At 37.9% G+C, this 45294-nt stretch carries 35 protein-coding genes and 2 pseudogenes; 12 read left to right on the forward strand and 25 right to left on the reverse strand.

Annotated features, from left to right (window positions below; all coding sequences use genetic code 11):
* Positions 1–101: 101 nt before the first annotated feature.
* Entirely contained in the window at positions 102–464 is a 363-nt protein-coding gene (locus tag N5O98_RS22440) for a selenium binding protein (protein ID WP_229127991.1), read from the reverse strand.
* Positions 465–665: 201 nt separating this feature from the next.
* Between N5O98_RS22440 and N5O98_RS22445 the strand changes: the two genes are divergently transcribed.
* From N5O98_RS22445 to N5O98_RS22470, 6 genes are all read left to right on the forward strand, one after another.
* A complete protein-coding gene (locus N5O98_RS22445; RefSeq protein ID WP_018668628.1) occupies positions 666–1031 on the forward strand; it encodes a helix-turn-helix domain-containing protein in 366 nt (121 codons plus the stop codon).
* Positions 1032–1042: 11 nt separating this feature from the next.
* The gene (locus N5O98_RS22450) at positions 1043–2419 is read left to right on the forward strand and encodes a DUF3987 domain-containing protein (protein WP_117959084.1); all 1377 of its coding nucleotides are present in this window, start codon (positions 1043–1045) and stop codon (positions 2417–2419) included.
* A 78-nt stretch (positions 2420–2497) separates the two neighbouring features.
* Positions 2498–3577, forward strand: coding sequence for a DUF6371 domain-containing protein (locus N5O98_RS22455; RefSeq protein ID WP_117959065.1), 1080 nt, complete (start codon positions 2498–2500; stop codon positions 3575–3577).
* Positions 3578–3715: 138 nt separating this feature from the next.
* Complete coding sequence (locus tag N5O98_RS22460) at positions 3716–4024, forward strand: MobC family plasmid mobilization relaxosome protein (protein WP_018668625.1); 309 nt, start codon at positions 3716–3718, stop codon at positions 4022–4024.
* Positions 4014–4955 carry a relaxase/mobilization nuclease domain-containing protein gene (locus N5O98_RS22465; protein ID WP_117959066.1) on the forward strand — a complete coding sequence of 314 codons (942 nt, stop codon included), beginning with the start codon at positions 4014–4016 and terminating at the stop codon, positions 4953–4955. The genes N5O98_RS22460 and N5O98_RS22465 overlap by 11 nt, the downstream gene beginning before the upstream one ends.
* A 34-nt stretch (positions 4956–4989) precedes the next feature.
* Positions 4990–5388 (forward strand): hypothetical protein, encoded by a 399-nt coding sequence (locus N5O98_RS22470; protein ID WP_025068995.1) that lies wholly within the window; start codon positions 4990–4992, stop codon positions 5386–5388.
* Between the two features lie 184 nt (positions 5389–5572).
* Here the strand turns inward: N5O98_RS22470 and N5O98_RS22475 are convergent, their stop codons facing one another.
* Positions 5573–6499: a tyrosine-type recombinase/integrase gene (locus N5O98_RS22475; RefSeq protein ID WP_117959067.1), complete on the reverse strand. Its 927-nt coding sequence runs from the start codon at positions 6497–6499 to the stop codon at positions 5573–5575.
* Between the two features lie 61 nt (positions 6500–6560).
* Between N5O98_RS22475 and N5O98_RS22480 the strand changes: the two genes are divergently transcribed.
* The gene (locus N5O98_RS22480; RefSeq protein WP_269496032.1) at positions 6561–7739 is read left to right on the forward strand and encodes a restriction endonuclease subunit S; all 1179 of its coding nucleotides are present in this window, start codon (positions 6561–6563) and stop codon (positions 7737–7739) included.
* Here the strand turns inward: N5O98_RS22480 and N5O98_RS22485 are convergent.
* Positions 7732–8307 carry a restriction endonuclease subunit S gene (locus N5O98_RS22485; protein WP_229127993.1) on the reverse strand — a complete coding sequence of 192 codons (576 nt, stop codon included), beginning with the start codon at positions 8305–8307 and terminating at the stop codon, positions 7732–7734. The two genes, N5O98_RS22480 and N5O98_RS22485, sit on opposite strands and share 8 nt — an antisense overlap.
* 244 nt (positions 8308–8551) lie before the next feature.
* Between N5O98_RS22485 and N5O98_RS22490 the strand changes: the two genes are divergently transcribed.
* A complete protein-coding gene (locus N5O98_RS22490) occupies positions 8552–8959 on the forward strand; it encodes a restriction endonuclease subunit S (RefSeq protein WP_229127994.1) in 408 nt (135 codons plus the stop codon).
* On the opposite strand, the gene N5O98_RS22495 is transcribed toward N5O98_RS22490, so the two are convergent.
* The 11 genes from N5O98_RS22495 to N5O98_RS22545 form a co-directional block, all read right to left on the reverse strand.
* Positions 8952–10151, reverse strand: a complete 1200-nt coding sequence (locus N5O98_RS22495; RefSeq protein ID WP_442864754.1) for a restriction endonuclease subunit S — start codon at positions 10149–10151, stop codon at positions 8952–8954. The two genes, N5O98_RS22490 and N5O98_RS22495, sit on opposite strands and share 8 nt — an antisense overlap.
* On the reverse strand, positions 10151–11563 hold the full coding sequence (gene rhuM / locus N5O98_RS22500) for a RhuM family protein (protein ID WP_018666075.1): 1413 nt from the start codon (positions 11561–11563) through the stop codon (positions 10151–10153). The genes N5O98_RS22495 and rhuM overlap by 1 nt, the downstream gene beginning before the upstream one ends.
* Before the next feature lie 18 nt (positions 11564–11581).
* Positions 11582–13135, reverse strand: coding sequence for a type I restriction-modification system subunit M (locus N5O98_RS22505; RefSeq protein WP_018666074.1), 1554 nt, complete (start codon positions 13133–13135; stop codon positions 11582–11584).
* 6 nt (positions 13136–13141) lie between these two features.
* Positions 13142–15970, reverse strand: a complete 2829-nt coding sequence (locus N5O98_RS22510; RefSeq protein ID WP_018666073.1) for a type I restriction endonuclease subunit R — start codon at positions 15968–15970, stop codon at positions 13142–13144.
* A gap of 123 nt (positions 15971–16093) precedes the next feature.
* Positions 16094–16303, reverse strand: coding sequence for a helix-turn-helix domain-containing protein (locus tag N5O98_RS22515; RefSeq protein WP_025068811.1), 210 nt, complete (start codon positions 16301–16303; stop codon positions 16094–16096).
* Between the two features lie 84 nt (positions 16304–16387).
* Positions 16388–17674, reverse strand: coding sequence for a phosphorylase family protein (locus N5O98_RS22520; protein ID WP_229127995.1), 1287 nt, complete (start codon positions 17672–17674; stop codon positions 16388–16390).
* Entirely contained in the window at positions 17629–18078 is a 450-nt protein-coding gene (locus tag N5O98_RS22525; RefSeq protein WP_018666070.1) for a response regulator transcription factor, read from the reverse strand. The genes N5O98_RS22520 and N5O98_RS22525 overlap by 46 nt, the downstream gene beginning before the upstream one ends.
* Positions 18056–21553 carry a hypothetical protein gene (locus N5O98_RS22530; protein ID WP_018666069.1) on the reverse strand — a complete coding sequence of 1166 codons (3498 nt, stop codon included), beginning with the start codon at positions 21551–21553 and terminating at the stop codon, positions 18056–18058. Before N5O98_RS22530 ends, N5O98_RS22525 begins: the two co-directional genes overlap by 23 nt.
* 51 nt (positions 21554–21604) lie before the next feature.
* Positions 21605–22537 carry a HipA domain-containing protein gene (locus N5O98_RS22535; protein ID WP_187576603.1) on the reverse strand — a complete coding sequence of 311 codons (933 nt, stop codon included), beginning with the start codon at positions 22535–22537 and terminating at the stop codon, positions 21605–21607.
* Positions 22530–22868 carry a HipA N-terminal domain-containing protein gene (locus tag N5O98_RS22540; protein WP_117959070.1) on the reverse strand — a complete coding sequence of 113 codons (339 nt, stop codon included), beginning with the start codon at positions 22866–22868 and terminating at the stop codon, positions 22530–22532. The genes N5O98_RS22535 and N5O98_RS22540 overlap by 8 nt, the downstream gene beginning before the upstream one ends.
* Positions 22865–23071, reverse strand: a complete 207-nt coding sequence (locus N5O98_RS22545; protein ID WP_018666066.1) for a helix-turn-helix transcriptional regulator — start codon at positions 23069–23071, stop codon at positions 22865–22867. Before N5O98_RS22545 ends, N5O98_RS22540 begins: the two co-directional genes overlap by 4 nt.
* 670 nt (positions 23072–23741) lie before the next feature.
* Between N5O98_RS22545 and N5O98_RS22550 the strand changes: the two genes are divergently transcribed.
* A complete protein-coding gene (locus tag N5O98_RS22550) occupies positions 23742–24584 on the forward strand; it encodes a TrmH family RNA methyltransferase (RefSeq protein ID WP_004310964.1) in 843 nt (280 codons plus the stop codon).
* Between the two features lie 14 nt (positions 24585–24598).
* On the opposite strand, the gene N5O98_RS22555 is transcribed toward N5O98_RS22550, so the two are convergent.
* Together N5O98_RS22555 and N5O98_RS22560 are read right to left on the reverse strand one after the other, a co-directional pair.
* Positions 24599–25075 (reverse strand): arsenate-mycothiol transferase ArsC, encoded by a 477-nt coding sequence (locus tag N5O98_RS22555; protein ID WP_004310965.1) that lies wholly within the window; start codon positions 25073–25075, stop codon positions 24599–24601.
* A 15-nt stretch (positions 25076–25090) separates the two neighbouring features.
* Positions 25091–26131, reverse strand: a complete 1041-nt coding sequence (locus N5O98_RS22560) for an alcohol dehydrogenase (protein ID WP_229115816.1) — start codon at positions 26129–26131, stop codon at positions 25091–25093.
* 249 nt (positions 26132–26380) lie between these two features.
* Here N5O98_RS22560 and N5O98_RS22565 point away from each other — a divergent pair, with 249 nt between their 5' ends.
* Entirely contained in the window at positions 26381–29158 is a 2778-nt protein-coding gene (locus tag N5O98_RS22565) for an AAA domain-containing protein (protein ID WP_118161501.1), read from the forward strand.
* 465 nt (positions 29159–29623) lie between these two features.
* A pseudogene (locus tag N5O98_RS22570) lies at positions 29624–30309 on the forward strand (DUF1016 N-terminal domain-containing protein); the annotation flags it as partial.
* A 794-nt stretch (positions 30310–31103) separates the two neighbouring features.
* Here the strand turns inward: N5O98_RS22570 and N5O98_RS22575 are convergent.
* The 8 genes from N5O98_RS22575 to N5O98_RS22610 all read right to left on the reverse strand — a co-directional run bounded on the left by N5O98_RS22575 (position 31104) and on the right by N5O98_RS22610 (position 42959).
* Positions 31104–32354, reverse strand: a complete 1251-nt coding sequence (locus N5O98_RS22575) for a DUF1735 and LamG domain-containing protein (protein ID WP_004310970.1) — start codon at positions 32352–32354, stop codon at positions 31104–31106.
* 32 nt (positions 32355–32386) lie between these two features.
* Positions 32387–34048 (reverse strand): BT_3987 domain-containing protein, encoded by a 1662-nt coding sequence (locus tag N5O98_RS22580; RefSeq protein WP_004310971.1) that lies wholly within the window; start codon positions 34046–34048, stop codon positions 32387–32389.
* A gap of 12 nt (positions 34049–34060) precedes the next feature.
* Positions 34061–35011: a glycoside hydrolase family 18 gene (locus N5O98_RS22585; protein WP_004310972.1), complete on the reverse strand. Its 951-nt coding sequence runs from the start codon at positions 35009–35011 to the stop codon at positions 34061–34063.
* Positions 35012–35054: 43 nt separating this feature from the next.
* Positions 35055–36662 (reverse strand): RagB/SusD family nutrient uptake outer membrane protein, encoded by a 1608-nt coding sequence (locus N5O98_RS22590; protein WP_004310973.1) that lies wholly within the window; start codon positions 36660–36662, stop codon positions 35055–35057.
* A gap of 19 nt (positions 36663–36681) precedes the next feature.
* A complete protein-coding gene (locus N5O98_RS22595; RefSeq protein WP_004310974.1) occupies positions 36682–40023 on the reverse strand; it encodes a TonB-dependent receptor in 3342 nt (1113 codons plus the stop codon).
* 264 nt (positions 40024–40287) lie between these two features.
* Positions 40288–41235: a glycosyl hydrolase family 18 protein gene (locus tag N5O98_RS22600; protein WP_032845179.1), complete on the reverse strand. Its 948-nt coding sequence runs from the start codon at positions 41233–41235 to the stop codon at positions 40288–40290.
* A 127-nt stretch (positions 41236–41362) separates the two neighbouring features.
* Positions 41363–42358, reverse strand: a complete 996-nt coding sequence (locus N5O98_RS22605; protein ID WP_004310976.1) for a FecR family protein — start codon at positions 42356–42358, stop codon at positions 41363–41365.
* 58 nt (positions 42359–42416) lie between these two features.
* Entirely contained in the window at positions 42417–42959 is a 543-nt protein-coding gene (locus N5O98_RS22610) for an RNA polymerase sigma-70 factor (protein ID WP_008651269.1), read from the reverse strand.
* Between the two features lie 295 nt (positions 42960–43254).
* Between N5O98_RS22610 and N5O98_RS22615 the strand changes: the two genes are divergently transcribed.
* A complete protein-coding gene (locus N5O98_RS22615; RefSeq protein WP_229127996.1) occupies positions 43255–44451 on the forward strand; it encodes a restriction endonuclease subunit S in 1197 nt (398 codons plus the stop codon).
* 29 nt (positions 44452–44480) lie between these two features.
* Here N5O98_RS22615 and N5O98_RS22620 read toward each other — a convergent pair.
* Positions 44481–45179 (reverse strand): annotated as a pseudogene (locus N5O98_RS22620) (tyrosine-type recombinase/integrase); the annotation flags it as partial.
* Positions 45180–45294 lie beyond the last annotated feature (115 nt).

Here is a 45294-nt window from a genome sequence, read left to right on the forward strand (position 1 = left end):
AGATTTGTTCGACAAATCGAATTTCAAAAATATCAAAGAGCTAAATGATTCAAGTGAATCGAATTTATTTAATTTTTAACCGACTAGTGACCAAAAAATTTTTAGTGGACACTAGTGATTACAAATTGATTGTGTTGTTTATCCTTTGTTGCCAAAATCTGCTCTTTATCATCATTAGTGATCTGAAAGCTGTGAATTATACGATTTCTTTTATCTACTAAATCGCTAAATATTTGAGCAATTTCAGAACCAGCTTTAGTTGTTATTGTATCATTAATTGCAGCTTTTAATTGGCCAGAAGTTTTATCAATTAAATCATACCAACTATAATTTCTTCCCCCATCTTCTCGTAATATATTCTCTATAATAAATGAATTGTTTGAATTGAACACACAAATTGCACTGCCTAATAATTCTCGATATTCTTTAGTTGGAAGAGATTGTCTTGTATAATTTTCATACATAATACACTTGTATTTAAATAATTAAACAAATAAATAAGCATTGTTTGTAGAACCTACTTATGTCTTGTAAAGGTATGTATAATTCTCAAGGATGACATCAACTACCATCAAAAAGTTATTCATCAGTTATATTTTGGTGAATGATTCCACCATTGAAACACCTGTTTCCTTTGCCGTCGAACAATTAAAAACGAGCGACGTATGCAAAAAGAAACAGTAACATTTGATAAGCTGCCCGAAGCGGTAGGTTATCTGACCGAACAGATCATTGAGTTGAAAAGAATGGTGTCGGCACTTCAACCGCCAGCATCAGACAAACACGTGTTGGTTGAAATTGAGGATGCTTGCCGTATCATCAAAAAAGCCAAGCCTACCATTTATACATTGGTGCGCAAAGGGCTGCTCCCTGCCTATAAGAAAGGCAAGAAGCTCTATTTCTACGAGGACGAACTTCTGGCTTGGATTGAGAACGGGCGTAGAAAGACTTCCGAGCAAACATATGAGGAAATGCTTGCCAATATGCAAGGAGGTGTCCGTCATAAGCCCAAATCATCCGTGAAATTTTAATGGATATAGTAATGGATACATCTTCTATTAATCCGGCATCCATCATTGATGAAGCGGTTGATTTAAGTATGCGACTAGCTGGCACTGATTTTCCGGTCAGCATATTCCCGACAAGAATCCAACGCATCATCAGTGAGGTTCACGAATGCCATAACTACCCGACAGACTACATTGCCGCAGCTATCCTTACGGCAATAGCGGTCGGCATAGGTAACACACATCTTGCCCAAATCAAGCAAGGCTGGGTAGAAAGCCCTATCCTGTATATGGCATTGATCGGAAGACCGGGAGCAAACAAAAGCCATCCGCTTAGCTTTTCCATGAAGCCGTTTCTTGATTATGACTATCAGCAAAATCAAGTCTTTGAAAAGGCTCTTGCCAAGTATGATGAGCTGATGAGTATGAGCCGTAAAGAACGTGCGGATAACGGTGAGGAACAATTTCCACAGGAACCAGTCCGTAAACGTTTCTTGATTTCGGATGTAACACCCGAAGGATTGAGCCTCATTCATGCACAGAACAAACGTGGTTTATGCTTGTGGGCTGATGAGTTATCCGCTTGGTTCAAGAACTTCAACCGTTACAACAACGGTTCGGAAGAACAGTTTTGGTTGTCGGTATTCAGTGCCAAAACCACTATATCCGACCGCAAGAATGCCAAGAGTTCCATCTTCATCAAGCGACCGTACATCTCAGTTATCGGCACTATCCAAAAGAAGATTCTCAGTGAACTGGCTAAGGGCGAACGTTCCAGTAATGGATTCATTGACCGTATCCTGTTTGTAATGCCCAATCTGCAACAGAAGGCACGTTGGAATGACAAGGAGCTGCCGGAGAATATCGAGCAAGAATGGAATGCCATTATTAATAAGCTGATACAACAAGAGTATGCCCTCAATGAGTTTGGAGAGATAGAACCACATATTCTTCTCTTTACAGAGGATGCCAAGAGACGGCTTTACGAGTGGCAGCACCACTTCTCAGAATTGTGCGACCGAGAGACAAACGACACTATTGTGAGTATCTATTGCAAATTGGAGATATACATCATCCGCTTCAGCCTGATTATTCAATTAGCACGATGGACTTGCGGAGAGTGTGATAAAAACTATATCGACCTATTGACGGTGGAACGAGCCATAAAACTGACGGAGTATTTCAAAGAATCCGCATTGAGCGTTCAAAATATCCTCAATGAAAATGCGCTCAACAACCAACAACAAGCGATAGTCAATTTGCTTCCTCCAGCCTTTACAACTGCCCAAGCAATACAGATAGCCGAGCAGAACGGAATGAAGGAGCGGACGTTTCAACGCTTTCTCAATGACAACATCGGAACATTGTTCCGCAAAGAGAAACATGGAGAATATTCAAAGATTAACCCGTGACATTTTTGTCGGTTTTGACACTTTCCAAGCGAAAACGACAATAACGACAAAAGTGACACACCAAAAAAGAAACATACAATGAGTACACATAGATTCATATTAGAACCCTACAAAGGTGTCAGCACTCGACACACTTGCCCGAACTGCCACCGCCAAAGATGTTTTTCCAAGTACATTGATACGGAGAAGCAAATCAAGTTCCCAGAATACGTGGGGCGTTGTGACCATGAGCAGAAATGCGGTTATCACTTCACGCCTCGTGATTACTTTGAGCAGAACCCGTCAGAGAAAGAAAGGTTTGCAGAAGATAGTTTCAGGAGTTATGTACCGATTAAGGAAGCACAACCTCTAGTCACATCCTACATTGATTTGGATATAGTCAACCAATCATTGCGTGGTTATTCTGCAAACAAGTTGTTTCAATTTCTATCAACTCAGTTCGGAGAAACAGAAACATTAAAACTCATGAAGAGATACAAGGTTGGTACTTCTAAGTATTGGGACGGTGCAACTGTATTCTGGCAAACGGATAACAAAAATAAAGTCCGCACGGGTAAAATAATGCTTTACAATCCCGAAACAGGTAATCGGATAAAAGAACCATACAATCATGTTACATGGGTACACTCCGTGCTGCACAAAGGTGATTATAATCTGAAGCAATGTTTCTTCGGTGAACATCTGCTTGCTGAAGACAGAAGCCGCCCTGTTGCACTGGTAGAAAGCGAGAAAACGGCACTCATTGCTTCCTACTATCTGCCACAATTCCTATGGATAGCATCAGGAGGAAAGAACGGTTGCTTCAATGCTAACAACCTATCCGTTCTGGCAGGAAGAAGCGTTGTATTATTCCCCGATTTAGAAGCGACAGACTATTGGCAGAGCAAAATCGGGCTGATGAAAAGCTACGGGATTAAGGTGCGAATGTTCGATTATTTGGAAGCCCATGCCACCGAAAGCGAGCGAAAAGAGGGGTACGACATAGCCGATTATCTGCTCAAAGTGAAGCCTGATGAAGCTATCCTCCAACAGATGATAAGGAAAAATCCTGTCTTGAAAACACAGATAGAAACATTCGATTTGAAGCTCGTTAGCGTACAACAAGGCACTCTACAACCAAAGGTTTCACCACCTAAGAAACGAGGTTTCAGGCTTTGAATACAGGGAGAGAAATCGAGACTTTTTTACTGTAGCAAGTTAATGTCAGTGTATTACATTTCCCGACCACTTGCTCCTCAAAAAGTCTGAGGAGGTAGCTCCCGATGGTCACAAATTATTCACTAAAAAACAATTCAAATGGAAAAGAAATATACAATAACACTTCGTCTGTCATATCAGCAACACGCATGGTTAGGTGCGCTTTGCAGACGAAGCAAGCAGACTCAAAGCGAAGTCATCCGTTCGCTCATCGAGAACGGTTCGGTACGTGAACGAATCACGCAAGAGCATATCCACATCATCCGGCAACTAATTGGTGAAAGTACCAATCTTAACCAGTTGGCAAGACAGGCAAACACCTACGGTTTCTTTGCCGTTGCGGACAGATGCGAGGAAATGGCTCAGTACATTAATCAACTTATAAAACGACTAAAAGATGATAGGTAAACAGACTAAAGGAACGTCATTCGATGGTTGCGTCCGCTATGTACTCAAAGAGGAAAAATCCAAGCTATTGGAAGCAGTCGGAGTAGAAGGTACACCCGAACAGATGGCAGTGCAATTTGAGTTACAAACATTACTCAATGATAAGGTAAAGAATATTGTCGGACACACTTCACTCAACTTCTCACCGGAAGACAGTGCAAGGCTAAAGTCCGATGATGCCTTGATGCTGAACATAGCGCACGACTATATGAAACTGATGGGTATTGAAAATACGCAATACATCATTGCCCGACATATCGACCGTGAGCATCCGCATTGCCACATCGTATTCAACCGAGTGGACAATGACGGCAAGACGATTAGCGACAAGAATGATTTTCGCAGGAATGAGAAAGTCTGCAAAATGCTGACCGCCAAATATCGCTTGCACTTTGCCAATGGTAAAGACCATATTAAAGAGGAACGCTTGCGCCCCTACGATAAGGCAAAGCACGAGATATACAAGGCATTGAAAGAAGAATTGCCCAAAGCTCATAGTTGGGATGATTTGAAAGATACACTTGCCGGCCGAGACATTGATATGAAATTCAAGGTCAGCCGGACTACACGGAAAATACAGGGCGTCAAGTTTGAACACAACGGATTTTCTTTCTCCGGTTCAAAAATAAGTCGAGAGTTCAGCTACTTGAATATCGACAACCGACTGGAAGAGAATGCTTGTGCATCCTTGTTGGAGTCAGCCAAGCAAGAACCCAAACAGCAGAAAGAAGAGGTGCTGCAAAGCGTTTCCCATTCCGATGATAGCTTTGGCTTCAATCTCGGTTTGTTAAACGGAAGCTCATCCTACGATGCCACTGCCGCAGAAGAAGCAGAGTTCAATCGCCTGATGAAAAAGAAAAAGGCTAAGCGCAAGCGAGGCTTTCATTTATAATCCATTTTTATTAACATTTTAAATTCAATTATTTATGGTTCAAAAAGATTTAATTCTTGATTTCAATCTCTATTTGTGTGAGAAATTTGGCTACAGAGAAAGCTGTAGCGTGATGCAAAATGCCAACGGCTTTTGTGTGGACATCCGTGAAAGTGACTTAGACTGCTACATCCGCTTCTGGGAGTATAGCTGTGGAAGAGGAAACTTTCCCGACTGGTCTATCATCATTGTGCGCAGTAACTTCAAGAAGAACCAAGAAGAAAGTTTGAAAGACTTGGCTCGGTTCTTCAAGGAGTACATGCCACGCTACGGTTACAAATACATATGTACCGAAGATGATGACTACAAGTATTATCAGACACTTGGCTTGAAGTGCATTATGGACGGTTTTTGTCCCAATTATGCAATTGCACTGAAAGATTTGAATGTCTGATACATGGTTTAGAGTTAAGGAGGGGATTTTTTCCTCTCCTTTTCTCTTTCCGATGTGCTCGAATGAGCAATTCCTCTATTATGGATGTTGGTAATGAAAGTGTTATTACTCTATTCTCATAATGTGCGCAATAATTGAGAGCGAAGAAATTACTTTATCAAATTCCTTCGCTCTACATATTACATCATTTTCCCAACGACTTAAATACTTTCGCAATACAACGCTTTTTCTGTTCCATATTTGGATGGACATACAAGTCCAATGTAGTTGAAATGTTGGAATGCCCTAACAATACACTAACGGTCTTGTAGTCACAGCCTGCCTCTATACAACGAGTGGCAAAACTATGGCGGAGCCCATGATATTTCAATTTGGGAATACCCAACTTTGCCATTAACTTGCCGTAATAATTACGGTAGGTACGAGGCTCGGTTGGATATTCATCATTAGTCAAGACATAGAAATCTTCATTGACGACCTTCTTTAGTGGTTTTACCATTGTAAGAAGCTCCTTTGTCATAGGAATTTCCCGACATGAGTTTTGTGTCTTGGGGGTGTTGATAACCAGCTCGGTATGTTTCTCCATCCCATCAATAATGTAAATCCGTTCAATTGTACGATTAACGGTAATCGTACCCTCGGAAACATTGATGTCACTCCATCTCAAAGCGCAGACTTCCCCGATGCGAAGTCCTGTACAAAGACTGATGTAGATACCCAATCCGGCAAAGGAGAAATGGTTTTGAATATGATTGAGTATTTTCTTGTGATTGACAACTGACAGTACTTCCAATTCTTTGGTTGTCGAAGAAGACGGATATTTGATGTCCCACTCTTGATAATCCATCCATTCGTTTTTCACACCGAATTTCATAATCATTTTCAGAACAATCAATATGTCCTTCACGGATTTCACACTCAGTCCATTTGCAAGTTTCCGCAAAACAAAGTCTTGCACAGCCTGTTCATGGAGTGTATCGCTTTCTCCAAAGTTTGGAAGAATATGATTCTCCAAGATGAGCACATAAGCAGCCATTGTAGACTGCTTTACATAAGGTTGCTTGTACTCTTTCCATGCAACCGAGATTTCTCTAATTGTTTTTTGTCCCATAATCGTATATTAATATGTTGTACATATAATTAGAGAATAATGAATCCCTGATGTTCCCCCTTTGAGATTCCCGGAGTTTAGTGGGGAGTGGAAAAAATGTACGATTGGGGAATTGGCTATCAAAGTGGGTAGTGGTGTAACGCCAAGAGGAGGCGAATCTGTATATAAAATGGATGGGCATCCTTTTGTTCGTAGTCAGAATGTAGGCTTGGGACATCTTATATTGGATGATATTGCTTTTATTGACGAAGAGACACATCTACGTCAAAAGAGCACAGAGTTAAAATTAGAAGACGTGTTGCTTAATATTACAGGAGCATCTATTGGACGTAGTGCATTAGTGAATGAGCAGGTAGTAGGTGGTAATGTTAATCAGCATGTCTGCATTATTCGTACTAAAGAAAGTCTCATACCTTCATTTCTCTGCAACTTTTTATTGTCCAATTATGGTCAAAGACAAATAGATAGTTTTCAAGCAGGCGGAAATAGACAAGGCTTAAATTTTGAACAAATTAAATCTATTAAAATTGCTATTCCGTCCACCAAAGAACAAACAAAAGTCGCAAAATTACTGCAACTAATAGAAGAGCGTATTGCTACCCAAAACAAAATCATTGAGGATTTGAAAAAACTAAAGTCTGCGATTAGTAAACAGGTATTTGCTCAAGAACCTAATGGATGGAGTAGATTAGACACTTTGTTCTCAAAAGGCAAGGCTGGTGGTACTCCGACTTCCACAAATAAAGAATACTATAATGGAGAAATACCATTCTTGAGTATTAACGATATAACAAAACAAGGTAAGTATGTCCGATACACAGAAAATCATTTGAGCCAAAGTGGATTAGAAAACTCTTCGGCATGGGTAGTTCCAAAGTATAGTTTAATAATGTCAATGTACGCATCAGTTGGCTTGGTAACTATAAATGAAATACCTATTACTACAAGCCAGGCAATGTTTGCAATGCAACTCAAAGACAAAGATTTATTGGATTATCTGTACTACTACTTGTCATACTTTAAGTATCGCCACATCCACAAGTATCTTGAAACTGGAACACAAAGCAATATCAACGCTGATATTGTTCGCGGAATAATGATTCCAACTTATGGACATAGTCGCAATATGGAAATTGCGTCAACACTGCAAGACATTGATGTGAAAATCGACAATGAGTTATCAGTACTTAAACTATTCAATAGGCAAAAGAACTATCTTTTGTCCCAGATGTTTATATGAACATCTGGGTAAGGAGATATTGCTTTTGCATGGTTAACAAGGTTAATCTTCGCAGCTCATTAATGATGCACTCATCGTATGAGTGTAATATTTTTGCGACCCAAAGAATGTTATTGCCATTTGAGGAATACGGTAACACATAGCTTTCTACATCCCCTTTACCAATATTCATTTGGGCTGCACCTTGACCACAAGCTATCATACTATTCTCAAATCTTTGAGAAGATAGAATTTGATATAGGAACTCTTGATTTACATTTTTCGCAAGTTGTAACAAACCAACTCGTTGGTTGAGTAAATAGTCCCCATTCTTACAAAGAGAAACACGCCCAACATTACCCGTAAGAGATATTAAAATATCTCCTTCTTTTAATACTTGGTGGTCTTGTATATCGTTCGGCAAGTTGATTATGCAATTGCAATCTTCATCGTTTATATATCGCTCGCCAGACACATTTGTTATTGTGAGGATTTTCCATTTGCCCAGTGCATTATACTTGCCACTCTGGAATGCGTAACCATTTTTCAATGTCGCAATATTCGACAAGCATATAGTAGTTTCTAACAAATCTTTGCGTGCGAACAAATGTTTACTAATCGCAGACCTACAACACAAACAATCCTTAATTAAGGGACTAAACAATATACTGCTATATGGTACTGGAGGAAAATCTGTTTGTCTCGGAGATATTTTGTTGGAACGGTCGGAACGGTCACGAACGAATAATCAACATGAGGTACTGAGTTCCACAGTTAAGGGCATATTCTCTCAACGAGAATATTTTTCAAAGGACATCGCAAGTGAAAACAATGTGGGCTATAAAATCATTCGGCTTCATGATGTTGTTTTAAGTCCTCAAAATTTATGGATGGGGAATATCAATTACAATGATAGATTTGAAATTGGGATAGTTTCTCCTTCTTACAAAGTATTTTCAATAGCAGATGGTTACGACAATCAGTTTGTGGCTGCAATGTTAAAGACTCATCGTGCCTTATACAGCTATATGATGGTATCAGAGCAAGGTGCAAGTATCGTTAGACGCAATTTAAATATGGAGGCCTTCTCGCAACTTGTATTCAAAATACCTTCTCTTGATAAACAAAGAGAAATAGGCTGTGCAATATCATTATTGAAGTCTCAATTAAAAACAGCGAATAAGCTTATTAGAGCTTATACATCACAAAAGCAGTATTTGCTCCGTCAAATGTTTATATAAACATCTGGCGGAGTAAGTATTGCTTCAACTTATTATAAGAACCATTCAATGCAATTTGGCTTGATAATTTTCTTTCTAAAGATTGCATTAATTTTGCTATATGGCATTGATTGCTCTTGTTGGGGATTGGTAACCTTAAATCACTGAGAGTCGATAGCACTATATAAGGAGTGTTGCTTGAACTCTTTTCTATTGCAATTCTTTTGGGCAGCAATACTTTCAATGCCCATTTAATGTACTGGATATTTTCGGAGAATATATCTAATACATAAGTCCTTTGATAAGCATTAAACTTTCCGTTATAATAATTGATATATCCTAAATTAGCGCCATTCCCAGAGATTAGCAAAGCTTCTGTATCAAAAGCGAAGCTATCAATTTTGAATGGTTGTTCTGCACAAGTAAAAAATGGATAAATTCCATTATCTACCTGTTCATTTGCATCAAGTTTTCCTGTTGTAATTTGACAAATATCACCAAGTTTTACATATGTGTTTCCACTTGTTGATTCTTTAATGCAATGCTGTGCAATTCCCTTAATTAAGGACTCGTATTTCTCAATGATTTTGTTTTGGGTGGCAATACGCTCATCTATTAGTCGTAACAGTGTAGCTATTTTAGTTTGCTCCGCTTTGGATGGAATACCAACATAACACTCGGAAAAATTCTTTGTGCTGATGGAATAGATTTTTGTTCCCTGTGCTATTCGTCTAATCTGATTATGAAATGCGGATGACGAAAAAGCATATCCTTTGAAGCCGACAACAGTTTTATTTTTATTGTCTCGCCCATGAATTGTGTGTAAACCACAAACAATATCCTTATTATCAAGATTAAACAACTCAATGACTTTAGCAACCTCATTCGTATCTTCCGAAGCATCAGCAAAGGCTACATCACCCTCTTTACACAATTCAAAGTTTTTAGGCATATTACCTTCTTTGACATTGGGTAGTTTATCTCTTCTCAAATCCACCATAGTAGGAAGCCCAACATGAATGAGTCCATAATGTAAGTTCATCATGGCTTTCTCCCCATATTCAAGTTGTTCCCAACTCAGAGAATTGGTTGAATAGAAATCCAATAGCTCAGACACTTTACATATTTCCCACTCTCCACTAAATTTAGGGAATCTCAAATGGGGAACATTAAGGACTTTTTTATCTTTATTATCTATTGCCATAGTTGTCATTATTTTGTAGGATTCAAGTCAAATGGAAGCAATGGAGTTTCACCATTACCCTCATTAAAACGGTCAAAATCCGATATGTATGATTTATCTTGAATCAGTTTATATTTTTCGTATTCGCTATAAGCCTTATCTCTAGCTTCCTCCTGTGTCACTTTTCCGGCTGTATCGCACGGCTCGTAATCCATCGTTGCAAGATATTGTTGAAGGAACTTTTTCCAATCATCCATAGTTGAAACGATATGACGTGCAGCACGTGATTCCGCCATATCAAGAAAGGCAGTTGTGATAAGATTCAACTGGGACAATTCAGAATCTGACAAGTAATTTTTGGCGATGATGGTATCAGACTTTTGCACTCTTCCATCAGGAGCTCTCTTCCATGTGGTAAGCCCCATATAAGGTTGCTCAGAATCAGCTCGTTGATAGATAATTTCCGCTGCCGTATGATGGGTAACGGCAAGGTGCATCATATTCTGTACCATCTTGAAGAACAACTTTGTATCTTCTGATTTCGGGTCGTAGTCCGCACTGCATTCTGCATAAATGTCAGTTATCTTTTGGTAATATCTGCGCTCTGAGGTGCGTATCTCACGAATACGCTCAAGCAAATCGTCAAAATAGTCTTTTCCAAAATGTTTACCCTGTTTCAGCCTCTCATCATCAAGGGCATATCCTTTAATGATAAACTCTTTCAGCACTGAAGTAGCCCAAATGCGGAATTGAGTAGCTTGATAGCTATTTACCCTATATCCCACTGCAACAATAGCATCAAGATTGTAAAATAGTGGCATACGTTCCACTTCCCGGTCTCCTTCTGTTTGAACTATCCCAATTTTTCGGATAGTTGCCTCTTTGGAAAGTTCTCCTGTTTCGTAAATTTGCCCGAGATGATAATTAATGGTTCTGACATCAACCCCAAACAAGTCCGCCATTCTTTTTTGTGACATCCAAAATGTTTCGCTGTTGAAAATGACTTCTACCCGTACCTCTCCTTGTGCTGTTTTATACAACAATATATTAGAACTTAGAGAATTATGCATGAGTTCAGCCATTGAGACAGATTGCGAGAAAAAGTCTCGCGCCTGTTGAACGAGCACCTTTTTATTATCAGCATTTTCCGCAATAATCATACATGCCATACGGGAAAGACGGAATATATTTACTTTGCGGAATGAGCCGTTTCCTATCTTAACCATATCAACCGCTTGGTTGAAATGCTCGTCCACATTCATTCCTTTTTCTCCAGCCACCTTAATGGCTTTGTCTATGACTCGTTGGAATTTCCAGTAAGCAGAATAGCCCATTGCACCACAAAGGTCACGGGAACTCCAGTATTCATTCCCGTTTTCATCCTTGCGGCATATATTCTCAAATGAAGGAGTCATCTGAGGTATGTTGTCATTTTCACCCATTGCTATTACTTTTCTGAACTATTCTACCAGTCCCAATTCTTTCAGGTACACTTCAATCTCTTTGTCGAGTTCAGCACGTTTGGCTTCCAACTCCTTTATCTCTGCCATTACAGCTTTTATGTCGATAGGTTCTTCCTCTTCAAAGGTATCAACGTAACGTGGAATATTCAGATTGTAATCATTCTCGGCTATTTCTTGAAGAGAGGCAAGGTGACTGTACTTTTCTATTTCCTTGCGGTCACGATAAGTCTCGACAATCTTTTGGATATGTTGCTCACGAAGTTTGTTCTGGGTCTTTACCTTTTCAAACTCCTTGCTTGCATCAATAAACAGAATATTGTCATCTTCCTTACGACATTTCTTGAAAACAAGAATACAAGTCGGAATACTTGTACCATAGAAAATATTCGCAGGTAATCCTATAATGGCATCCACATAGTTTTTCTTTTCTATAAGGAAACGACGGATAACTCCCTCCGCATTTCCTCGAAATAGTACACCATGCGGAGCAACACAAGCCATTGTACCACCCTCGTTCAAGTGATAAATCATGTGCAGAATAAATGCATAATCGGCAGTCTTACGTGGTGCAAGCCGTCCTGCTTTGCTGAAACGATCATCAGTATTGAATTTGTCGGCAGCACTCCATTCGGCTGAGAACGGAGGATTTGCAACCACTGCATCAAACTGAGTATCACCAAAAGCATCCCATTCAAGTGTATCACCATTTTCAATCTTGAAGTTGCTGAATCTGATGCCATGAAGCAACATATTCATTCGGGCAAGGTTATAAGTTGTAGGATTCTTTTCCTGTCCATAAATATCAACTGCATTTCCAATATTAGCAGCACGAAGAAGCAACGAACCACTACCGCAAGTAGGGTCATATACATTGCGTAAACGCTGGTGTCCGATGGAAACAATTTCTGCTAAGATACGGCTGACTTCCTGCGGAGTATAGAACTCTCCAGCCTTTTTTCCGGCTCCTGCGGCAAATTGCGAAATCATATATTCGTAAGCATCACCCAAAATATCAATCTCCTGTGATGCCTCTACTCCGAAGTCTATATCATCTAATGCAAGAAGCACGTTACTAACGAGCGTGTTTTTATCGTCGGCAGTCTTGCCCAATTTAGGTGATGCCAAGTCTATATCTGAAAACAATCCGCCAAAATCTTCTTCACTATCCTGTCCTAAAGTACTGTCTTCAATACGCTTCAATGAACGTTCAAGCATAGGCAAGATATTTTCTTTACGCTTGATAGCCTCTATTACGGACGAAAACAAGAATTTCGGTTCTATGAAATAGCCGATATTCTCCAAGCATTGGTTCTTTGCTTCCTCTTGAAGTTCCACCGCATCGGCATCATCCATTTCCCACAATTCCTTAAAGGTTATTTCATCATCCACCAAGGCATTGTTGGCATACTTCTCTATTTTTTCCGACAAGTACTTATAGAAGATGAAACCTAATGTAAAATACATAAAGTCACTTGCCGACATATTGCCACGCAAACGATTTGCAACCTCCCAAAGTTGGTCACGGAGTTTCTGCTGTAATTCTTCGCTCATAATATCTTATTCCCAATTAAACGTTTTTATAATACTACGCAATCTTTCCATTATTCTCGTCAAAGCCTTTCGGGTTTTGATAAGACCGAGATGCTTCTCTTTCAATGCCTTTTGTATAATTTCAGGCTGTTCTTTTTGTAAATAGTCATACTCTTTTATGTAAAGATTAAGCACTTCGGCAGAAATTTGTTCATCATCCGCCAAATCACTCACAGCCTTATTGCGTTCTGACACAATATATTGGTTCAAACGTTCCTCTAATTCATTTGTTCCATCTGCTCTATTGCGCCCATTCATGAAGTTTTCCTTGTCTTCATCTACATTCTTTTGAATAAAGCCGTCGATGAGTTTTGCTTTGCCTCGCATTCCAGCATCCTTAATCATTGTATCAAGGATATGCTTGCGCTTTTCTGAATAATCATCGCTATATGGGTCAAGTTCCGCAATGAGTTCAAGAATATACGCTACATTGATAATATCACTATGCAGAAGTTCAAGACAGAAATCAATGTCTTCCAGCCCTTGACTATTGCCATATGGAACAGGATCTTCCGCAACAGTTGACGGTGTAGCAGGTGGGTCAATAAAACCAACCGTAATGTCGAGGTATTTACTCTTATAATCATTAAACTGCTGTTCGGTCATACCGAGGTCTTCAGCATCCTCGCTGTAATCTTCGTATATCTGGATTTCTGCATGTTTACGGATAATGTCTCTGAACGCAAGTACAAAATTCTTCTTGTCATTTTCACTTTGCAGAAGGTCTATACTACTTGGCGTTGGATATTTTTGCAGAAAATCTGTTGCCAAACTCTTGTACTCATGCTTAACTTTTTCAAACGGAGGACGTACTATATCTTCAGGATTGTCGGAATTGCTAAACAGTTTTATAGACGTATCAACATTGTTTTTCAGATCACGGAAGCATACGATTTTACCGAATCGTTTCTTCTCGTTCAACACTCGGTTGGTACGACTGAATGCTTGCAGCAAACCGTGATATTCCATATTCTTATCCACATAAAGTGTGTTCAGTTTTTTACTGTCAAAACCAGTAAGGAACATTCCCACGACAAGACAAAGGTCAAGCGGTTTCATATCCGCTTTCTTCTTTTTCATGCGCAGGTTGATGTCATCATAGTAAGCACGAAAGTTCTCTGTTGTAAAAGATGTGCCGTAGTTTTCATTATAATCATCCATAATGGATTGTAGTTCATCTGCTTCGCCCACACTTTCGCTGACATATTTTCCCGTACCCATACCAGTCTGTTCATCATCTTGACTATTATTGGCTGCGTATGTAAATACTGCACCTATACGGATTTTAGGATTCAATGATTTGAAAATCTTGTAATAGCGGATAAGCATAGGAACAGACTGTACAGCAAACAATGCGTCAAACTCTCCATCAAATGTAGATTTATTGAAGTTGTTAAGGATAAATCTTGCAATCTCCTCCATACGAGCTTGGTTATCGTTATCTACAATCTCGTTACCATGATAATACTCCACTAGGAAACCAAGCACATTTTCATCAGCAATAGCATCTTTGATGAGATATTTATGAAGACAATTGCCGAAAATTTCTTTTGTCGTATGTCCATCCACTGCATTTTCAGTAAAGATAGGTGTTCCCGTAAAGCCAAAAATCTGAGCATTATCAAAGAACTTCATAATCTTTTTATGACTGTCCCCGAAATGACTACGATGACACTCATCAAAAATCATTACGATGCGTGAATGACGGATAGCATCAATCTTGCTGCTATACCACGTCTTACTAACTGCCGCATTAAGTTTTTGAATGGTGGTTATGATAATTTTGGAATTGCTTTGAAGTCGCTTCACGAGTTCATCCGTATTGTCGGTACTATCCACTGCACCCGGTTCAAATGCCTCGTATTCCGATTGCGTCTGAGTATCGAGGTCATGACGGTCAACAACAAACATCACCTTATCCACATCATCCAATTCTGATACAAGTTGTGCTGCCTTGAATGAGGTCAATGTTTTTCCAGCACCTGTTGTATGCCAGATATAACCATTATCATTGGAGTTTTGTACACGATCCAAAATCTTTTCTACCGCATAGAATTGGTAAGGACGAAGTACCATCAAGCACTTGTCACCCTCATGCAGCACAATATACTTTCCTATGATTTTGCCAAGTGTACATTTTTCCAAGAAGAATATGGCAAACTTATCCAATTCATTGAACGGATGATTGGCGGCATCTGTCCAGTTGAATGTGAACTTATACCCACTATTTGGATTATTGGCAAAATAGCGAGTGTTAACACCATTGGATATAACAAACAACTGAATATAATCAAACAATCCGTGAAACGAAGTCTTGTGATAACGCTGTATTTGGTTGTATGCCTGTTTAAGTTCCACGCCACGACGTTTCAATTCAATCTGCACAAGTGGCAAACCATTGATTAGAATCGTCACATCATAACGGCATTTTTTACGTCCTTCCACCGTGATTTGGTTGGAAACCTGAAATTCATTCTGACACCACTGCTGCCTATTTAGAAATTCCACCCATATACGCTGTCCATCAGCCGTATCAAGCGGATATAAGTCACGGAGTTTCTTTGCCTTTTCAAAGCGAGTACCACCTTCAAGGTATATGAGAATCTTCTCAAACTCTTCTGTCGTAAACTCGCTGCGCCCATGTTCCTCCAGCCGTTTGCGGTTATGAATCTCCAACTGCCGTTTAAAATTGGCATACATATTATCCTCTTCCACAATTTGGACATATTCATAGTCCATTTGCTGAAGAGTGGCTATCAGTCCGGCTTCCAATGCCGCTTCACTTTGTGTTGACATATCCTTGCCTTTTTATGAGTAGTTACTACTTATTTATCTTACTATTTAATATTCTGACATTCAGTGTATTTTCAACCTCATATAGATTAAATACATCTAAGACCACCAAAATCGCTTTAAGTTCTATTGTAGTCTTTCCTTTTTATCAGTTATCAAATCCTTCAAATCAACCTGTAGAATCTCGGCAATCCGCTGAAGCGTTTCCAAATTAGGTTGAATCCTATTGCAAGCATAAGCATTGACCATGCTAAAACTCTTATCTAACTGTTTGGCTAACCACGTTTGAGAAATGCCTTTTTCTAAAAGGACTGCCTTTATTCTATTCAGTTTCATTCTTTGATACGATTTTGTCATGCAAATATAGTGAATTATATTCAATAATCAGAATTGCCTTGCCAATATCGAAACATCTTTTACTTATAGCATTTCTCTAATAAATTCATATAAGAAAGTAGCACTTGCAAAACAACAAGTTTTATGATGTCCGTCAGCTTTCTTTATATCGGCAAAGTCAGATACAGCTTTAATCCAAAGAGCTTTTTTGCCAAGAGTATGAGCTGTTGCATAAAGAGCAAATCCCTCCATATCAAGTGCTTGTAATTTTCGCTCGTCCTCTTGTAAGTCTTTTACGACAGACGAAGAAGCAACAACAAAAGGACCACAGACTGTTTTGGCTATACAAGCAGACACATTTGATTTTTCATCTTTTAGATTAGCATCATGAATGGAGTCATTTATATCTCTTAAATGTACAGGATCTGATATAAACTCAGCCACCAATGCAATCAAACTATGATTTGCAGGTATCTGATTCATTTCTTTCAAGAATTTAATATCGCCAGACACCTGTTCTTTAAGTTTACCCGAAGCATAATCATGTATTGCATCAGCTATAATAATATCATCTAATGCGATATCACCATTATCTATCCCCGCAGTAATACCTGTCATAAAAATTGTACCTACTCCAAAATGATTATACATGGTAGAGGATAGAATTGAAGTTGCACAAATACCTGGTTTATTTGCACATGCTGCTATAATACTATAATCTTTTAAATGGCTACTTGTAATATTGGTCGTCTTAAATACATATGGAAGTCCTTCAACTTGTATAGTTTCCCATTCACACCCAACAAATGCCTTTTGCATCATTATAAATTCCTCATTCAATGCACAAATAATTCCCAAATCATAAATACTATCATTTTTGATAGATGCTTCTAGATCTTTCTTCATTTGTCCTAACTGGCAGACTTTATCTTTGAGTTGAATCTTCCATTCGTTGTTCTTACGTGAATAAAACAACAAATACCACAATTTATCCTTAAATTCCTTCTGTTGTTCAGAAAATTCTTCCTCATATTCTGTCAAGCCAATTATTTGGATTGGCTTCTTTATACTTTGATTAATGTATATTTCCTCCAACAACTCTACGCCACCACGTCTATTCATCTCAATTTCTAAACCCTCCCGATGTTCAGGAAGCACCATGTCAAGAATGAGCATATCATATGCCTTTGTCTGAAGCAATTCTCTACCATCAACCAAACAACTTGCCTCATCAATCACTATTTCACCCTGAGGAAATAAAGGTTGGATAACAGACTTAAGTGAGTTTCTCTTATCTTGACTATCGTCTAATATTAAAATTTGGATCATGCTATAATTTCTTTTATTTGTTTTTTTAATTGATTCTTCCAATCGTTTTTTTGCGAAGAATAGTACACATAAGACTTGTAATTTTGAGGATAGTCTTTCTTAAGATCAATATCAAAAGCCTCCAACTGTTTACGACCAAATACGTTATACATTGTAACAACAATAACAGGGGTCATAATTTGTCGAAGAAACATTCCTTCAAGAATATATTGACCAGCAGAAGGCTCAGGTAATCCACCACTTGCATCTGTAGACAAATCATAGGTTGACATAGACATATCCAACAATATCAGCGAGTAATCACTCCCGTGTTCAAATATTTCTTCTTGCGCAGAATTATACGATGTACATTGTATAACTTTATAATTAGAAAACTCTTGCTTAAGAAAAGCAAGTATATTACTTGCTTTCTCTTCATAATCTTCAACTAATAATATTTTTTTCATCAACTAGCATGTCTTTTATATTAAACAATACATTAACAACACACTTACCTTCAATAGCTTTAATTGTAAAAGTATTATTCGTGTTACCAAAGTCATATTTTACAATAGTCATAGCCTTCACCAAGCCACTGCCACCTTCCTGCTGTAATTTTGCAATATCATTCATTTTCTTTTCAAAAAGATGATTCAATTCATTTTCTTGAATATTACTTTGAAGATCATTTATCAGTGATATTTTTATTATATCATCATTCAGCATTTGAGAATTGATTTGAAAAATTCTCTGATTTGTTTCCTTGCTGTATTTTAACATATTTGTTAGGAAAATAAAAAATAAATCAAACATAGAAGAACTATATTCAGAACGTATTTGAGCAGGCAGAGACACCATTTTTACATTCATTTCAAATTGAACATCTGAGTAATACCTTGCAGCTTGTTCCATAGTCATGCGAATATGATTCTCAATATCAAAATCTTCAAACTTCGTTTCCTGTCTATGAAACCAGTTTTCTACCTTTGTTAACTTATTGGTCAAAGCTGCTCTTGCATTATTAATTGCCGTTTTTAAATCTGCAGTCAAAGTGTTATGACCAGAAAGAGAATCAATGCAAAGTTCTAATGTTTGCAAATATCTAAATATATCTGGCTTTAATTGATCCGTAATTCTCTCTCTAATAATTTCCAATCGTTTTTCTGTTATTTCCCAAAGATAAGTCATCACACTCTTACAAAATGATTCCCGATCTTGAGTCTTAGATTCAATATCCATCAAGCGATCACATAATTCTTTCGTGTTTACAGCATAATTAAATTCTCCCTGCCTTCCATCGTCTTCATCTACACGAATTTGAATAACAGAATCCTTAAACGTAGATATAAGAAAATCAATATTTTGAGAAAATTTCATTTGTGCTTGATACAAGTTTTTACGCATTTCCGAATCTAAAGAATACTCAACGGACCAATAATCTGAAGGCATATATTGTTGGCCCGACTGATTTAATATAAGATTCAATCGTTCAAAATCGGATCTTAATTCCCCTTCAAATACCCCATGCCGAATTCGTGTACTTAAATATGTTCCTAAACCAAATCTACTTTTCAAGAATGCATATCTAATTACATTAAAAATTTGAAGGGCAACTTCTTCAATCGCATTGTTAGAATAAGTAGCAATATCGTCAATTAAGTCTGCTGCATTGTTATGCGAAAAATCACTACCATTAACTAGTACAAAAACTCTATTACTGCGAGCCAAGGCTGCCTGTTTTTTAAATCTGTCATACAAGTCGTCAATCTTACATAGTTCATATTTCATTATCGCATCTTCATTTACAAAAATCTTACTATCATCTAGTTTTTTCATTCCTCTGTATGCAACTATTTCATGCATTAATTCCGTACACATATTGGAATATAGATCATTTGGGAGAAATTCACTTTTCAGATAGCTGACAATCTTTATTTTTTCATCAAGCACATCTAATGTACTTTTTAGCTTATAGTGATGATACAATAAATCATCTGTGACAAGTAAATATAAAAACAACTCTACTTTCCTATGATCTCTCTTTTTGAGTTTATCCAATAAATCTGACGGATATGTTGCATTTTCATATTTACAATAACTTTCTAATACAAACTGTTTTTGAGGATAGTTCTCTGCATTTAATAAAATAAATATTAGGAAATCAATATCATTTTTTAAACCCTCATATCTTGAATTCTTAATATCCATCATAAATTGTCTTGTATCTACTTTTGACACAAAAGCTTTATTCTCAATATACTTCTCTACATAAAAACGGATAGCTTTTTGTCGATATGCTACCCCCATATTTATGTACGACATAAATGTATATTCAACTGCAGTTTGTACAGTAGGTATATATTCAGTGTTTTTTTCAATTATGGAGTTCCATAACACTATTGCCTTTTCATATTCTTTGTTTTCAAAAGTAATTTTCGCATTATCTACTTCACGTATATAGGCAACAACTTTTGATTCCTCTGTAGTTAATTTCTCTACTCTTCTTTTTTGATATGGAATAACAACTGATCCTTCACCATGTTTTAGCCCCCAATCCAAATAAATCAGCTTTTCTGCATTATCCTCAAAAGTAGTAGTAAAAAGCGGATCAAAACAACTCATAGTTGATAAATGGAGCCACGGATCCTTATCCCACTTTTTCTCTTCTTTTATGTAATAATCTAATCCACATGCAAAACTTAAACCGTACAAGTTTTTGCAACGTTGATACAATAAATCAAGACTCACGGCATTGTCTTGTTCGGTCATAACAGAATAAATCAAACTTGCAATTTCATTCAAAACAGAATCAGCATTATTGGCTATTTGCTTAAAACCATTATTTTTGAACAACAAAGCTCTACAATATAACTTTAGGACATCAAAATGATATGGTTTGTTAGAAATAAATTCTTTACATTCAGAAATCACATCATCATATTCTCCTGTATAATATTTATCAAGTATGGATATAAAATCTTTATCGTAATATTCTTTAGGCAAATTTTCACACTTACTAAGTAAAATATACGGCATCCAACGGCGATCTGAGGTTATGTCATAGAGCATTGTAGCAAAATCACTTACAATACCATCATTGTTTACATTTTTTATTTTATAAGATCGCAGAATATAATCCATCAATATATACCTATCTATCACAGAATTCAAACTTTCCATCATTAATGCGACAGAAAGATCGTCTATGTTATAATTTTGATAATAGTTCAGACGAAATAAATAGTAATTATAGCGATCGTTTTGGAATTCAGTTCTATTTTTCTTATACCGTGAATACAGCTCTGTATCATACTCGTAAGAAGGAACGGAACGTTGACTCCTTGAAAATATATTTGATAATATTATTGGAACAATTCCACGCTTTAAATCTTTATGGATCGTATTAAAATTGCTAATAATTCCAATGGCTTTTGACAGATCATTCTGAAGCCCAGCTATAGTTAGTCGCATCTCATAATACCAAACAGTATATCCTATACTCCTTAAAGATTCTTCTAATAATGATTCCGCTTTCGAATACTCTCCCAAAAGAATGTATTTTTCAATCTTGTCACGTAAAGAAACGAATTGTTTTAAAATGTTTTTATGTTTCTTCAAACACTGTAACACCCAGTTGATTTCAACCTCTACTGATTGAGGTTTATAGAAATAACGATTCCAACCTGTACCAAGTTCTTCTATCCGTTTGGGCACTGTATTTCCCCATATAACACTATTTAAAATAGGGTGTGATTTAAAGAGACTACCCAATGTCAAATTAATCAAAGTATTGTTTCCTGTATACTTCAATGTAAATGCAATCTCTGACCATTTTTTCTTATCACCTTTCATTGAAAGGAAAGCTTCTGTTAGTTGATAATCTTTCCAAGATGACTTAACCTTTGGAGGTAATACTTGAGGAATAAATTGCTTATTTATCATATTACATGTGTAATAATTTACTGTTTAAGTTTCTGCTGTATTATTAGATGCCTATAAAAGTCGTTTAAGCCGTTCCTTCAACAATTCGCCATACTTTTCTTTTAATTCAGCACTTAGGAAAGAGCTTTGAATGACAGTCTCAAACTTGGGCAATAGTTTGACATACTTATTTATCAATCGCTCTACAATCACATTCTCTATACCCAGCGTGGCTGCTGACCTAATAAAATCCTCTCTTTGAAGTTTTTTCTTCCGACCATTCAAGGTCAATGCCAACTCTTCATCATCCTTGGGATTAATGATAGCCGCATTTAATAAATCGTAAGCAGGAGTTAAACGTATCATATCCGCCATCTCATACAAAGAGAAGTTTTTCAAGTGCATGTCGTTATTTCCTGTCAACCAAGAGAAAAGCACCAACTCGAAGAAATTGGTAACATCCATTTTGGGTAAAGACGAGTATTTCAAAACAGCCTTGCCGATACGTTCATAACTGCTCTTGTATTTATGCTCTGTTTGCCTTTCCGTCAGTTGGCACATATCCTCCATCGCAATCTTCTCTCCGGCAGAAGTTCTGTCAATCCGACGGGTAAGATAGCATAGCGTGTCATCAGCCATCCGCATCAGCGTATGAGGAACCACCTCAATACGTGCCACCTCTGCAAGATGCATGGTTAAATCCTCAACCTCAGGCATCATTTCATATTGCGAGGTCTGTGGTTTACAAATATAACCGCCCCATAGACCAACAATAGTCAATCGTTTGCTGCCCTCATGCTCTTTCAAATGCAAGGACAACTTCGGCTGAACACCAGTCAAAGAGGTTTGATCTTGAATGATTTGCAGAGCAAGCTGATCAAGTTGTTCTGTCGTATAATCAAGAACAGGCAATGTTGCTGTTCCGAAGAACTTCTTTAAACAAGCCTGATGCATATCCTTTTCCCCCCTCAGGAGCGGACGATAACAATACAGACAATTACACATGGCTTACCTCCTTTTCTTCCATAGGAACAACACTTACCGCTCCGATACAATCCTTACAGCAGGTCAAGAGCAACGACATCCGGTCAAGAATACTTATGTCAGTATTCCGCAGTGCAACATCCAATAACCATCCTTCAGGAATCAAACCGTCGAAAAATGGGAACAACACAGGACTTGTATATGCATCTGCCTGTAAAGGCAATGTCAGGCTGACAGCCTTTGCCGTTTCAAGAGAGATATATTCTGGTAAATAACGGAATTCATATCCAGCATCGTTTTCAGTCAGAATACCAGCCAATTGGTCTTTATAAAATATATGGGCTTGTCTCATTGATTACTGTTTTTTTGAGTGGCAACCATTTCATAATTAAAGAAGTCAAGAAGTTGATTCACCTTGTCGAGACGTAGCGTCTCTTTGCCTTGTTCAAGGTCTCGCACAAAGCGCAACCCCACCCCCGACTTCAACGAGAGTTCTTCTTGCGTCAGATTATATTGCTTTCGCAACATTTTGACCGTAGTAGAAAGATTATTCATAGCATCATACTTTACACCTCTTCGGGTACAAAGTTAGCACAAATATTCGATATTATATCAGTATGGGTATAATTTATTGGTTTATTATAGCAATTATATCAGACAGGGTATAATCTAATGAAGATTGAGACATTAATATTAAGGCTAAAAACAAATATAACGCATATAGTTTTACACTTTTCTAAGCGAATAAAACAGATTTGTTACACTTTTCCAAACGAATATTACCAATTGTTCTACACTTTTTCAAGCGAATCAAATGTGTATTCTACAAAAGTTCCCTAGTTCTATGATCAATTCTATTATCAAGTACCCTCTTGGGAAGAAAAACCACACCGCAAACCACAGAAATCCCAAGAAAACCACTATCTTTGCGTCCAACAAGCGTTCTGTAACATACCTGCGGAAATGCCCTATCACTCAATACATTGTATCTGATAGCGGACATTCTACAAAAGGGCTAAAAAGAAGCGGTACAACACGTATATGCAAAACAATGAAACACAACGATTTGCATTTGTCCCTACATTCTGTGTATTTGTCAAAACAGAGGTTGTACCGATTAAAATGAATGGCCACTGATAATCAGTGATGTAAATATGCTGCATCGGTAAGTAAGAAGCGCATACTATCATTGCTGCAATAAAATAGATCGTTTAAAGAAATCACTATGCCCATTATAGAAATATCATCCTTAACAGACTCCGGAGTAGAAATATTCAGTACCCTCACCGAAGCTCAATTACGGAATCGTATCGAGCCTGATAAGGGATTGCTTATTGCAGAAAGCCCCAAAGTTATCCATGTAGCTCTGAATGCTGGTTATGAGCCTTTAGCCCTCTTGTGTGAACAGAAGCATATCACTGGTGATGCGGCTGGCATCATTGAACGTTGTGGTGATATACCTGTCTATACCGGTGAAAGAAAGTTACTTGCCACATTGACCGGATATACACTGACGCGCGGTGTCCTCTGTGCCATGCGTCGTCGGGCACTACCAAGTGTAGAGGAGGTGTGTCGGAAAGCTCGACGGATCGTAGTCATTGAGGGCGTGGTAGACGCTACTAATATCGGAGCCATCTTCCGTTCCGCAGCCGCCTTGGGAATAGATGCTATATTATTAACACGCAATTCTTGTGATCCGTTAAACCGACGTGCAGTCAGGGTTTCGATGGGTTCTGTCTTCCTGATACCATGGACTTGGTTGGACGGTTCTCCCAATGAGTTGCGTAAACAGGGTTTCCGTACAGTCGCTATGGCACTCACGGAGAAATCAATCTCTATCGATAATCCTATCTTAGCAACCGAACCCAAGTTAGCCATCGTAATGGGAACAGAGGGGGATGGTCTTCAAAACGAAACAATCAATGAGGCGGACTATGTAGTCCGCATTCCTATGGCAAACGGTGTCGATTCTCTCAATGTAGCCGCCGCATCCGCTATTGCTTTCTGGCAACTTCGCGTTCAAAATGACACAGATCTGCCACCATCACCGGATGATGTACATATATGATTTTACTTATATTCCTACTCACACCTACAATACGTATTTGCGCCACAGGAACAGCGAGGTAACAACTTTTCCATCAATTCACTTCGAAAGAACTCATACAGTTCTTTATGCATGATGTCATATAGTGCCCTAACCCGTTCTTCCTGCTCATCTTCTACATGAATTCCTCCCTGAAAGGGATCTGTAAAGTTGAAAGAAACGTATTTTCTCACTACACCCTGTATTTCCTTTTGCACTTCCTCTGCTTCCGGACAAAGGGTAATGACATAATCCCACGTCTGTTGGGCATACGTCGCAACATCACAGGGCTTTCTACGCGAAAAGTCATATCCATTTTGTTCCATCACTTGGCAAACAACGTCAGGGACAGAATTTCCAGCCAAAATACCGGCAGTACTAATCTTCATCCCTCTACCGAAGGAGTTCAAAATTTCCTGTGCCATACGACTGCGGCACATATCATTATTACTTACTATAAGTATATTCTTCATACACAAATTCTATTTTTATTTATTTCCTGATATAGCTACTTTAATAACTCCATCTAATTTGTTTTCAAAGATACGATAGGCCTCCTCAATCTCATTCAACGGAAATCGATGTGTAATAAGAGGAGTAGTATCAATTTTACCTTCCTCAATCAGCATGAGAATCTCGTTACAATCGCAGCCATCCACTCCACCTGTTTTAAAAACCAAATTCTTGCCATACATATCAGGTAAAGAAAGAAGTTGTGGTTTATCATAGAGGGCTACAATCGTGACAATAGCATTAGGACGGGCACAATCCCAAGCCAAATGGAAGGAATCGTCACTCCCTGCCACTTCCAAAACGACATCTGCACCACCATGGTCACTGTTCTTGAGAACAAAATCCTTGCAGTTTTCCGGTTCAGTCACCAACACATCAGGATAATGCTCGCGGACAAACCGAATTCTTTCAGGAGACTTCTCACAGATAATAATGCGTTTTGGCTTCTTCAGCATCACACACAACAAAGTACAAATCCCGGTAGGTCCGGCACCGATGATAAGAACAGTATCTTCCGCGGTTATTTCCGAGATGCATGCTGCCCAAAAACCTGTTGCAAGCACATCACCGACAAACAAAGCTTGTTCATCACTCACTGTATCCGGAATACGATTCAAACCTTGATCCGCATAAGGAACTCTGACATATTCCGCCTGACCGCCATCAATTCGACAACCTAAAGCCCAACCGCCATTAGGATCAGTACAGTTATTCACATATCCATGCTTACAGAAAAAACACTCACCGCAGAAAGTTTCGACATTCACAGTCACCCTGTCACCAGGCTTCACCGAAGTGACATCAGCCCCTACTTGTTCTACCACACCTACCATCTCATGCCCGACAGTTATTCCGGGCACAGCACGCGGCACACTGCCATGTTTAATATGAAGATCACTGGTGCAGATGCTACCAAGTGTTACACGCACGACTGCATCCCGTGAATCCTTTATTTCCGGTCTTGCTTTCTCCTGCAATTCAAACTTTCCGTGTTCAATATATGTGTATGCAAGCATAATATCCTCCTCGTTCATTAATATATACCTTGCAAAGATAATGATTTCATTGGCAAAACAAATCTCTTTTATCACGTTCAATACTCCCAAACCGAATCTCACTCTATATTTATAACAATACAAAGCTGAATAAAGTCATTCACTGTTTTTTCTACTTCAGTTTTGATATTCTGGAAAATATTCTTACTTTTATATCCAAAATAATAAATAAAAACACCAGCACGACTTATTATATTTACACACAAGCCTATGATAGATACTTCCGAAAATCTGATTATTATAAAAGGTCAAATCAGGACTCCCGAAATAGAAAGCTGCCAGAATTATGATAGCAGCTATAAGATAGTATTCCAAAATGTTCCTAGTGCGTATACTTATAAAGAAGAAAATGTCCTTTGGCTGACTGATCCAGACAAACCGGACCCCAATAATTATCAAATAATCAGTAAAGGGAGAACTTTATCAAACATTAAAGCCTTATCTATTTTCAAAGCCGGATCACACAGCTATTGGCACATTTGTTTTCAGAATGGTAAAGAGTATGATTACAGAGAAAAGGACTTAAAAATTATCGAATCATGCTTGGGAGAGAGTCGTTCGAAAAGTATATTCGAATATTTGAAGAAAGTTGCCGATGCGAACGAATTGAAAGCTGATGACGGAACGAAGCTATTGGCAAAACAATATGAAAAGATTCATTTCATCGCAAACAACAGAGCTATTGCTGTATATCTGAATCCTCAAAAATATAAAATGCAGACCCGGACTACCTCAACCTTGATTTTTCCTTTCGGTTGTAATGCAAGCCAGCAAAAAGCAGTCCAGGCAGCTTTTGAGAATCAAATCAGTGTTGTGCAAGGACCTCCGGGAACCGGAAAGACCCAAACGATTCTGAACATCATTGCCAATATCCTTGTGCGTGGTAAGACTGTTCAGGTAGTATCTAATAATAACTCCGCCATCGTCAATGTACTTGAGAAGTTATCCAAATACGATATGGGATTCATTGTTGCATTGCTTGGCAGCACAGCTAACAAAGAGAAATTCATCGAGAATCAAGAAGAGGAAAAACAATATCCGGAGAACTTTGAGTCATGGCATGATGTGGATGCCGACCAACCTCAATTTCTCGATCAGATACATCATCAGACAGAAGAACTAAAAAGCATATTTTCCAAACAGGAACGCCTTGCCATGGCAAGACAGGAAATACAAGCTTTAAAAATAGAGTGGCAACATTATCAGCAAGAGTTCGGAACAAAAGAATTTACTTTCCAACAACGGAAAAGTTCCAGTTCGGCAGACCTTCTGAATTTATGGAATGAATGTCAACAATTTGCAGAAAAAGAACAATCATCAAGTCTTCGGGGAATAGCAGCTTTTATTCAACGGTTGAAATGGTTCTTCTTTAAATTCAGGAGCAAAACGATTTGTAAAATCCCCGATAAAAATTTCTATAAACGGGAGATGAGTTTGATTATCGCCGACTTCCAAATCTTATTCTACCAAACAAAGTATGCAGAGCTGGAAGCTGAAATAGACACATTAGAAAAGGAACTTGCCAACAAAGATGCAGCAGAAATGGCTAGACAAATGGCTGATACATCAATGAAATATCTAAAGAATCAGTTATTTCAGACCTATGGCAATAATCATGACAAGCCCATCTTTACGCTCCCTGATCTAAGAAATAATTGGCGAGAGGTACAAAAAGAATACCCTATTATATTAAGTACGACCTTTTCATCATTAAGCAGTCTACAGCGAGATGCCGTATATGATTATATCATTATGGACGAAGCATCGCAGGTTTCCGTTGAAACCGGAGCTTTAGCCTTGTCATGTGCTAAAAATGCAATCATTGTCGGCGACACCATGCAACTTCCCAATGTGGTCACGGAAGAAGATAAAGAAAAACTAAACTTTATCGCTAATGCCTGCCTGATTAAACCGGAATATGATTGTGCCAATATGAGTTTTTTGCAATCCATCTGCAAAGTTATTCCAAATGTACCGCAGACCTTGTTACGGGAACATTATCGATGCCATCCCCGAATTATCAACTTCTGTAATCAGAAATTTTATGGTGGAGATCTTGTCATCATGACACGTGATAAAGGAGAAGAGGATGTCATCTGTGCCATACGGACAGCCAAAGGTAACCACTCCCGCAGCCACATGAATCAACGGGAAATAGATGTTATCAAAGAGGAAGTACTACCGAATCTATCTTATGAAACAGATGAAATTGGCGTCATAGCTCCATATAACAAACAAGTAGATGCAGTAAAATCCGCACTTGAAGAGGATATTGATGTCGCAACAGTCCATAAATTTCAGGGAAGAGAAAAGGATGCTATCATTATGACCACTGTCGACGATGTCATCACTTCCTTTTCCGACGATCCCAACCTGCTCAATGTTGCTGTTTCGCGGGCTAAATCACAATTCTATTTAGTCGTATCGGGAAACGAACAACCCAAAGACTGCAATATCAGCGATTTGATTGCTTATATCGAATATAACAATGGTACTGTTTCCACCAGTAAGATTCATTCTATATTCGATTATCTATATGAGCAATATACAGATGCTCGAATTGCCTATTTGAAAAAACACAAGAAAATATCCGAATACGATTCCGAGAATCTTACATTTGCCTTACTCGAAGATATCCTGAAAGAAAATATCAATATGCGTCATTTGAATATCATTTGCCATTTACCACTCTATATGTTGATTCAGGATTATTCTCTATTGAATGAAGAGGAAAGCAAATATGCTGCAAATATAAATACTCATATTGATTTTCTAATTTATAATCGTGTGAGTAAACAACCGGTATTGGCTATTGAAACAGATGGTTATACATTCCACAAATCGGGGACAAGTCAGTCAGAACGCGATATTAAAAAGGATCATATTTTAGAGTTGTACGGAATTCCGTTGGTAAGATTGTCTACTATCGGTAGTAATGAGAAGAAAATTATTGGAGATAAGTTAAGCGAAGTATTAAACTTGCATTAGAATGTTCATTGCAAATCATTTTTTTGTTAGAATAGGAGTTTCTGCATATTCTAACAACCAAAAGAATAAATTTTACTCCAACTATAACAATCACATCAATAATAATGCCTACATTTACTTCTCATTTAAAGTACGACAGCACTATGGAAATTATTTTCTACTTTTGCATCAACCTCATTAAAAGTTTCTAAGAACTTAAAGTGAGTACATAAATAAACATTAATCACAATGACAAAAAACTATCTCATCGTAAAAACATTAATTAAAATGCGGATAAGATACAATACATATAACAATAAGAATCATCTGTTTTACAAAAATAGGCAGATAAATAAACCGCATTTCGACCAAATACTAAGAAATGATCAGGAAAGTATTAGGTTAACAATTCTACGCGACACACTTCTCCCGAAGCTGATGTCAGGAGAACTAAAAATTAACGCAACTGAAGTATTATAGATTACGATGAACAAGTCAATAAACATACTTGATAAAGAATACTGCAATGGGTGAAAGACCTTTGCGGTCGCTATCGTCAAAGCCAAATAAAGGCAGCGGTGAAAGTAAATGTGGAACAGTTGAAATTCAACTGGCTTTTAGGTCGTGACATTGTTGAATTGCACGTAGAAGAACGCTGGGGCGAAAGTGTTATCACTCAATTGAGCAAAGATTTACGTGAAGCTATACCCAATGCAGCTGGTTTGTCAAAGAGCAATATCTACTATTGTAGGAAGTTTTATTTGTTATATAAGGATGCTCTGAAAACTTTCCACCAACTTGGTGGAAAAAATGAAACGGAATTATTCCACCAAGTTGGTGGAATATTTGAAGTCCCATGGAGACACCATTGCTTGATAATGGATAAAGTGAAAGACGATATAGACAAAGCTCTGTTCTATGTTCACCAGACGGTGGAGAACGGCTGGAGTCGTAGTATGCTGCTCAATTTCATTAGCACCGACCTTTATGAGCGGCAGGGCAAGGCACTGACTAACTTTACAAAAACATTGCCCGATGCGATGAGCGACCTTGCACAGGAGTTGACCAAAGACCCCTACAATTTTGCTTTCACGGGTATAACTGGGCGTTACAATGAACGATTGCTCAAAAATGCTCTACTGAATAACATTACCCGATTCCTGATGGAACTAAACTATATCGCACGTTTCATTACTCAATCAATACGATAAACGATACATAAAATAATATTTATATTGCTAAATTTTCCCATTTACAGGGTCTTTACAGAGTCAAGTTCTAAATCAATATAAAAAATACGGTCCTGCTGACCCGTTGCATTACATATCTATGCCGAAGCCTAGGATACAGTGGGGGCATTAACCCTCCACACGGGGACAGAACCGTAATATCGCGAAACTACGAACATATTTTTAATATGTTCGTAGTCGTTTACGACTAAAGGCTCCTTGGCTTCCAGTCGGCAAAATAGACATGTAATGCCCTACAAAGATAAGACTATTTCCTTATAAAGCCAATAAAATCAATGTTTTATTATAAAATAATGCAGAATGGTATATAAAAATCTCAATAAAAAGATACGACCCTGATCCCCCGCTGCATTACAAATCTATTAGCCGCAGCCTAGGATATGAGTGGGGTAATTAACCTACCACACGAGGAACACAGAGCCGTACTATCATTAACTGCAAAGTATATATATACCTGCAACTGACGACAACTAAGGATCTCCTAAGACATATAAACGACTTAAATATTGTAATGCAATACAAAGGTGAACATAAAATCCGAGAAAACCAAAGCACCAAGCATTATTCTTATAGCAAATGCACATTATATATCGCCTAAGATAAAATGACTGATATTTTAAAGAATTGAATCTAAACAGAAAAATCACCTTTGAAACACAATGTAACAAAGGTGATTTATTTGCACTAATTTCATTTCAAGATATTATTCCCAAAAGCTACTCTTTATTTTTCTGCGGTACTTCAATCCCCTCCGGCCATATAGCAGTTGTATAAGCCACAGCATCATTTCCATTACCGGTCAAGTCTTTTGCAATGTTATTTCCTTTACCTTCGTTGAACTTCCAGTAAGCTTTCAAACCAGTAGTTTGGGGATCAACATCATACATATTCCTGTAAATTTCTTCTTGTGAACGGAGCACATTCCATATACGTACTTCACAAATCTCTCCATTTAATTGCCGACTCATATCGTCGGGGTCTCCATAAGAGTGTCCTATCTTAAACATAAAGTCTCCTTTCTTCTGTTTTCCAAGGTTTATGGCTTCCCCATTTCCGTAATCGTCAATGCGGCTCTGCTCTTTACCATCTACATACATAATAGCAGCCTTTGTCTCCGTGTCATAAGTAACGGCAACATGATACCACTCACCAGGTTGCAACAGTTTACCATCATTGGCATTTGGAAATTTCATTTCATTAACCGCAAATTGCAATTGCTGTCTAGGAAAGCCAGAATCACCAAAACGTAACAAACAATATTGCTCAATACCCATAATGGATGAGATTTCAGTAAGAGGATCAAATCTATTCACTCGAACAACAGCTTCGAAAGTAAGTTGCTTCAATCCGTTTACTACATTAGCAGTAGGACTACCGGCAACAAATCCCGGTATCTCAAAATAATTGTTAGCAAGACTGACAGCAGTAGTTATAGCACTGGAACGACGCACTATGTAACAGATATTTTTAGATCCGCCCAATATGCTCATCCCTCCTGATGCTTCTCCAATAGTAACAGGTAATAGAAAGCTAGTGTCAATATCCAAGTCTATCAGGTTGGAAAATTCAATAGTTACCATTTCCGAATCTACACTTCCCTTAGGAATGACAACATGCTGGGTGGAGAACTTATAATACTTAGCATCCAACATTGCATAATTATTCCCTAAACGTGCATTATAATAACTTATCAATGAAGGATCTGTCCGAAAGCTGACATCTATATCCTGCTCAGCAGGATATGCCAATACAGCAGAAATCTGTTGCTGTCCATCCTGTTTAAGATTATTAAATGTAAAATTAGCTATATCCTTCACTTTCGCCGCATCAATATATACACTATTACCAAAAGGAGATTCCTTAGTATAATCTTTGTTGTCACAACCTGTTATTAATAACAGGAAAACCATGACCAAACAATTATTACTTATTTTCATTATATTCTTGTTTTGAATTATCAGACTCATTATATCTTTAGTTTTAAGATTCATTTTATTTCTCACATTCCGGACGGACGTACCCATCCTTTTGAATACACATTATACATCTGGCGCAAAAGCCAGTCCAACGGTTTATAAGTATAAGAATACTCACCGGAAATAAATCCCCAATCATAAGGAGGATAGATGGATTGCCCCCAATAAGCACCATCATCCATCATAGCGTTAATGCCATCTCCTATCGCGATATCGTTCACCATTCCTTCATACATATTTTGCTCATTGGCTGTAAGATCAAACGCATATACAACAATATTATTTTTTTTACGCTTATTCATTTTCCAATCCACCATCCTATATTGCGATTTATCTCTCAAAGGATTTTCTCCTTTTTCATATAATGGAATAACCAAACTTCCATAACATTCCGGTGCCAGCCCTATAATAGGTTTACGAGTATATTCACTATAAGGATGCTCTGCGTCCCATGGTTCTATAATCTGTACCACTTCTTTTCCACTATCATACGCATGCCACGCATAGTCTATATACTTACCTACCTCAATGCCGCCACATCGATTTACATCATAAAAATATTCAGTAGCTTCTCCCTTATCAACAACTGTCAGCAACTTTTCAGGAAGTGCATCCCGCAATGCTTTTATTAGTTTAGGATAAGAGACTGTATTCATAGCAAACATACCTTCCTTGTTATAAGTACTCACTTTGTCCCAGAGATTTATTCCATCCAAACGATAAAGTTCTACCACATTTTTCACCTGTTGAACAAAATCTGCAAGCTGCATATCGTTTAAATTACAAAAGCCAAACCCTTTATTACCATTTTCAATGCTAAGACATACTTTACGTCCGTGTTCCTGAAGCGGACGAATAAACTTATCCGCCTTTTCCAACACATCACGTATGTCACTACTCAAATTGAGCAGTGCACGTCCTGTTGCAGACTCATAGTCCATTGTCACAATTCGTAGATTCACGATACTACCTATATTATGTAAAGCTTGAGTATAATCTATCTGATTAATTTTTTGAATTCCATAAACATCAGCTATCAACGGTTGATAAGTTGAAGTATTCACATAGAAAACAACAAATGCATCAGGTAGCATTGGCGGCATATCTATTTGTTCATACTGGTTATTAGGATAACAAGTCGTTATTCTTTTCCGAATATTTACAATATAATAAAGCACCTGTTTCTTAGTATCCACCTTTACTCCTGTAGGTATTTCTTCCATAGTTAATGGCAAAAGATATGGAGTATCAGTATTCAGTCCGGCTGTGGATATAGTAAATTTGATTTTGGCAGATTTTTGTTCTCCAGCATCTATTGAAAGAACTCCGCCATTTTCGAACTGCACATTCCCAGCCGGCAATGTATTCAATTTGGAATTGTTTTCCTCATTATAATCTTCTACAAGCTTCTCGTTTACAACGGCTGTGACAGTCAACCTGCTTCCGGCTGATTGTGACAGTGAATAGAATATTTCCTCTGTGGCAGATTCGTCCCCTTCCGTCAACTCAATAAATGCTTTATTAGTCAATGTAGTTGTGTTACGCAGGGCACCTGCAATATTATCCATAGCCGTCTCGTCAGGCATTCTGTCCGCATTCATTGAGATAGTCTCTTCGGTACACCCTGTTACTCCTATTTTCAGTAACAATACTAATATAAAATGTATGATAAGATTCTTTTTCATATTAATTCTTTTTTATTTCGATGGGTTCATTAGTTGAATAGCCGTTCGTGTAATCTCGTAATTCCTTATCGGGCTATAATAATCATTGCCTATAGCATAAATTCCCAATCCAGCTAATGGACCAAGAGCAACCACACGGTCAGTCATTAAAGTTACAGCCTCTTGTTTTACACCAGTCTCATCAATTACTTGTCCGCCCATTTGAACAGATAACAATAATTTATCTTTAGACAATAAACTATTGGCAAGAATCCCCGTCACCTGCAATTTCAAATCGGTTACATTGGTCAACTCTGCAGTATTCAACACAATATAATTCAATTTGTCAAAGTCTGCTTCATCAACGAAAGCCGGATTTCCTTCCAATACCAATAATTTATCCTGTCCCGTAGCAGTAGATAATTTAGAAACAATCAGCCGTGATTTCTCTTTATACGATGCCAATTCAGCATCAGTTCCATTATAGAGCGGAAGACCGGTAAAAGCAAATCCGTCCAGATTGAGTTCGGCCGACGTAGCAATTTCTTTATCCAACCAACTATTTAATGCCGTGATATCTGTTAAGGAAGAGGCGTGAGCTACATAATCTATCAAATAAAGCACCCGGATACTCTTTTCCTGCAATAGAGGGATATCCTCCCGATCATAATCAGAGATTTGGTGAGAATTACCCAAGGTCACAATATCCAACGAATCCGGCAATGCCCGAAGATAACTACCTTCATTTAGCGATTTTTCCGGAGAATTATCAAAGTGCGCATATGACAAGTAATGTTTACTTTGTTTGTAGGTACGTAATGCCTGCATATAACGCGCCCATAGTTCCGGATTCTGTTCTTTCGCACTATTAATATCAATATCTACAATTTCAGGTTCATTCCAGTCATCACAAGCAACAGGCAATAAAAAAGCCGTTAAAAACAGAAGACTATAAATGAATTGTTTATATATTATTGTTTTCATATAAATTCTTTTTCATTCTTTTATTCGTATTCAAACTCTCTCGTCAATTGAGATAAGATTTCTTATCCCACCACAATCTCGTTCCCCCATTGTCAGGACCTCCTAACATACCTATCGCCAAATTGATATTCGAAAGATTTTCAGTATATTCTGTAGGCGGATACCACAAACGACGGATCATATGCTCGGAACTGATGCTACCACCACTTTTGTTTTCTATAACCGGCATAAGATGAGGATATCCTGTACGGCGGAGTTCACTCCATGACTCAACACCTAAAGGGAAATTAGCAATCCATTTTTGAGTGATGATACGTTCAAGATTACGTTCAAAATTATCCGCACCATCTTCCCAAGCAATAGTAATAGTACTTCTCGGACCTTCCCAATCAGTATAGGCAAATGTCGGATCATTGTACGCTTCCGGAGTGTCAGTCGAATTCTCCGCATAGGTTTCAGAGCCCGACAGACCATATTGTTCAAAAGAAAGAGCTATCGCCATATTATATAAATCTTTAGCTTCCCCACCCATATTCCAGCCTCGCAAGGCACCTTCGGCACGTAAGAAAGTGATTTCTGCGGCATTCATCCATAAAAAAGGACTGGTACTGCTGATAATCGGTATGCTGTATGCATTTACCATCTCATCCTTGGTAGTCACATCAATGCCAATACGAATACCCGCGTATCCATCAACCTCTTGCGGTTGGAAGTTTTCATCATATACAATCATTTTCACTGTAGTGAACATCTTTTCCCGACGCGGATCTTTATAACCATTCATATATGAGATAATATCAGCCCCCGCACGCTGGTCATTCCAGTCATTAAAAATCATAGCAACCCTATTTTCTTCCACTTTCAAGAAAGCGTTATCATTTATTTCCGTCATTACGCCTGCCGTTACAGCTTCTTCGGCTATTCGTTGTATTTCCGCCTGCATTTCCGGTACATAAGTCAAGCGCATGGTCATACGCAATTTGAGTGAATTAGTAAATTTGAGCCATTTGGAAAGATCGCCTTGATATACATCATCAAATTTACGAAAAGCTTCCGCACTCAAATTGAGATTATCCCTAAGGACATCACTCACTTCGTCCAATTCACTGAACATTTGCTTATATACCTCTTCCTGCGAATCATAAGGTACGGTAAGAGAAATCTTACCTGTTTTAGAAATGATTTTTGAATAAGGAATCGGACCGTACATATCTGTCACACGCTGCATGATGACCACACGAAACAGTTTCCCCAGTGCCAACGCCACAGGATCGTCTGTTTTATCCAACAAGTCCCGATAAAACGGATAAGTACGGGTGACTAAATCTGAAAAAGGAGCTTCTTGCCAATCTATTGGTGGATTATACGTTTCAAACTTAGCCGTCCATTCTACAGTACAACCAATGTAACCGGCAAACGCACCTGCGCCAAGTGCTTCAACAAACTGATAGAGATGTTCTTCCGTAGGAATCACCAACCCTTGTAATCCTTTAAGACTGGCGCCTACGTTATAACTTTCACGCCCCAGCTCTTCTTTGTCAACCTGATAATCCTTCCGGTTGACTTTATCGAAATTATCCGTACAAGCGTAACCGACAATAAGCAATAGCGCTAGCGAAAGCAATTTTATGGTAGATGTTATATATTTCATAGTGACTACTTTTTATCTGTTAAAAGTTGATTTTCACATTCAAACCGACATTACGGGTACTCGGCAACATGAAAAAGTCGATCCCTTGATAATAGTTACCAGTCGTTGCAACGGCTTCCGGATCAAAAGGAGCTTTATTATAAATCATACAGAGATTGCGTCCCACAACAGACAACTGAATATCGCATACATCATGCAACCATTTACGTGGAAGCGTGTAACCGATAGCCGCCTCCTGCAATCGAATATTGGTAGCACTATAAGTATAATACTGTGGCAGACCACTTTGTGAACCGATAGCCGTGAACCATGTCTGCGCATCCACCCTATTACGTCCATTCACTAATACCCCACCATTATCACGGGCAACCGCCGAACTTTCAGATACCCCATATTGATCCATGGCCGCTGCAGTAGCCGAATAAACAATACCGCCTATACGTGCAGTAACTAAAGCACTGATATTAAACCCTTTCCATGAAAACTGATTGTTCCATGCCAAATTACATTTAGGGAAAACACTTCCTAATTTAATATCAGGTCGATTATTCACTGTTACTAATGTACCCGCAGGAGAAATTTCTACCATTCCATTGTCGTCCCGCTTCAAATCAGACTGTGTGTAAAGGTCACCCAGCGAACCTCCTGTTTTCAATATGAATCTGGCCTTTCCGAGTCCGCCTACATCCAGCCGATCTTTATTTATAGGCTCACCAGTCTCCGGATGTATATAGTCCTTTACCAATTCTATAATTTTGTTCTTGTTATGGCTTAATGTAAAATTACTTTGCCAGCGAAAATCTTTCTTCCATGTATGTCCGTAACCAAATGAAAGCTCTACTCCCTGGTTACGTACATATCCTGTTTGAAGGTAAATGGTAGTATATCCGGATGATACGGAAATTTTCGGATCGAACGTCTGATTAAACGTATTAGCCAAATACCATGACAAACTGAGATTAAAGTCCTTGAAAAGCCGCATATCCAAGCCTAATTCCCATGAATCGGTCCGTTCAGGTTTAAGGTCACCAATGGGATAATGTGTTTTCGGCTTCCACGTTTGAGTAGTTTCGTCATACTCAAAAGTAGGCGATGTCAAGTTACGAGGATAAGGCATACCCACCGAACTAAACGAACTGCGCACTTTCAGATAATCAACGAAAGAAGGTAGTTTCACCATTTCAGAGACGACAGCCGAAAGTCCAATTGACGGATAAAAGAAACAAGTAGAAGATGAGTTTGCCAACTGTGACGCCCAGTCATTACGTCCGGTCAGCGTAAGATAAAGCATACTCTTCCACCCTACTTCAGCACTGGCAAATATAGACTGCGTCTGTTCTTCCCATTCATCCTGACGTGCTTTTTTCTGCGTATTGTCAAGATCAAACACATTAAAAACATTGGGAATACCATTGGCACGTATCGGCCCACGATAACTCAATTCGTCATACTTATTATCTACGATGCTCGCCCCGATATTGACCACAATAGAATAATCACCCAAACGTTTATTTATATTTGCCAACGCATCAGCATACACTTGTGTTTCGTCAGGTTTAGATATAGCATAAAATCCCTGTGCACTACCTTCAGTAAGAGTAGTATTGGAACTTGCATATAATTTTTGTTCATATTTGGTACTGGAATTATCAACCCGAACACGCCCTGAAATATTCAGCCAGTCTGTAATATCATAACTTAAAGAGACAGACAGCATATAACGCTTCTTGTCATTCGTCCGTAAATTGCGATAAGCGATCCAATAAGGATTCTGCATCCGCAAGTCTCCTTCCCCTTGAGGCCAAAACATAGTTTTAATCTTACGGGCCGGATCCCAACGTTCGAACACTTTTATCAAATTAAAGTCGTCGCCACGTGGAAACAAATAAACAGGAACTATCGGATTTGAGTAAGCACCTTGATTAGTCATATTGCGGTCATTCTGAATAATATAACTTGCACCTACATCAAGCTTCATCCTGTCATTCAGAAAGTTTGTAGTGTTACGGAAGGTGAAATTAAAACGGTTGTAACGGTTGTTTGGTACAATCCCTTCCGAATTAACCGCAGCAGCAGAAAAGAAGGTCTGATTCTTATCTGTTCCCGTTGATAATGTAATGGAATTGGTATAAGTTATCCCCGTATCAAAGAAATCACGTGGTTCATAGTTTCTACGAGATGCGTCATTTAATAAAGTCCCCCAACTCAACGTAGTAGAATTACCTGCTTTTCCCGAACTGCCTGTACCATAGCGATTTTGAAAATGTGGAAGTACGAATGGTTTAGCGAATTCGGTATTACTAGACACAGAAACCTGCAATTTACCAACTTTGCCACGTTTCGTATTAATAACGATGGCTCCATTTGCCGCATTACTTCCATAAAGGGCGGCAGCTGCTGCTCCAGTCAGCACTGAGATACTTTCAATGTCATCCGGATTGATGTCGGCAATGCTCTCAGTCACTCCCTGTGAACCATTCTCCATACTACCGCCACCTCCGAAATTAAACATGGGAATACCGTCAATAACATACAATGCATTACTGCTTTGTTCTATCGACTTTGTACCACGCATCACCACCTTGCTAGCTCCACCTACTCCTGAAGAACTACTGTTTATATTAACTCCTGCGACTTTACCATTCAGGCTATTAATAAAGTTTGCATCCTTGACATTTGTCAACTGGTCGGATTTTACCTGTTGTACATTGTAACTCAGAGCCTTTTGTTCCCTCTTGATACCCAAGGCAGTTACAACTACTTCATTTAGCGCCTCTACGTTAGCAGACATTTGTATATTGTACACATTCTTATCTGCTATTTTTACATAAGACGAAATATAGCCAATATAAGTAAAGCTTAATATACTACCTATAGAAGCTTTTATGACGTACTTACCCTCCAAATCAGTAACAGTTCCATCATCAGTCCCTTCTACCCGTATATTTACTCCTATCAGTGGTTCATTTTTCTCATCAACAACCCTTCCTGTTACCTGTTTAACAACCACAGTTCCAGTCTTTGGTTGAGGAATAATATTAATATAATTTCTTTTAATTCCATAAGTAAATCCTGTTCCTTTAAGGATAATCGAGAGGGCTTTTTCCAAATCAATATTTTTCAAATTGAGATTGATAGCCGGTTTATCAATTAATTGCGAATCGTTATATCCTACTGAAAGCTTTGATTGCTTCTCCACTTCTTTCAGTGCTTCAATAACAGTTATATTTTCTTTTTGAATAGTAATTTTCATACCACCTTGGGCAAAAGCTGTAGCTTGTATTACAACCATAAATAAAAACAACACAAATCTTATCCCTTTTGCCTTCTTATCATTTTTCAATGTATAACTGTGTAACATGAATTTTAAGTATTAGTTTGCTAACTTTTTTATTCGCAACACATGTCTATCTGTTTTAATTTTCGATTTCATATCCAAGGCAGGAAGATTCCTGGCATAGATACTTTTTCACATATATCTTTATTATTAAGCAGTGCCTATCAACAAATGAAAGGCATCTGCAGTTTGTATATTCAGGTTAATTTATAAAAGACCGGAAGTGTCCTTCTCTGAAAGTCTATCACTTCCAGTCTTCAATTCATTCACATGGAGCGTCCTGATATCTTAATAATTCTTCGCATAGATAGTCGTCGTACGAGATACGGTCTTGCCTCCCCAAACTCTTGAAGCAAAGTTATTCATTAAGCTTGTTTGACCGGACTCGCGTAGATTGAACATCATAATGGCGCCATAGCCACTATAATTTGCAGCGCTACTTTGTATCACACCTGCACTTGGTCTACCATCCGTACAGTGTATTGACATCTTTGCCCATTTGCTATTCCCTAATCCGGCCGGAGTACTCCAATCCGCCCCGAAATCAGGCCACATGTAACTAATGGCATTCATTGTAGTCGCATCAAAATTTGTATAACCACCAAAACTGAATACTGTAATCAGTTTATCAGGCAACAACTGACGCACTCTTTTTACAAGATTTCCAAAAATCGTAGTACTTGGTGAAGGTAAATTAGAAGGTGCCTTCCAATAGTCTGCATATTCATCATCAAAATCCACACCATCTAAATTGTATTGCTTAACACAAGCGGCAATCTGTTGTGCAAAACTTTCAATCATAGCCGGTGTCAAGTTACAGAACCCCACTCCGGTGTGATCACCCAACAGCCCTAAAGAGACTCTGATACCTTTCTGTTGTAAAGGAGCGATAAGCGTACCGGCATTGGTCAATATATGAGACTGATTATTGTTATGATACAATTGAACAGTACTAGCCGCACCCCGAATATTAGAAGCAAACAGAATCACATTATCAATCACCTGCTCTTGCGGATCCGTACCTGTAAAATAGTACTCTCCTGCATTTAGAGGATTTACATCATTAGTTTCAATATAAGTAGTCAACTTCGGCATCTTGTCGCTGACGCCGCAAGTAGTTGGCGAAATACCTTGTTGTTGTGCCTCTCCCATGTAGTCATCACTACTGCAACTTATGATCAAAGTTCCTGCCACCATTGCTACAACGAGTAACAAGAAGTATTTCAAATTTTTCATATAGTATTACTTTTTATATGGTTACTATTTTGCTTAGGTAATGCGTTCTAAAAGCTTAATAATTCCTCCTTTCTCCGTTTTAGTTATTCGACATACCTTCCACCGCTTTAACTTTCTAATATCAAAATTATTTCTGCATAATATAGCATTTATCATGTTCTATCTTAAAACATAAATCTCCTGCTACATCAACAATAACATCCATAACTTCAGACAAAGGTGGATTATCTTTAAACCTGAAACTATAACGATCATTCTTTAAGCTATGCTGATTATAAAAGAACTTACAATCGTACTTACGTTCCAATATCGTTATAATCTCCGTTATAGTCTTTCGATTAAATACCAACTCACCTTTTTGCCATGCTGTCACATCTTTCATATCAGGATAAGTCAGAGTATCTTGACGGCTCTTCCTATTATACACCAATTGTTCATTTGGCTTAAGCAACTTCTTTTTGCCCAAGTCGTCAAATTCCACAAGAACACTCCCTGTTATTAGAGTTGTAAAAACATTATTATCTTCAGTATATGCGGATACATTAAACTCGGTTCCCAAAGCTGTTATTTGAAAATCATTGGTTTTGACAATAAACGGTTTGTTTTTATTAGCTTTTACTTTAAAATTAGCTTCGCCAATTAGAAAAACACTACGGTACTTTCCTGTAAATTGTTCGGGATATAATAACATACTCCTCGAATTCATGCTTACCCGACTTCCGTCAGGCAAAAAAAATGTCTTCATCTGAGTGCCCGATATGCATTGCTGAGTTATTCCTGAATCGTCTTTTTCTGCCTTACAAAGCAGATATCCTAAAGATATAGATACTATTAATAATATAACAGCTACCGATTGCCACAATCGCATAAACAGTTTTTTATCGGACTTTTGTTGAGGTTGAACATGTGTAAGATTGTTATCTAACTTCCAACGTTCCAGTGATTTCTCCAGGTCGAATACTTTTCCTTTTTTTCTTGCTTCTAGATAAAGCTCCTGTAATGCTTCATCCTTTTCTTTTTCATATTCATTATCAACCAACCACCTGTAAAACATTTGATTTGTTTGTTCCGAATAATTATGTCGGGCAAAAAGGGATAATATTTTCTGAAAATAATTCTTCATGTTATCATTATATTAGATTTTGAAATTTCATATATAACGATTGAAACATTCCAGCTACTTAAAGAAAATACAGGAAAAATAAAATTAAAATGATTCTCTTTAAAACTTGAAGCGACAAATATATCTGATGCTCTATTGTACGAACAGAAAGATGTAAGGATAATGCAATCTCCTGATTGCTCATATTATTGAAACGGCTCATCTCAAAAATCCTTCTGCGACGTTCAGGAAAGTTTTCAAGAGCCATTCTTATTATTAGTTGCATTTCTTTATAATAAAGCGAATTTAACGGATCTGAGAAGCCTAACAAATCCTTAATTGTACTTTTCTTTATTTGTTCCTCCCGATAATCATTTTCCAGTCTTTTGTGCTTGATAAAATCAAATGCAACATTTTTTGCCATAGCGTATATATACCCTTCTTTTCCATCATTATTTTGCCACGTCTCAAAATTAGTCCATAATTTGGTAAATACATCTTGAGCCAAATCTTCCGCATCTGCTTCCGATTTAAGAAACATATTGATAAAAAACTTCACTGAAGAGAAATGAGCTCTAAATATCATTTCAAACTGTTCTACTAAACAATGGTCTTGATTCATATAAGGTTACACTTTTGTTTGTGTTACCTTACAAAGATAGAGTAACTTATCTAGAATTGAAAGTAATAATGGTTTTATTTTTAATAAAACATTACCATATCGTTACAATTAAATTCTAATCCCTAAATCCAACTCAAAAATAAAATAACTTCTACTTTTTTAGACATTCTTTTGAGAAACAACTTAAAAATTCTAGCATACTCGTCTATCACGAACACTTTTTTCGATTAATTAAAAACTACATACGTACCATTATGAGAACAAATATTTGCCGAAAGGTTGGACTATTTGTTCTTTGGATGATTTAGCTACTTTTGGGGGAGGAAAAACGCCCTCAATGGATAACAGAAAGTATTGGAATAATGCTAAGCATCTATGGATAACATCAAAAGACATGAAGTTTGCTCATATAGCAGATTCCTTGTTGAAAATTTCCGATGCAGCATTAGATCAAATGACAATTTACGGTAAAGGCACATTATTAATAGTGACAAGAAGTGGAATATTACGTCATACATTCCCCATTGCAATTTTAGATACAGAAGCGACCGTTAATCAAGATGTAAAGGCGATTTCATGTGTTTTATCACATATTCACACATACTTGTATTATGTGATAAAAGCTCAAGAGCAGGTGATTCTTAAAGATTATCATAAAGATGGTACTACCGTTGATAGTATAGATTTTGATAAATTTAAGAAGTTGATAGTACCATTACCTCCATTATCTGAACAATACCGTATCGTAGAAGAGATTGAACATTGGTTTGCTTTGATTGACCAAATAGAGCAAGGAAAAACCGATTTACAGACAACTATCAAGCAAATTAAGGGTAAAATCCTTGACCTCGCCATTCACGGCAAACTCGTGCCTCAAGACCCGAATGACGAATCTGCCATTGAACTGTTGAAGCGCATAAATCCCGACTTCACACCTTGTGATAACAGACATAGTGGGAAGTTGCCTTATGAAATACCTAAGACATGGGTATGGTGTAGCCATAATTCTATCTTAGATATATCTGGAGGATCACAACCTGCAAAGAGTTATTTTGAAACTATACTTAAACCAAATTACATTAGACTTTATCAGATTAGAGATTATGGAGAGTCTCCTGTACCTGTTTATATCCCAATTAATCTTGCTTCAAAACAAACCAAAAAAGGAGATATATTATTAGCACGTTATGGTGGTTCTTTAGGAAAAGTGTTTTATGCTGAACAAGGGGCTTATAATGTGGCAATGGCAAAAGTTATCTTTAAATTTGAAAATCTCATATACAAGGAGTTTGCATACTATTATTATTTATCTGACCTATATCAAGGAAAACTAAAAGAAATTTCAAGGACGGCCCAAACAGGATTTAATATTACAGACTTTAATGATATGTATTTTCCACTCCCCCCTATCAACGAGCAACAACGCATCGTTCAAAAGATGGAAGAACTTTTTTCATCCCTTGATGATATTCAAAAAAACTTAGAAGTGTAATTAATTACACTTCTAAGAATAGATAAAATTTACCAATTTACTACTTTGTCCACAATTTTTTGCTGTTCACTGGCTGTTCGACGAAGATAGATACGAGTAGTTTCAATACTTTCATGTCCCATAAGGTCGGCAAGTAGGGCAAGGTCATTGAATCGGTCAAGGAAGTTCTTGGCAAAACGATGACGGAATGAATGAGGATAAACCACTTCCTTATTCATTCCGTATTTTTCCGCAAAATGTTTCAGTTGTTGGGCTATGCCACGTGTTGTAATACGTTCTCCAAATCGGTTTAAGAATATATAGCCGGAAATAAGGCCTTTTTCTTTGAGCCATTTCGTAGCTTCTGTACGCAAATTTTTCGGAATATATAAACGACGTATTTTTCCACCTTTACTGTAAAGATCAAGATGACCAACATGTACATGCTCAGCTTTGATGTGAAGCAATTCACTGACACGTGCGCCTGTGGCAGCCATAAACCATACGATAAAATACCACTCATTATAACCATCGGTTTTTAAGCGTGTTTTTAGAAATTTGTAGTCTGCATCGCTAATGACGTTTTCCAAAAAGTTCTTCTGCTGCACTTTGACGAACTTTACCTTCAGTTTTTCCTGTTTTGTAAATTCCAAATACTTGTTGATACCTTGCAATCGTAGATTTACCGTCTGCGGTTTGAAGTTCTCCACCAGATACCCTTTATATGTTAAAAGGTTCTTTTTGTTGAGGTTGTGTCAAAACGCTGACACAGCCTTTTTTTATGCGCAAAGCCCAGACTTTCTCAAGCCCGGGCTTTGTTATTACCCAAAGTTTTCGTATCTTTAGGTATAAAGTTTTTCGTTA

It is taken from the genome of Bacteroides sp. LFL-34, assembly GCF_027257075.1.
GTDB lineage: Bacteria > Bacteroidota > Bacteroidia > Bacteroidales > Bacteroidaceae > Bacteroides > Bacteroides ovatus.

Excerpts from the sequence above, each read along its gene's own strand:
- N5O98_RS22440 (WP_229127991.1), bottom strand. The coding sequence starts at position 464 with ATGTATGAAAATTATACAAGACAATCTCTTCCAACTAAAGAATATCGA.
- N5O98_RS22445 (WP_018668628.1), top strand. The coding sequence starts at position 666 with ATGCAAAAAGAAACAGTAACATTTGATAAGCTGCCCGAAGCGGTAGGT.
- N5O98_RS22450 (WP_117959084.1), top strand. The coding sequence starts at position 1,043 with ATGGATACATCTTCTATTAATCCGGCATCCATCATTGATGAAGCGGTT.
- N5O98_RS22455 (WP_117959065.1), top strand. The coding sequence starts at position 2,498 with ATGAGTACACATAGATTCATATTAGAACCCTACAAAGGTGTCAGCACT.
- N5O98_RS22460 (WP_018668625.1), top strand. The coding sequence starts at position 3,716 with ATGGAAAAGAAATATACAATAACACTTCGTCTGTCATATCAGCAACAC.
- N5O98_RS22465 (WP_117959066.1), top strand. The coding sequence starts at position 4,014 with ATGATAGGTAAACAGACTAAAGGAACGTCATTCGATGGTTGCGTCCGC.
- N5O98_RS22470 (WP_025068995.1), top strand. The coding sequence starts at position 4,990 with ATGGTTCAAAAAGATTTAATTCTTGATTTCAATCTCTATTTGTGTGAG.
- N5O98_RS22475 (WP_117959067.1), bottom strand. The coding sequence starts at position 6,499 with ATGGGACAAAAAACAATTAGAGAAATCTCGGTTGCATGGAAAGAGTAC.
- N5O98_RS22495 (WP_442864754.1), bottom strand. The coding sequence starts at position 10,151 with ATGACAACTATGGCAATAGATAATAAAGATAAAAAAGTCCTTAATGTT.
- rhuM (WP_018666075.1), bottom strand. The coding sequence starts at position 11,563 with ATGGGTGAAAATGACAACATACCTCAGATGACTCCTTCATTTGAGAAT.
- N5O98_RS22505 (WP_018666074.1), bottom strand. The coding sequence starts at position 13,135 with ATGAGCGAAGAATTACAGCAGAAACTCCGTGACCAACTTTGGGAGGTT.
- N5O98_RS22510 (WP_018666073.1), bottom strand. The coding sequence starts at position 15,970 with ATGTCAACACAAAGTGAAGCGGCATTGGAAGCCGGACTGATAGCCACT.
- N5O98_RS22515 (WP_025068811.1), bottom strand. The coding sequence starts at position 16,303 with ATGAAACTGAATAGAATAAAGGCAGTCCTTTTAGAAAAAGGCATTTCT.
- N5O98_RS22525 (WP_018666070.1), bottom strand. The coding sequence starts at position 18,078 with ATGAAAAAAATATTATTAGTTGAAGATTATGAAGAGAAAGCAAGTAAT.
- N5O98_RS22530 (WP_018666069.1), bottom strand. The coding sequence starts at position 21,553 with ATGATAAATAAGCAATTTATTCCTCAAGTATTACCTCCAAAGGTTAAG.
- N5O98_RS22535 (WP_187576603.1), bottom strand. The coding sequence starts at position 22,537 with ATGTGTAATTGTCTGTATTGTTATCGTCCGCTCCTGAGGGGGGAAAAG.
- N5O98_RS22540 (WP_117959070.1), bottom strand. The coding sequence starts at position 22,868 with ATGAGACAAGCCCATATATTTTATAAAGACCAATTGGCTGGTATTCTG.
- N5O98_RS22545 (WP_018666066.1), bottom strand. The coding sequence starts at position 23,071 with ATGAATAATCTTTCTACTACGGTCAAAATGTTGCGAAAGCAATATAAT.
- N5O98_RS22550 (WP_004310964.1), top strand. The coding sequence starts at position 23,742 with ATGCCCATTATAGAAATATCATCCTTAACAGACTCCGGAGTAGAAATA.
- N5O98_RS22555 (WP_004310965.1), bottom strand. The coding sequence starts at position 25,075 with ATGAAGAATATACTTATAGTAAGTAATAATGATATGTGCCGCAGTCGT.
- N5O98_RS22560 (WP_229115816.1), bottom strand. The coding sequence starts at position 26,131 with ATGCTTGCATACACATATATTGAACACGGAAAGTTTGAATTGCAGGAG.
- N5O98_RS22565 (WP_118161501.1), top strand. The coding sequence starts at position 26,381 with ATGATAGATACTTCCGAAAATCTGATTATTATAAAAGGTCAAATCAGG.
- N5O98_RS22575 (WP_004310970.1), bottom strand. The coding sequence starts at position 32,354 with ATGAGTCTGATAATTCAAAACAAGAATATAATGAAAATAAGTAATAAT.
- N5O98_RS22580 (WP_004310971.1), bottom strand. The coding sequence starts at position 34,048 with ATGAAAAAGAATCTTATCATACATTTTATATTAGTATTGTTACTGAAA.
- N5O98_RS22585 (WP_004310972.1), bottom strand. The coding sequence starts at position 35,011 with ATGAAAACAATAATATATAAACAATTCATTTATAGTCTTCTGTTTTTA.
- N5O98_RS22590 (WP_004310973.1), bottom strand. The coding sequence starts at position 36,662 with ATGAAATATATAACATCTACCATAAAATTGCTTTCGCTAGCGCTATTG.
- N5O98_RS22595 (WP_004310974.1), bottom strand. The coding sequence starts at position 40,023 with ATGTTACACAGTTATACATTGAAAAATGATAAGAAGGCAAAAGGGATA.
- N5O98_RS22600 (WP_032845179.1), bottom strand. The coding sequence starts at position 41,235 with ATGAAAAATTTGAAATACTTCTTGTTACTCGTTGTAGCAATGGTGGCA.
- N5O98_RS22605 (WP_004310976.1), bottom strand. The coding sequence starts at position 42,358 with ATGAAGAATTATTTTCAGAAAATATTATCCCTTTTTGCCCGACATAAT.
- N5O98_RS22610 (WP_008651269.1), bottom strand. The coding sequence starts at position 42,959 with ATGAATCAAGACCATTGTTTAGTAGAACAGTTTGAAATGATATTTAGA.